The organism is Burkholderia cepacia (assembly GCF_001039005.1).
In the GTDB taxonomy this organism is placed as follows: Bacteria; Pseudomonadota; Gammaproteobacteria; order Burkholderiales; family Burkholderiaceae; genus Burkholderia; species Burkholderia theae.
In genome coordinates this window covers 57,672-111,424 of record NZ_LDWR01000024.1, presented here as the reverse complement: position 1 = coordinate 111,424, position 53,753 = coordinate 57,672, and the positions used below count along the sequence as shown (strand labels likewise).

Annotated in this window: 65 protein-coding genes, 2 tRNA genes and 1 pseudogene (2 of these 68 cut by a window edge); 51 read left to right on the top strand and 17 right to left on the bottom strand. The window is 61.5% G+C overall.

The window, feature by feature from the left end:
• The 3 genes and pseudogenes from VL15_RS15325 to VL15_RS40145 all read right to left on the bottom strand — a co-directional run.
• Positions 1 to 93, bottom strand: partial view of a hypothetical protein gene (locus tag VL15_RS15325; protein WP_230684462.1) — the 5' portion only. The gene continues 399 nt to the left of window position 1, outside the view; only the first 93 of its 492 coding nucleotides appear in the window; the start codon lies at positions 91 to 93; the stop codon falls past the left edge of the window.
• A gap of 31 nt (positions 94 to 124) precedes the next feature.
• Complete coding sequence (locus tag VL15_RS15320; RefSeq protein ID WP_048246462.1) at positions 125 to 3,064, bottom strand: Tn3 family transposase; 2,940 nt, start codon at positions 3,062 to 3,064, stop codon at positions 125 to 127.
• Positions 3,065 to 3,399: 335 nt separating this feature from the next.
• Positions 3,400 to 3,730: pseudogene (locus VL15_RS40145) on the bottom strand (transposase); the annotation flags it as partial.
• Between VL15_RS40145 and VL15_RS42715 the strand changes: the two are divergent.
• Positions 3,668 to 3,973 carry a hypothetical protein gene (locus VL15_RS42715; RefSeq protein WP_196319593.1) on the top strand — a complete coding sequence of 102 codons (306 nt, stop codon included), beginning with the start codon at positions 3,668 to 3,670 and terminating at the stop codon, positions 3,971 to 3,973. The pseudogene VL15_RS40145 and the gene VL15_RS42715 sit on opposite strands and share 63 nt — an antisense overlap.
• A gap of 85 nt (positions 3,974 to 4,058) precedes the next feature.
• Positions 4,059 to 4,781, top strand: a complete 723-nt coding sequence (locus VL15_RS42015) for a hypothetical protein (protein ID WP_155420229.1) — start codon at positions 4,059 to 4,061, stop codon at positions 4,779 to 4,781.
• A gap of 528 nt (positions 4,782 to 5,309) precedes the next feature.
• Here VL15_RS42015 and VL15_RS15315 read toward each other — a convergent pair.
• The 9 genes from VL15_RS15315 to VL15_RS15285 form a co-directional block, all read right to left on the bottom strand.
• Positions 5,310 to 5,735 (bottom strand): hypothetical protein, encoded by a 426-nt coding sequence (locus tag VL15_RS15315; RefSeq protein ID WP_048246461.1) that lies wholly within the window; start codon positions 5,733 to 5,735, stop codon positions 5,310 to 5,312.
• Between the two features lie 62 nt (positions 5,736 to 5,797).
• Complete coding sequence (locus VL15_RS15310; protein ID WP_048246460.1) at positions 5,798 to 6,019, bottom strand: hypothetical protein; 222 nt, start codon at positions 6,017 to 6,019, stop codon at positions 5,798 to 5,800.
• Between the two features lie 35 nt (positions 6,020 to 6,054).
• A complete protein-coding gene (locus VL15_RS15305) occupies positions 6,055 to 6,297 on the bottom strand; it encodes a hypothetical protein (RefSeq protein WP_053077654.1) in 243 nt (80 codons plus the stop codon).
• Positions 6,269 to 6,673, bottom strand: coding sequence for a DUF6283 family protein (locus VL15_RS43810; RefSeq protein ID WP_419188671.1), 405 nt, complete (start codon positions 6,671 to 6,673; stop codon positions 6,269 to 6,271). The genes VL15_RS15305 and VL15_RS43810 overlap by 29 nt, the downstream gene beginning before the upstream one ends.
• A 17-nt stretch (positions 6,674 to 6,690) precedes the next feature.
• Positions 6,691 to 6,951, bottom strand: a complete 261-nt coding sequence (locus VL15_RS15300) for a hypothetical protein (RefSeq protein ID WP_048246459.1) — start codon at positions 6,949 to 6,951, stop codon at positions 6,691 to 6,693.
• Positions 6,952 to 6,957: 6 nt separating this feature from the next.
• The gene (locus VL15_RS42010; protein ID WP_155420228.1) at positions 6,958 to 7,137 is read right to left on the bottom strand and encodes a hypothetical protein; all 180 of its coding nucleotides are present in this window, start codon (positions 7,135 to 7,137) and stop codon (positions 6,958 to 6,960) included.
• A 13-nt stretch (positions 7,138 to 7,150) separates the two neighbouring features.
• Entirely contained in the window at positions 7,151 to 7,951 is an 801-nt protein-coding gene (locus VL15_RS15295) for a Fic family protein (RefSeq protein WP_048246458.1), read from the bottom strand.
• 55 nt (positions 7,952 to 8,006) lie between these two features.
• Positions 8,007 to 8,240: a hypothetical protein gene (locus VL15_RS15290; RefSeq protein ID WP_048246457.1), complete on the bottom strand. Its 234-nt coding sequence runs from the start codon at positions 8,238 to 8,240 to the stop codon at positions 8,007 to 8,009.
• Between the two features lie 57 nt (positions 8,241 to 8,297).
• The gene (locus VL15_RS15285) at positions 8,298 to 8,996 is read right to left on the bottom strand and encodes a tyrosine-type recombinase/integrase (protein ID WP_048246456.1); all 699 of its coding nucleotides are present in this window, start codon (positions 8,994 to 8,996) and stop codon (positions 8,298 to 8,300) included.
• 238 nt (positions 8,997 to 9,234) lie between these two features.
• Here VL15_RS15285 and VL15_RS15280 point away from each other — a divergent pair, with 238 nt between their 5' ends.
• From VL15_RS15280 to VL15_RS42005, 5 genes are all read left to right on the top strand, one after another.
• A complete protein-coding gene (locus VL15_RS15280; protein WP_048246455.1) occupies positions 9,235 to 9,555 on the top strand; it encodes an H-NS family nucleoid-associated regulatory protein in 321 nt (106 codons plus the stop codon).
• Positions 9,556 to 9,995: 440 nt separating this feature from the next.
• Positions 9,996 to 10,298: an H-NS family nucleoid-associated regulatory protein gene (locus tag VL15_RS15275; protein ID WP_048246454.1), complete on the top strand. Its 303-nt coding sequence runs from the start codon at positions 9,996 to 9,998 to the stop codon at positions 10,296 to 10,298.
• Between the two features lie 19 nt (positions 10,299 to 10,317).
• Positions 10,318 to 10,394, top strand: a tRNA-Pro gene (locus VL15_RS15270).
• A gap of 8 nt (positions 10,395 to 10,402) precedes the next feature.
• Positions 10,403 to 10,479: transfer RNA gene (locus VL15_RS15265), tRNA-Ile, on the top strand.
• 15 nt (positions 10,480 to 10,494) lie between these two features.
• On the top strand, positions 10,495 to 10,749 hold the full coding sequence (locus tag VL15_RS42005; protein WP_155420227.1) for an energy transducer TonB family protein: 255 nt from the start codon (positions 10,495 to 10,497) through the stop codon (positions 10,747 to 10,749).
• A 39-nt stretch (positions 10,750 to 10,788) separates the two neighbouring features.
• Here VL15_RS42005 and VL15_RS15260 read toward each other — a convergent pair whose 3' ends face one another.
• A complete protein-coding gene (locus VL15_RS15260) occupies positions 10,789 to 11,061 on the bottom strand; it encodes a hypothetical protein (protein WP_048246453.1) in 273 nt (90 codons plus the stop codon).
• A gap of 422 nt (positions 11,062 to 11,483) precedes the next feature.
• Here VL15_RS15260 and VL15_RS15255 point away from each other — a divergent pair, with 422 nt between their 5' ends.
• Positions 11,484 to 11,747 (top strand): hypothetical protein, encoded by a 264-nt coding sequence (locus VL15_RS15255; RefSeq protein ID WP_048246452.1) that lies wholly within the window; start codon positions 11,484 to 11,486, stop codon positions 11,745 to 11,747.
• A 38-nt stretch (positions 11,748 to 11,785) separates the two neighbouring features.
• On the opposite strand, the gene VL15_RS15250 is transcribed toward VL15_RS15255, so the two are convergent.
• Positions 11,786 to 12,250 carry a hypothetical protein gene (locus tag VL15_RS15250; protein ID WP_048246451.1) on the bottom strand — a complete coding sequence of 155 codons (465 nt, stop codon included), beginning with the start codon at positions 12,248 to 12,250 and terminating at the stop codon, positions 11,786 to 11,788.
• Between the two features lie 616 nt (positions 12,251 to 12,866).
• On the opposite strand from VL15_RS15250, the gene VL15_RS15245 reads away from it, so the two are divergent.
• From VL15_RS15245 to VL15_RS15190, 15 genes are all read left to right on the top strand, one after another.
• Entirely contained in the window at positions 12,867 to 13,694 is an 828-nt protein-coding gene (locus VL15_RS15245; protein WP_048246450.1) for a DUF932 domain-containing protein, read from the top strand.
• A gap of 72 nt (positions 13,695 to 13,766) precedes the next feature.
• Complete coding sequence (locus VL15_RS15240) at positions 13,767 to 14,432, top strand: LPD29 domain-containing protein (protein WP_048246449.1); 666 nt, start codon at positions 13,767 to 13,769, stop codon at positions 14,430 to 14,432.
• Between the two features lie 18 nt (positions 14,433 to 14,450).
• Positions 14,451 to 16,244, top strand: coding sequence for a phosphoadenosine phosphosulfate reductase family protein (locus VL15_RS15235; protein ID WP_048246448.1), 1,794 nt, complete (start codon positions 14,451 to 14,453; stop codon positions 16,242 to 16,244).
• Positions 16,245 to 16,255: 11 nt separating this feature from the next.
• Positions 16,256 to 16,723 (top strand): DUF6884 domain-containing protein, encoded by a 468-nt coding sequence (locus tag VL15_RS15230; RefSeq protein ID WP_230684461.1) that lies wholly within the window; start codon positions 16,256 to 16,258, stop codon positions 16,721 to 16,723.
• 500 nt (positions 16,724 to 17,223) lie between these two features.
• A complete protein-coding gene (locus VL15_RS15225; protein WP_048246486.1) occupies positions 17,224 to 17,880 on the top strand; it encodes a DNA methyltransferase in 657 nt (218 codons plus the stop codon).
• A gap of 23 nt (positions 17,881 to 17,903) precedes the next feature.
• Positions 17,904 to 18,410 carry a hypothetical protein gene (locus VL15_RS15220; protein WP_048246447.1) on the top strand — a complete coding sequence of 169 codons (507 nt, stop codon included), beginning with the start codon at positions 17,904 to 17,906 and terminating at the stop codon, positions 18,408 to 18,410.
• A gap of 49 nt (positions 18,411 to 18,459) precedes the next feature.
• Complete coding sequence (locus VL15_RS42710; RefSeq protein WP_196319591.1) at positions 18,460 to 18,627, top strand: hypothetical protein; 168 nt, start codon at positions 18,460 to 18,462, stop codon at positions 18,625 to 18,627.
• Positions 18,628 to 18,679: 52 nt separating this feature from the next.
• Entirely contained in the window at positions 18,680 to 18,868 is a 189-nt protein-coding gene (locus tag VL15_RS15215) for a DUF6900 domain-containing protein (protein ID WP_048246446.1), read from the top strand.
• Positions 18,869 to 19,573: 705 nt separating this feature from the next.
• Positions 19,574 to 21,763 carry a ParB/RepB/Spo0J family partition protein gene (locus VL15_RS15210; protein ID WP_063778209.1) on the top strand — a complete coding sequence of 730 codons (2,190 nt, stop codon included), beginning with the start codon at positions 19,574 to 19,576 and terminating at the stop codon, positions 21,761 to 21,763.
• Positions 21,764 to 22,376: 613 nt separating this feature from the next.
• Complete coding sequence (locus VL15_RS40130) at positions 22,377 to 22,670, top strand: hypothetical protein (RefSeq protein WP_230684460.1); 294 nt, start codon at positions 22,377 to 22,379, stop codon at positions 22,668 to 22,670.
• 48 nt (positions 22,671 to 22,718) lie between these two features.
• Positions 22,719 to 22,994 (top strand): hypothetical protein, encoded by a 276-nt coding sequence (locus tag VL15_RS15205; protein ID WP_048246445.1) that lies wholly within the window; start codon positions 22,719 to 22,721, stop codon positions 22,992 to 22,994.
• 93 nt (positions 22,995 to 23,087) lie between these two features.
• Positions 23,088 to 23,348, top strand: coding sequence for a hypothetical protein (locus VL15_RS15200; RefSeq protein WP_048246444.1), 261 nt, complete (start codon positions 23,088 to 23,090; stop codon positions 23,346 to 23,348).
• A 56-nt stretch (positions 23,349 to 23,404) separates the two neighbouring features.
• Complete coding sequence (locus tag VL15_RS40125; protein ID WP_080970841.1) at positions 23,405 to 23,683, top strand: hypothetical protein; 279 nt, start codon at positions 23,405 to 23,407, stop codon at positions 23,681 to 23,683.
• A 61-nt stretch (positions 23,684 to 23,744) separates the two neighbouring features.
• Positions 23,745 to 23,948: a DUF3717 domain-containing protein gene (locus VL15_RS15195; RefSeq protein ID WP_419188669.1), complete on the top strand. Its 204-nt coding sequence runs from the start codon at positions 23,745 to 23,747 to the stop codon at positions 23,946 to 23,948.
• Positions 23,949 to 24,193: 245 nt separating this feature from the next.
• On the top strand, positions 24,194 to 24,406 hold the full coding sequence (locus VL15_RS15190) for a hypothetical protein (protein WP_048246442.1): 213 nt from the start codon (positions 24,194 to 24,196) through the stop codon (positions 24,404 to 24,406).
• A gap of 193 nt (positions 24,407 to 24,599) precedes the next feature.
• On the opposite strand, the gene VL15_RS15185 is transcribed toward VL15_RS15190, so the two are convergent.
• On the bottom strand, positions 24,600 to 25,022 hold the full coding sequence (locus VL15_RS15185; protein ID WP_230684459.1) for a hypothetical protein: 423 nt from the start codon (positions 25,020 to 25,022) through the stop codon (positions 24,600 to 24,602).
• A 1,451-nt stretch (positions 25,023 to 26,473) separates the two neighbouring features.
• Between VL15_RS15185 and VL15_RS40120 the strand changes: the two genes are divergently transcribed.
• From VL15_RS40120 to mobF, 3 genes are read left to right on the top strand one after another with little or no spacing between them, the layout of a single operon-like run.
• On the top strand, positions 26,474 to 26,890 hold the full coding sequence (locus VL15_RS40120; RefSeq protein ID WP_080970840.1) for a hypothetical protein: 417 nt from the start codon (positions 26,474 to 26,476) through the stop codon (positions 26,888 to 26,890).
• Entirely contained in the window at positions 26,883 to 28,985 is a 2,103-nt protein-coding gene (locus tag VL15_RS15180; protein WP_048246440.1) for a type IV secretion system DNA-binding domain-containing protein, read from the top strand. The genes VL15_RS40120 and VL15_RS15180 overlap by 8 nt, the downstream gene beginning before the upstream one ends.
• Positions 28,986 to 28,991: 6 nt before the next feature.
• Positions 28,992 to 31,886, top strand: a complete 2,895-nt coding sequence (gene mobF / locus VL15_RS15175) for a MobF family relaxase (RefSeq protein WP_048246439.1) — start codon at positions 28,992 to 28,994, stop codon at positions 31,884 to 31,886.
• 50 nt (positions 31,887 to 31,936) lie between these two features.
• On the opposite strand, the gene VL15_RS40115 is transcribed toward mobF, so the two are convergent.
• Positions 31,937 to 32,404 (bottom strand): GNAT family N-acetyltransferase, encoded by a 468-nt coding sequence (locus tag VL15_RS40115; RefSeq protein WP_329955949.1) that lies wholly within the window; start codon positions 32,402 to 32,404, stop codon positions 31,937 to 31,939.
• Between the two features lie 165 nt (positions 32,405 to 32,569).
• On the opposite strand from VL15_RS40115, the gene VL15_RS15170 reads away from it, so the two are divergent.
• The 4 genes from VL15_RS15170 (at position 32,570) to VL15_RS15155 (ending at position 35,999) form a co-directional block, all read left to right on the top strand.
• Complete coding sequence (locus VL15_RS15170) at positions 32,570 to 33,232, top strand: GntR family transcriptional regulator (RefSeq protein WP_048246438.1); 663 nt, start codon at positions 32,570 to 32,572, stop codon at positions 33,230 to 33,232.
• 25 nt (positions 33,233 to 33,257) lie between these two features.
• Positions 33,258 to 34,478 carry a dicarboxylate/amino acid:cation symporter gene (locus VL15_RS15165; RefSeq protein WP_048246437.1) on the top strand — a complete coding sequence of 407 codons (1,221 nt, stop codon included), beginning with the start codon at positions 33,258 to 33,260 and terminating at the stop codon, positions 34,476 to 34,478.
• A 135-nt stretch (positions 34,479 to 34,613) separates the two neighbouring features.
• The gene (locus tag VL15_RS15160) at positions 34,614 to 35,015 is read left to right on the top strand and encodes a hypothetical protein (RefSeq protein WP_053077652.1); all 402 of its coding nucleotides are present in this window, start codon (positions 34,614 to 34,616) and stop codon (positions 35,013 to 35,015) included.
• 27 nt (positions 35,016 to 35,042) lie between these two features.
• Complete coding sequence (locus tag VL15_RS15155; protein ID WP_048246436.1) at positions 35,043 to 35,999, top strand: PAS domain S-box protein; 957 nt, start codon at positions 35,043 to 35,045, stop codon at positions 35,997 to 35,999.
• A 7-nt stretch (positions 36,000 to 36,006) separates the two neighbouring features.
• On the opposite strand, the gene VL15_RS40110 is transcribed toward VL15_RS15155, so the two are convergent.
• Positions 36,007 to 36,417, bottom strand: coding sequence for a helix-turn-helix domain-containing protein (locus VL15_RS40110; RefSeq protein WP_080970838.1), 411 nt, complete (start codon positions 36,415 to 36,417; stop codon positions 36,007 to 36,009).
• Between the two features lie 227 nt (positions 36,418 to 36,644).
• Between VL15_RS40110 and VL15_RS42000 the strand changes: the two genes are divergently transcribed.
• From VL15_RS42000 to VL15_RS15060, 21 genes are all read left to right on the top strand, one after another.
• A complete protein-coding gene (locus VL15_RS42000) occupies positions 36,645 to 37,067 on the top strand; it encodes a hypothetical protein (protein WP_155420225.1) in 423 nt (140 codons plus the stop codon).
• Positions 37,068 to 37,512: 445 nt separating this feature from the next.
• Positions 37,513 to 38,007, top strand: a complete 495-nt coding sequence (locus tag VL15_RS15150) for a transglycosylase SLT domain-containing protein (protein ID WP_053077651.1) — start codon at positions 37,513 to 37,515, stop codon at positions 38,005 to 38,007.
• On the top strand, positions 38,004 to 38,396 hold the full coding sequence (locus VL15_RS15145) for a hypothetical protein (RefSeq protein ID WP_048246435.1): 393 nt from the start codon (positions 38,004 to 38,006) through the stop codon (positions 38,394 to 38,396). Before VL15_RS15150 ends, VL15_RS15145 begins: the two co-directional genes overlap by 4 nt.
• A gap of 257 nt (positions 38,397 to 38,653) precedes the next feature.
• Positions 38,654 to 38,974 carry a hypothetical protein gene (locus VL15_RS15140; RefSeq protein ID WP_230684457.1) on the top strand — a complete coding sequence of 107 codons (321 nt, stop codon included), beginning with the start codon at positions 38,654 to 38,656 and terminating at the stop codon, positions 38,972 to 38,974.
• 12 nt (positions 38,975 to 38,986) lie between these two features.
• Entirely contained in the window at positions 38,987 to 39,274 is a 288-nt protein-coding gene (gene traL, locus VL15_RS15135; RefSeq protein ID WP_048246433.1) for a type IV conjugative transfer system protein TraL, read from the top strand.
• Positions 39,275 to 39,278: 4 nt separating this feature from the next.
• Positions 39,279 to 39,890, top strand: a complete 612-nt coding sequence (locus VL15_RS15130) for a type IV conjugative transfer system protein TraE (protein WP_048246432.1) — start codon at positions 39,279 to 39,281, stop codon at positions 39,888 to 39,890.
• The gene (locus tag VL15_RS15125; RefSeq protein ID WP_048246431.1) at positions 39,887 to 40,633 is read left to right on the top strand and encodes a type-F conjugative transfer system secretin TraK; all 747 of its coding nucleotides are present in this window, start codon (positions 39,887 to 39,889) and stop codon (positions 40,631 to 40,633) included. The genes VL15_RS15130 and VL15_RS15125 overlap by 4 nt, the downstream gene beginning before the upstream one ends.
• Entirely contained in the window at positions 40,602 to 41,951 is a 1,350-nt protein-coding gene (locus VL15_RS15120) for a TraB/VirB10 family protein (RefSeq protein ID WP_230684456.1), read from the top strand. Before VL15_RS15125 ends, VL15_RS15120 begins: the two co-directional genes overlap by 32 nt.
• A complete protein-coding gene (locus VL15_RS15115) occupies positions 41,944 to 43,011 on the top strand; it encodes a hypothetical protein (RefSeq protein ID WP_196319590.1) in 1,068 nt (355 codons plus the stop codon). The genes VL15_RS15120 and VL15_RS15115 overlap by 8 nt, the downstream gene beginning before the upstream one ends.
• Entirely contained in the window at positions 43,008 to 43,478 is a 471-nt protein-coding gene (locus VL15_RS40105) for an HNH endonuclease (protein WP_080970836.1), read from the top strand. The genes VL15_RS15115 and VL15_RS40105 overlap by 4 nt, the downstream gene beginning before the upstream one ends.
• Positions 43,460 to 44,374 carry a DsbC family protein gene (locus VL15_RS15110; protein WP_230684455.1) on the top strand — a complete coding sequence of 305 codons (915 nt, stop codon included), beginning with the start codon at positions 43,460 to 43,462 and terminating at the stop codon, positions 44,372 to 44,374. The genes VL15_RS40105 and VL15_RS15110 overlap by 19 nt, the downstream gene beginning before the upstream one ends.
• Positions 44,375 to 44,376: 2 nt before the next feature.
• A complete protein-coding gene (gene traV, locus VL15_RS15105) occupies positions 44,377 to 45,036 on the top strand; it encodes a type IV conjugative transfer system lipoprotein TraV (protein ID WP_048246430.1) in 660 nt (219 codons plus the stop codon).
• 14 nt (positions 45,037 to 45,050) lie between these two features.
• Positions 45,051 to 47,645 carry a type IV secretion system protein TraC gene (gene traC, locus VL15_RS15100; protein WP_048246429.1) on the top strand — a complete coding sequence of 865 codons (2,595 nt, stop codon included), beginning with the start codon at positions 45,051 to 45,053 and terminating at the stop codon, positions 47,643 to 47,645.
• Positions 47,646 to 47,647: 2 nt separating this feature from the next.
• Complete coding sequence (locus VL15_RS15095) at positions 47,648 to 48,016, top strand: TrbI F-type domain-containing protein (protein ID WP_155420224.1); 369 nt, start codon at positions 47,648 to 47,650, stop codon at positions 48,014 to 48,016.
• A 56-nt stretch (positions 48,017 to 48,072) separates the two neighbouring features.
• Positions 48,073 to 48,522 carry a signal peptidase I gene (gene lepB, locus VL15_RS15090; RefSeq protein ID WP_048246479.1) on the top strand — a complete coding sequence of 150 codons (450 nt, stop codon included), beginning with the start codon at positions 48,073 to 48,075 and terminating at the stop codon, positions 48,520 to 48,522.
• The gene (gene traW / locus VL15_RS15085; RefSeq protein ID WP_048246427.1) at positions 48,509 to 49,162 is read left to right on the top strand and encodes a type-F conjugative transfer system protein TraW; all 654 of its coding nucleotides are present in this window, start codon (positions 48,509 to 48,511) and stop codon (positions 49,160 to 49,162) included. The genes lepB and traW overlap by 14 nt, the downstream gene beginning before the upstream one ends.
• 23 nt (positions 49,163 to 49,185) lie before the next feature.
• Complete coding sequence (locus VL15_RS15080) at positions 49,186 to 50,184, top strand: hypothetical protein (RefSeq protein WP_048246426.1); 999 nt, start codon at positions 49,186 to 49,188, stop codon at positions 50,182 to 50,184.
• Positions 50,181 to 51,212, top strand: coding sequence for a conjugal transfer pilus assembly protein TraU (gene traU, locus VL15_RS15075; protein WP_048246425.1), 1,032 nt, complete (start codon positions 50,181 to 50,183; stop codon positions 51,210 to 51,212). Before VL15_RS15080 ends, traU begins: the two co-directional genes overlap by 4 nt.
• Positions 51,209 to 51,997, top strand: coding sequence for a type-F conjugative transfer system pilin assembly protein TrbC (trbC, locus tag VL15_RS15070; protein WP_048246424.1), 789 nt, complete (start codon positions 51,209 to 51,211; stop codon positions 51,995 to 51,997). The genes traU and trbC overlap by 4 nt, the downstream gene beginning before the upstream one ends.
• A 5-nt stretch (positions 51,998 to 52,002) precedes the next feature.
• Positions 52,003 to 53,283 carry a hypothetical protein gene (locus tag VL15_RS15065; protein ID WP_048246423.1) on the top strand — a complete coding sequence of 427 codons (1,281 nt, stop codon included), beginning with the start codon at positions 52,003 to 52,005 and terminating at the stop codon, positions 53,281 to 53,283.
• Positions 53,280 to 53,753: the start of a conjugal transfer protein TraN gene (locus VL15_RS15060; protein ID WP_053077649.1), read on the top strand. Its footprint extends 810 nt past the window's final position; 474 of the gene's 1,284 nt are visible here — the first part of the coding sequence; its start codon is at positions 53,280 to 53,282; the stop codon falls past the right edge of the window. Before VL15_RS15065 ends, VL15_RS15060 begins: the two co-directional genes overlap by 4 nt.

Genomic DNA, 53,753 nt, shown 5'->3' with positions numbered 1-53,753 from the left:
CGGCAACAGCAGGTTCTTGGTGAGCGGCCGACGACTGGCCCGCCGGGTAGACGTTCGACGCATAAGGATCACTAAAAATACGCGGCCGTCCATTATCACCCACGGAGGCAACGCATAGTTTGCGTCATCCGTGCGCCTGATGCGCGTCCGGTGCCGGCGCGCGGCTCGTCATACTCGGCATCAGGCGATGCGCGAAATCCGCCACCGGGAAGTCGAAGGTGCCGCGCAGATTGATGCCCTCCAGATAGGTAGGCGCGATGCGCCGCAGGTAGTCCGATCGGACCGGCGTTTGCCCAAGCGTCTCGATGCGGTCGACCGCCTGTTGCATGTGCCTCGTGTTCCACGCCAACACGGTGTTGGTCAGCAGGCTCAGCGCGGACGAGACCGCCATGATCGCGTGCCGGTGCCGTGTGAGCTCAGCCGGGATCTTGCCCCGGTGGATCGCGCGCTGCACCGTATGCAGCGCCTCGCCGCGATTGAGCACGTGCTGCAGTTCGGCGCGGAACGCGGGCATCGTGAAATAGTCGATCAAGAAAATCGTCCGGAACAGTTTGCCCAGCGCGACGCCGCCGTCGTACAGCGGCTGGCCGCGCGCCGCGGAACCGAACCGCGTCAGCGCCTGAGTGGCTGTGCAGTGACCGCTTTGCACCGACGCGGCGACGCGCACGAAGTCGTCCCAGATCCCCTCGATGGCTTCGAGCCGCACGTCGCGGTCGACCACGGTCAAGAGGCCATTGGGCACGGCCAACCCAACCGGTACGTGCAATCGCCGGTCGCGCAAATGCGCGAGCCGCGGACAGAGGTCGAAACCGAGCCCACGGGCCAACCCCATCCCGAAATCCGTGTAGCCATGGGTGTCGACCGCCAGCTGCGCCACGTCGTCGGTGCCTTCCTGACGGATCACGCCTTCGATCGCGGCGCCCGCCTGGCGCTCGTTGAGCACGATCGGCTGATCGTAAAAGATGCCCCAGCGATCACGTACGTGCGTATAGATGCCGATCGACGCGGTGCGCCGGCGCGGATCGGCACGGGCTTGCCACACGGTGCGCGTCGTCTCCAGCGACATCATGTCGGACGACGCGAGATCGGCCCGCCCCCAGTGTGCGGCGATCGGATGGCGGTGCATGAAGTCGAGCACCGCGTCGGCTGCTTGCCGCAGTACGCGTTCGTCGGCCACACGGTGCATCATCTGCCGGACTGCGCCGGCCGACAGTTCCGGCACCATGCGGGCGACCTCGGCGGCCGACATCGACGTGCCGTGCGCGAGCACGGCGGCATAGATCATCAGCAGCTCGCTGCGGGCGCGCGGTTCCCGGCCCAGCAGTAGCCAGCTGAACCGAGTCTCGCTGTCGACTTCCAGAATGATGCGCGGCAACTGCCCGTCGGGATGCGCGCCGAAGATCGCGCGCCGCAACGCCTCCACTGCCGGCTCCGCCCGCTGCGCCGACGCCGCATCAAGGTGGATCGCCGTGTCGACGCGAACCTCGCCACATGCGGCCGCCTGCTGCAGCCGTTCGAGTCCTTCGTGCAGATGCTCGCAGACCGGGGCGAGATATTCCTTGGGATCCTGCGGCAGCTTCAGGTGGCCGTAGTAGTGGTTGCGCTGGGCTTGCCAGACCGCATCGGGAATCAGCAGCGTCGCCTGGCTGCGGAACGCAAAGCTGTGCGCGACGAATACCGATCCGTTGCGCAGCGCGACCCGCAACGCCGACAGGGTGGCCCATTCGAAGGCCAGCAGCGCGCGCACCCGATCGTCACCCGTCACGATGGCTTGCCAGGCCCGCCCGAGTTGGACCGGGACGTCGGCGGGCAATTCCCGCACGTGGCAGACGTAAAGCGTTCTGAGCACGTCCAACGCGTCGATGACCGGGTGCGGGGCTTGCGACGCGAACGGCAGCGTGAGCAGTTTCGCGAGCATCGCGCGCGCGACGCGCTGCTTCGTCAGCAGCTGCGTTCGCACAAGACTTGCCCGACTCGGCCCGCCTTGTGCGAGCGTCGTGTCGGCCAGTTCAACAAGGCGTTGCGCGAGCGCATCGCGCGACAGGCGCGTATCGACGGCCAGCGCCTTCACTTCGGTCGCGAACTGGCGTAACTGCGCCTTCAGGTCCGGCCGAGACGCGTCGACCTTGGCGCGCGCCTCATTGACGATCTTGCGCTGCCAGCGGCTCAGCATCCACAGCAGCTGGTCGGTGGCGACGCACAACGCATAGCGCATGAAACACGCGGCCTCGAGCCGCCGAACCGGTTGCCGGATGCGCTTGCTGACTGATGGCGGACGGTTCGCGCACCGTCGCGCATAGTGCCGGACTACCGCCTCGTTGCATTCGGCCGGCCAGCGACCGTAGACGCCCAGTTTGGCCAAGCGCTCGATCTTGCGGAACAGATCGCCCATCTGGCTCGTCGAGTTTCGTAACGGCACGGACCAGAGCCACTGCTGGAGGCTGGCGCCGCCGGCTTCGGGCCGGGGCAGCAGCAGCCCCCACTGATCGAGCGCCGCGGCACCGAACGCATCCTCGAGTCGCTGCGTCAGCACGGCCTCGACATCCTGCACCGCCTGGACAATCAGTTGTCGCAGCGCGCGATCGTGGACGATCAGGACGCGGTGCTCGTAAAGCCACTGTTTGAGGTCGTACAGCGCCGTGCTGCGATCCTGCCTGCCCGAGAGTCGTTCCTTGAGCCATCGCACCATGTAGCGGCGCTGATGCTCGGCCATCGGCCGGAATCCGAGCGCCTCGTAGGCCAGCTTCTGGTGGTCGGCGAGCGTGTCGGTCCGATCGTCGTACAGCGCGCGCAAGGTGCCGAGGTCCGGGGGCTCGATGCCGAGTTGTTCACCCAGATGGCGCCAGAGTCGTTTCGGAATCTGTTTGTAAGCATCGAGCGTGCGCCCGGTCATGCGCACGAACCCGAGGTGCAGTCCGACGGCCAGCCGGTACAGATGTGAGCGTCGGCCGTCGATCAGCGCGCGTTCCCGCGCCGAGAACGTGAAGAACGTATTGAGCTCGAACTCGGTCCGCTCGTGCGGAACGTGCCGCATGCCGAGGTAGGCCAGCCGCCAGTGGTCCATCGCACGCACTCCGCGCGAAAAATGGACTGTGCAGCGTAGCCGGAAAACATCGGCGGTGCAATCGGAGGCGTCAGACAAGGCGGTTCCGATCCGGAATGATCATTTCATAACGGAATCCGTAACAGATGCACAACGCCCGCCTCGATAATGAGCGAAAAATAGTAGAAATGCCCGATGAAATCGGCGCCTCTGTTCCGTATTGTAGGGAATGAGCGATTCTATCCGCTCGCCTTGGCAAATCTTGTGATCGCCAGAGCGTGTTATGCACTTTCAAAAATACGGAAGAGATCAAGGCAATGAAGACAACGAAATGCAACCCGGCGAGTGTCTCCGTAATCGCGTGCGGGCCTGCGAAAGCGGTTGGCCCAGCCGAAACTATGTTCCAACACCCAGCGCCGCGCCCTCGCCGGTAGCCCTGGTTGGGAAAGGCGAGTTTCACCGTCGGCCCAGTGGCATGGTGTACCTGAGCGCGCTCCTGCTCGTTGGCCGGCGTGATACGCGCCGCCAGCAAATGGCCCACCGGGTCGACGGTCATGTGAACTTTGCTGCCGCTTTGCGTTTGTCGCCGTCGTATCCCGCGCACGGACCGCTCTCGCAAGTCGATTGCAGCGTCCGACCATCGAGAATCACCGCGCTGGGCTGGCCCTGACGCCCCTGTGCGACACGATAGGAATCGCCACAAAGGCTGGCGCTCAATCCAGCCCATTGATGATTGGCTCACCTGTATATTTATGGCTTTCGCAGTGGGGCAGTCGGATTCACGTCAGCCATGACGACAGGGATTTTGCAATGGAAATTAAAACTCACAATCTTTTAAAGCAAATAATGTGTAACGGTTTTGAAATCCCCCGCAAACATTTTCCCTTTATGCTTGCATCCGAAATTCTGTTGCACATCGAACATCAATGAAAAATTACTACACGCAATAAAGTACCTGGACAACAAGCCACTAACCAATAACACCCATCTCGCAAACTCAATCAATGGAGCGAAAATGAAAGTAAATCAAAACCTACCGATTTCCCGCAATACATTCGAGCCAGCTCACGAAACTTTCTCCGCCCCTAAATTTTCTGTCCTGACGAATCTGGCCGAAAGAAAGGCTCTTTCCAGTTGCCTTGACTCGGACGTTAAATATCATATTAGCGGAATTATTCGCGCGAATGAGGATTTCGGAATTCAGTGCGATGAATCAGAAATCAATGCCATTCATGAATTTCGGCGCGGATTCTGCGGAGAGGCCTGCGACGCAATCATGAATCAAATAGAAAAATATGGAATATCTCAATACGAGTTCTCTCGCGTCAATGAGAATCACAATGGCGAGACCCATTATTTTATTAGAGATCTCAAGAGCGATATCATTATTGAGCCAACATGGAAGCAAATTATTGTTCCGCATCATGAGGAGCAAGAAAGGTTCGCATTTTACGCCGAGGCACTAAAAAATTACCCATCTGTATTTGTTGGGAGTCAAATTGAATTCAATGAATTGATTGACGAGGTGAGCGCCGCGCTTGAAGTGCCGGATTCGATGAGAGAGAATCTCAATGGATACTGGGGAATTTTCGCAAATGAGTCGACCCTTGAAACAGGGAGTGTCAATCCATTGCTGATTCAATCGATCGCAGCTGCGACGCCGGAAAGCTCTGCCATTGTTGAATCGGCTAAAACTACGCAAGCATCTGAATATGCGATGGTCGCCAATCAATTTTAATTGATTGATCGCGAAATTCCGGGAAGCGCGGCGCGGATTTTGAGGAAGAAGTACTCCTCGTCGCGGCACCCATAGCCATCGGCTTATGCGTAACGCTGTCCGTCGCTCAAGCGTTCGGAGCGAGTCGTTTGAGATCAATGCGGTAGGCAGGGGATTGTACACTTTCAGCGCGTTGCATTAGTCCTGCCCTGATTCCACGTACAGCAAGAAGTTTAATAATTTGATTATCGCCGCAGAGGTGTTGAGGAAGAGCGGAAAGACCAGTCAGGAAGTGGCTGATTTTATTGATTATTGTTTTGGGGGCGGAGCGCTAACCCTTGTCGCAGCTAGATCGCCCTACGCCAGCAAACTGCACCGAAATCAAGGGGACCCCGGCTTGGGTGGCGGCAGTAACGGCTCGATCAGTGTCCACAATTCATCGTCGATGATCGGCTTGGCCATCTCCTCGGTCTCGGTTGTTCCGATGCCTGAGGTTAACAGCTCGCCGCGAAAGTTAACAGCCCCACTTGGCCTTTTTGAAACCGTTTCTTACTCGGTGAAGGCGCTCTTCAACATACGATCGATCTCGGCCTCGACCGCAGCTCCTACCACGTCATCGTCCCCGGGCTGGTAGCGGGATCGCGCCTCAGCCAGCGGCAGTACGACGACAGCAGGCCAACCAAACTGATCGCCTGTGATGTCCGCGAGAAACGCAGTGCCGCTGTCAGTAACACCTTCGACCCAGTAATGACCATGCCAACGAAGCTGCGGATCTTGAGCGCCACCATCGTTTGCTCCATCACCTCCGCGCACAACGGATTCACACCGACCGAACTGATCCAACGACTGTTGCAGAAGGATCGAAGCATATAGGCACGTCCCTGCGGTGCTCGCTATATTGCTCACATCGAGCACGCGCGAGAAAACATCGCGGATATTAGAGCAGATCTGTTCGATGAATTTTAGGTCTTCCATGGAGCAGTTCTTTGTTTTATATAACTCGGGACGAGGCGGTCGCGTACCAAATGCTTTTCCGTTCAAGACTGCTTGAGCACTGCCGCGCGATATTGTGAGCGCAACATCAAATCTGGCACCGGCGCGAGCACTTCAGCCATGAATTGCAGCTCGATGCACGATTCGACGCCATGCCGCGGAGCCACCCGATCGAAGGCCTCACGCGCCTTGGGCAGGTACGTCTTATCGACCCGCGCGACGGCGAGGATCGCATTGCGTTCCACTTCGGTAAGAATCTCGCTCATCTTCGTTTTCTTCCGTGCCGGTGTGGCCAACGTTCTCAGTTATTTGTGGGTTGGTCGATTTTGATCCAGCAAACCGGCTTTTCTTCATCGAGCCGCTTGACCAGGCCGGGCCGCTCGAGTTGGACAAACCACCACCGGATAGCGCCAGCATGCATCCGGTGGTTGCCCGTCGACATCGCCATCATCTGATGGGCAACGTCACCTATCGTAACGCCGCCCTGCGTATCGGGCACGGTGAGAATTTTGCGCTCATACTCCGTCAGGTCCGCGGCTCTCATCGTCCTCCGCGCACGTTCCACGCAGCTTCTCAAGCACCTGCCCATAATCGCCGTGCAGCGCGGGCCAGTTATTGCCAGGCGTGAGCGCTACAGGATCAAGCCGCCCGGTCGTGATCGCCAACCGCACGTTGGGGTGACGATGCCCGACCGTGGCGAGCCACCCTGCGCACGCGAACTCTGCTCCTTCTCTCGACCGATGGCACGCGAAGATGCTCGCTCCGAAATCTGGCCCCATGCCTCGTCGGTCAGGACACGTGGCCGCCAATTTCTCGGCGAGAGCGAGATCGAAATTCGGAATGTCACCGGCAGTGGCGTCTAGACGCCATGGGCACGAGGGGCAGGGTTCACTCAGTTTGCTCAAGTCACAGGAAGTCACCACACCAGTTTCCTTGCTCAAAATCGGATCGTGTCAACCGGTACATCGATCCCATGGTGCATCAGGACAGCTTTGCGGAAAACACGCCATTCCTCCGTGCCAGCGGCCTCGTGTGTGCAGTGCAGGCACTGGTCCGCGCCGGCCAACTGCTCGGTAACAGTCCGATGCACGTCGACACCAAAGCGCTTACTGAATCGCCCTACACAGGAGCCGTCGTGCCCCGTCACCCACACGGTGTCGCCGACCGCCGAGACGTCGATGCTGTAAAGCTGTTCCATCTCTTCTTAGACCAGTTCGTACTTGTCGAGCAGTTCGAGTTTTCGCATCTCCTTGCGACGTCGCTCTTGTCGCGACTCCTCGGTCGGAATGATGTCGCGCTTTGCGGCCAGCGTCGCGTCGTAGCGCTCGATCTCCGCCACGAGCGTTACGAGTTCTTTAAGTTCTGCCTTGGCTCTTGTGAACATATATTTCCCTAAATTACGTCCGAAAACCCGGCGACGGCGGAGCCGTATCCGGTGCGGGTGCATGACGCAGCCCGAGCACGTCGAGATACGTGTCGAGCGAGCACTGCACTGATTCGGCGACCAAGCGCGTGATGTCGTCGTAATCGTCGCTGAGGCAGGCTTTGTCGAGCGAGTCGTAGTAGGCAAGTCGATCCTCTTTGCGGATGATCGCCGGCGGATAGCCCGCCTTCATCAACTCAAAGTTGAGCAGCAGCCGCCCCGTCCGCCCGTTGCCATCGATGAACGGATGGATCTTCACGAATCGCGTGTGCAGTTCCGCCGCCCGCTCGACAGGATGCATGTCCCCAGCCGCCTCATACCAGTCGATCAGCGAGGCCATTTCAGCAGGCAGATGCATGAAATCCGGCGGGGTCGTACTAGCGCCCGCGATCACCACATTTTCGCAGCGATACCGGCCCGCCTCTTCAGCATCGATGCCTTTCAACACGAGACTGTGGATGTTGCGAATCTGCCATTCCGACAGTGCTTCCGCTTTCGCCACGATGTCCTCGACATAGACGATCGCGTCACGATGGTTTGTCGCCTCGAAGTGCTCGCGAAGGGATTTTCCGCCGACCGTAATGCCTTCGAGCACCACCTTGGTTTCTCGCAGCGTCAGCGTGTTGCCCTCGATCGCGTTCGAGTGATACGTCCACTCAAGCAACAACTTTTCGCGCAGCGAGGCAACCGTGTGTTGCGGCAGCGGGCGCGCGGCGTCGAGTGTCGCCTTATCGGCATCGATCGTATACAGCATCTCGGAAGTTTGATTCGACATTTGCTTCTCAAGGCGAGATTCACTATTCGCCAGTATATATCCCCAATGGGGATGGTCAAGCGGGTTTCCGCATTTTCTGCCATTGCAGGATTTCCAGCACGTATGCTCGGCCCATGTCGGGCATGCTGCGCGAGTCTGGTGAGTCTGCTGGCAGAAGCCACTTGTCCAGCGTTCGTACGGCAATGCACAAGCGCGCGGCAAATTCCGCTCGCGTCATACCCAGCCGATCCATCGCTACACGCAGCAGTTCCTGCTGGGGAAGTGCTGCGAGATCTTCCTTCGTTGTCATGCGTCAATTTAACGGTCAAAGTCACTTCCAGATTTATATCCCCAACGGGGATGACAATCAAGCATCGGCGAAAACCCCACCGAGATCGGCGATCGCCTCGCGCCTCGCCTTCTTCGATATCTCGAGATATGGGGCCACATGATCAAGATGGACATGACCGAGAAGTAACTGCACCGTTTCGATTGAGTGGCCCTGTGCAATAAGGCGACTCGCGAAGGTCCGGCGACCTGAGTGGCTTGAAAATCCCTGACCGAAACCAGCGGCGCGGTACAGCTCGGTTACATAGTTCTGAAGGCTGTCTGCCGCGAGATATTCGACCGTTTCGCCGTCGTAGTTGACTCGACGCTTCACGCTCAGTTCGTAGCGTGTGCCCTTGTGCGTCAAGATGAGCGGCACGTTAGGCATAAGTCCCTGCCACTTGCTCCGATCGAGCGCCGTCACCTTGCCGTGCTTCCAGCGCCATTCGACGTACTGCTCCAGGGCGGCGACGGTTTTGGGATGACTCAGATAGACACAACGGGCCTTCGAGCCCTTGGTAATCGCGCCTCGAAGGCTCACTTCCCCCCGGAGACGGCCGGATGGCAGCAGCACGTCGGCCACCTCGAGTTGGGCGATTTCGGACACACGCATGCCGCATGTGAATCCGAGCAACACCACGAGCGTGTCGCGCTCAGGGTGTCGGCTCGTCGTGTCAGTGACGCGCAAGAGGTGCCGGATCTGTGAAGGGGTAAAGGTCTTTGCACGCTTCGGTTCCATCGTTTCTCCATCTCGGAATATGCTCGACTTCGAGCCTGTTACGAGAGAGAAACGACAGGGCGCTCCTTTTCAGGGTAACGCGCGCCGATCCTCGGAAAAAGCCGGCAGAGCCCCTCGCCAGCCCTTTCCGACTGAACGCCAAATCCGCAAAGTGCCGCCCTCATTTCTAGCCAGCGTTTCAGTGACGTGGCATTCTCGGCTACCATCCTGCGAATTTCCAACAGACTCCCGAACGAATATGTTGACTGATATCGAGGCCCTTCAGGTTCAATTGCGTGAATTGAACGACCACCTCGCTGACGCAAAGCGTAAGGAGAAGCGTGCCGCTTTGGACGCAATTCGCGACCAAGTTGCGCTGTACGGCATCTCTGAAGATGAGCTTTTGTCGGCTGCCGGTTTCCGCAAGCCGCGCAAGCGCCGAGCTGCTGCGAAGTACTACGATCCGTCATCTGGCAAAGAATGGTCGGGATTCGGGCCCCGTCCGAAATGGCTTGAAGGCAAGAATCTCGAGGACTACCTTGTTGACCGGGCCGCGAAAGCGTGGTGGCCCGGCGAGTAAACTGCCGTGTACGCATTTCGAACGCCGCATCTGTCCGCGTTTCTTGCGGACCCGTTGAACTGTGCGGCCCTCAGCGTTCTTGCCGCGCCGCTACTTGCTGTACTCTGTCTCAGTGCCGTAGCTCACCGGGAACGACGATGTGCTATTCAGCCTAGATCCAAGCCAACTACCGGGAGTACGTCCGGCTCTATGGCGTCGACATGGACATCGAGACGTTCCGACGCCTGTACTTCGCGCGTGCAGCATCCAGCGACATCAAGATTCCGAAGGCGGTCGATGCGGCGTTTTCCAGTGAGATGCCGGTAGGCGGTGTCGAGTGAGATATTGAACCCGACCTACCGCGCCGATATAATGGGGACGCTCAGCCGAAGAATTCACGCTTTCGACTCAGGCATATTCTCTTTCCAGAGCTACCTCGAAAAGGACGACCTTTCACATTCATGGCTACCTATCGACAACTGAAAGCGCAAGCAGATGCACTGGCACAGCAAGCCGAAGAAGCGCGGCTTGCCGAGCTGGACAGTATCATCACCGTCATTCGTGAGCAGATCGCTGAATACGGCATCACGCCCGACCAACTCTTCGGACGCCAGCGCGCTGCTGCGTCGAGCACGCGTGCGCCGGTCGCGCCGAAGTATCGCGATCCGAAATCCGGCGCGACCTGGAGCGGACGTGGCAAGGCACCGCAATGGATTGCGGGTGCGAAGAACCGTGATCGGTTTCTGATTCCGGACGCGGAATAACACGGCGAGAATTGCCGCTCGGAGTGTAGCGCAGTCCGGTAGCGCGTCTGGTTTGGGACCAGAGGGTCGCGGGTTCAAATCCTGCCACTCCGACCATGGTACTCGGGCCTGTAGCTCAGCCGGTCAGAGCAGTCGACTCATAATCGATTGGTCGCTGGTTCAAGTCCAGCCAGGCCCACCAGTGAAGAGGACGTCTATGTCGCTGATCGATCGCATGTTGCCTCGAGCAGTCCCGCGATCGGGTGAGACCCGCCGGAACGTCCTCGTGCGTGTTTGGCTCGCCGACGAAGGTCGCGTTCGCGATCTGAAAGTGCGGCGCAGTTGCGGCGATCCCGCGCGCGACGAATGCGCGCTGCATGCGATAGCCGTCAAGCGATTTCCGCTTGGCCAGCTCGGGTCAGGTGGCGGTACCTCGCAACGCTGGCACGATCTCACATACGACGGGGATTGAAGTGCCGGCCTCGGCCGGTGCGCCGAGCGCATCGCCTGATCAGCTCGACATCTCGTGCTGTTCGCCGAGACCTCCAGGTGCGCTTGAGGCGGATTCGGCGACCAGCTCGCGATGAAGCCGGGCGGCCGCGACCGGCGACTCGACGTTGGCATACAGAGACGCTCCATCCCACAGCTCGACGACCCACTTGTCGCGCACGCGGCAGACACCGATCGTCCAGCCACTGCGATGCGAATAGCCGTAATCGCTGACCACGGTCCAGTCGAGCGCACCCATCGTGTCGCGCTGCTCGAGCATCGGCGCGGCGATCATGCTCGACCCCGTGGTGTGCCGACCAGGTTCGCGCGCCGGCTCGCGAACCCGCACATCGGTTCCGCGAACGGTTCGCGTTCGCGAACGTTGACCACTCGAATCGGCTTGTCCATTCCGCTCTCCGCGCTGTCCGGCGGCCGTTGTCACCGCAGGCACTGTATATATATCAGGGGTGCGGGCTGTACGCAAGATCCGGCTGACTCTTGCATCAATTGAATCAACCCAGCCGGGATCCGGCGCCTCCGCGCCGCGCCGGCGGCCGCTCGTACGACCGGCCATCGCGCATCCGCTCGAGCCGCTCGAGAGCCTCGGAGAACACCGCCAGCGGCGCCGTGCGCAGCTGATCGTCGTGCCACGCTATCAGCGCCGCGACGAGCTCGTCCGTCTGGGGGGGCCAGCGTCCACTCGCCGCTGGCCTTGCCGTGTTCGAGCGCGTCGTTGATGCCACCCTCCGTGGCTACCAGGACCTCGACGCGCAACTCGTGTTTGCGGGCTTCGTCGACGAAACCGGAGAGCACAACCAACTGGAGCAGCACAGCCAGCCCGTGTGCCGAACCGCGGCGCATGCGCAGCGCCTGAAACGCCGCGTGATACTGCAGCGCGAGCTCTTCTGCTTTCTGTCGTGGCATCGGCAGCAACAGTGTTCGGGCGAGCTTCGCGTGCGCGGAAGGCTGGTGTCGTCGTGATGACGGTGCGCGTCTGTTCGACATGGCGATCTCTCGTATTACTGCTTGGCTGGCTGCTCGAGCTCGTTGAGGTCGCCGAAGATATCCTGCTGTCCGGGCAACGCCGCCGGCGGCCGCCGCGCTGCGCGCGGCCGCGGATGGCCGGCGCGCCTCAATGTTCGCGCGATCGCCTGCAGCTGCACCCACATTTGATCCGCGTCGGCGGCCGACAGCGTGTCGGCCGCCGCTTCGAGCGCACTGACGAGCGACTCGAGTTGCACGGGGGCGGCGGCCAGCACCGGGCGGGCATGCGTGCGCGCCTGGCTTTCTCGATAGACCGCAAGCCAGCGCGCGAGCGCCTTGCGCTCGTCGCGGGTCAACGCGTCGAGCAGCGCAGGCGGTATCGGTTCGTCGGCGCGAAACGTGCCGAGCACGTGTTCGCGCCGGCGCCCCCTGGTCGGAGGCTGCTTGGGAGGCTCGACGCGCAACACCTTGATGAGGTTTCCCTGTTCTCGAATGAGCATCGGTTCGTCTCTGATTTCACACGATCACGCGAGAGGATAGCGCAACCGCGTGGCGACTACCGATAGCCTCTGAGCTCGCCGTCCAAACGGATTCGTCCGGGGTTTCCGGCAGACCTTGGGCGTCTCCCTCCGCTTCGCTCCGGGCCGGGCTTTCGCGCTGCGCGTCGAGCCTCGCTGCGCGAGTCTCGCCCCCTTCGGGCTTCAATCCCTGACGCAAACCCGATACCCCCTATACAGCCGGGGCTCCGCCCCGATTGGGCGCTCGCCGCGCGGCGAGCCGGTGCTGTCTCAACTATCCGCATACCCGTAGCCCACCGTCGTTCGCATTCAAGGGTGCGCTTCGCCGGCCGCGGCACCCGTTCGGTGCTCACCCTTCGGGTTGCGCTCCGCATCGGCCTGCAATGCAAACCAACTTCGAACGGAGGTCTCGATGGAAACGAACCGCCTGCACCATTGGATAGTAGTCCTTCAGTGTGCATACATGGAATACACGTACACGCCATGGGATGGACGCAACTACTACCGACGCACCGTCGGCTACGACCACGTCGTCTGGTGTTGATGGACACCGGCGAATTCCATCTGCCTCGCATCTGAATTTTCAACGGAGAAAGCCATGCAACTCGCAACCACGTTCGGCCGCAAGGCCCCGATCCTTCGCTCGAGCACGCCGCTTGCTGACGATCAGATTCGACAAGTAGCGCCGTCGATCTTCGCCGCCGACAAGCACGACTCCCGATCGGATCGTTACACGTACATCCCCACGATCGAGATCCTGACAAAGTTGCGCGATGAAGGGTTCCAGCCCTTCATGGTCTGCCAAACCCGGGTACGCGTCGACGCGAAGCGCGAGCATACGAAGCACATGCTGCGCCTGCGCCACGCGTCGCAGGTCGCGTCCCCGGAAACGCCCGAAATCATCCTCCTCAACAGCCACGACGGTTCCAGCAGTTATCAGATGCTGGCCGGCTACTTCCGCTTTGTTTGCCAGAACGGGCTCGTGTTCGGCGACACGACGCACGACATCCGTGTGCCGCACAAGGGCAACGTCGTGGATCACGTCGTAAATGGCGCGCACGAGGTGCTCGACGGATTCGATCTGATCCGCGAATGCAAAGACGAGATGGCGGCAGTGCAGCTCGACGAAGGCGAACAGCAGGCCTTCGCGCGCTCCGTGCTGGCGCTCCGGTACGACGTGGCCGAAGCGGCCGCGTCGATTACCGAAGACCAGCTGCTCCGTGCGCGTCGTACCGAAGACACGCGCCCGGACCTCTGGACCACGTTCCAGCGTGTGCAGGAGAACGTGATCAAGGGCGGGCTGCGTGGTCGGTCGGCCGCCGGCCGCCGCACTCGCACGCGCGAGGTCGCCGGCATCGACCAGGATCTCCGCCTCAATCGCGCCATGTGGGTGCTCGCTGAAGAGATGCGCAAGTTGAAGGGCTAAGCCAATTGCGCCGGCGGGCTCCGCCGGCGCCCATCCGGACGTTGTCGTGTTCCATTTCTATCGAGGTCGATCATGATGCTTACCACCGAAAACAATCTCTCCCGCTCTGCCGAACCCGTGAGCTCGCGCGCCAACTCATGCGTCGCGACGCCAGCGACGGTCATCGCTGACACGCTCAACCTGATCGAGACCGTGCAGCTGATGCAGACGATTCTCCATGAAGCATTTCCCACAACGTCGTTTGCGATCGCCATCACGAAGAATGGAAGCGGCTCGCACCTGACGGTCGATTGGACGGACGGCCCGCGCGACCTGCAGGTGGCTCGGCTCGTGTTGCCGCTGCAGGCCACACGCGTGGTCGATGGCGGGAAGGTGAAGCGCGTCGAGCACTTCATGCTGACGTCGGCGGGCCGGCTGACGGTTCACCTGGCTGCAGACCGGGTCATCCTGTCGAGACAGTTCAGCGATGGCGCGATCGAACGCGCAATGGAGCGCCTCGCGGTGCGGTACGCAGATTATCTGGCACCTGACGTCCGAGCGGCGATGACGGTTGACGGATACCGCGCGGGCCGGCTGCAACTGCTCGAGATCTTCGGCGTGCACCGGACCGGCAGCCGTCGATCGGGATCCAACGTTCAGATGGACGTCGACGCGATGCTCGCGGAAACCACGGACGCGCACGGGTTTCCCCGGTCGATCACGGGCGCACGCCTGTTTGTGCGACGCGACACCCACTAACCGCGGATGTCGAGCGCTATGCAAACGGTCGAAATGTTCCTGCACGCCGAAGTGCGCCCCACGCTTGACCATCGCGTCGGGCGCGCGATCGAAGCAATCGGAGCGCTTTTCGTCGCCAACCGGATGGTGATCTGTCAGTTCAGCGCGGGCAAGGACAGTGGTGTCGTGACGAGCCTTGCGCTCGAGGCGGCCCGCCAGCATGCTGCAGCTGGCGGTCGACCGCTCGTTTGCGTGGTCACGGCCGACACGCTCGTCGAATCGCCCGAGATGGTTGAGCACGCGCATCGCGAGCTCGCGAAGATGGAAACCTTCGGTCGCGAGCACGGCATCAAGGTTCGCGTGCGGGTTGTCGCACCGTCGCTCGCCACGTCCTGGCAGCTGTCGATCCTGACTGGCCGCGCCCTGCCGAGCTACGCCGGCACGAACTCGGACTGCTCGGTCTCGTTGAAGATCGAGCCGAGCCGTGTGGGTCGCAATCAGTTGTATCGCGAGGCACGGAAGGCCGGCTATGCCGAGCCCGTTGTCTTGCTCGGCACACGTCTCGCCGAAAGTGAGCGTCGCAAGGCGAAGATGACCGCGCGCGGCGATCGCGCGGATACGCCGGTTCGTAACAGCGACGGCGAGTACACGCTCTGCCCGATCGCCGGCTGGTCGACAGAAGATGTCTGGGAATTTATCGGAGAGGTGGCGTCCGGGCTGCGCAGCAGCTACACGGACTTCGACGAGACGAAGCGGATCTATGCGCACGCCGGAAACAGTAGCTGCGCGATCGTCTCGGATCTCACGTTCGAGGAGGCGTCCGCAGGCACGCGCGTGCGCCGCGGCCATTGCGATGCGCGCACCGGCTGCTGGACGTGCCAGCAAGCTGACGATCGCTCGCTTGCCGAGATGATCCGCTTCGACCAAGACCGGTATGCCTATGCGCTCGGCCTGCAGCAGCTGAACCGGTTTATCAGGGCGATCCGTTACGACTGGTCGCGCCGCAATTGGGTTGGCCGAACCATCCGCGCGGGCTACGTCTGCCTGGAGCCGGACACGTTCGGTGCGGCGACCGTGCGGGAACTCGTTCGGTACATGCTGACGATCGACCGCGACGAGCGCATCCGGGCCCGACGCGCCGGGACGCAGCCGAAATTCCAGACGTTGCCGCTGCCGATGATGATCGCCGTTGACGCGATGCAGTCCCTGCAGGGGCTCGCCGCGCCGTTCGCGATTTGGGCAGATTACCGTGACATCTGCCAGCGTGGCGTGAGCTATCGCGTGCCGGAGATCGCACCGATGTCGCCGGCGCCGATGCCGGAGCCGCTCTTCCTGCACGTCGGCAACGAGTGGGACGATACGGCGGATCAGTGGACAGGGTTTCGAGATCCCCTGATGGAGGCGCTGACCGAGCGCTCCCCGTGCGCACCGACAATTCTGGATCTGGGTGATGGAAAGAGCACGTGGAGCGTCCGCACCGGCCCGCGCTTCGACGTCGACGTCGAGTCGGCCGCGATGACCCTCCAGTTCGAGGCGGATCGGTTGGCCGCAATGCACGACCGCGGCTTCCATCCTGGCGGTATCACGACCGGCTATCGGTGGTATCTGAACTACGGCGCGCTCACACTCTCCCATAAGCAGCAGCTGAAGCACGACGAAGTCGCCCGTCGCACCGACTTCAAAGACCGGCTCGGCCTGAATCTCGGGCACGACGTTGAGCAACTCGTTGCACGCGGTGTGCGCTTTAGCGAGCTGCCCGGCGATGCGCGACAGGCTTGGGGGCATAAGGCTACGACGGATGGTGCACAGACTTCCTTCGGGTTCGAGGTATGACGGAGACGCAGATGACTCCCGTGAATCAGCAGGCGACGGTGTTGGTCGTCATGGCGTGCTCGGCAACGAAGCTTCCGAGCCCCATGCCGGCGATCGATCTGTATCGCGGCGTGATGTACGGAACGTACCGCGCGAACGTGCAATGTCAGACGGCGCCCGCCGTGATGATCCTGTCCGCGCTGTATGGCTTTATCGAGCCGGGCCTGGTCATCGAGCCGTACGACCAGTGCATGACGCCGGCCCGCGCCGAGGCTATGCTCAACGAGCTCGATCGCTTCATGCCGAACGCCTGGCCAGCGACTGCTCGTCGTGTCTTGTTTGCCGGCGGTCGAAACTATCGCCGCGTGATGAAGGCAGCGTTTGCGCGGCAGGTCGAGCTCGGGCAGGTATCGGATGGAGTGCTCGTGCGGGAAACGACAGGCGGCATCGGCTATCAGCGCCAGCAGCTCGGGGCGTTTCTACGAGGCGATCAGAGCTAGGCCGCTCCATTGACGTCGAGCGCCTCGAGGCGCGGCAGCTGCCGCACCTCGGTCGCAGGATCGGGTGGCCGAATCATCTCCACGGTTCCCAAACTCGCGCGGCGGCCGCTGCGCGGCCGCGACACGGAAATCGCGATCGCGCCCGGCGATCTGCGACCGCCGTGGCGCTCATGTCCGTGACGCAACGCCGCTCGCGCGCCCGGCGCCCACGCGCTAGCTGAACCCCTCGCTTCCCTCCCGCAGTCGACCTTTGAACCCGGAGCCCACGTTCGCCCGCCGTAGCCTGGCGGACGGACCATTGCGCCGCGCGCGACGAGTGTCGCACGGCGCCCTGCTCCTGCAAGGGGCTTTCGCGGCATATCCTCGCGCGCTTCGCGCACTCCGGTATTCCACGGTCCCCTTGCCCCCCATTCTCCCGCGGGCGCTCGCCAGCTCCGGGTAGCACGGTTTGCGAGCCGCATCGCTCCGGCTGCCCACATCTCAACTCTATGGAGCTGACCGTGAGCTATTTGTACAACGGCGACTGCCTGGTCGCCATGCCCAAACTCGCCCCTGAATCCGTCGACTGCATCGTCACGGACCCGCCCTATCTCGTCAATTTCCGCGATCGGAGCGGCCGCTCGATCGCGAACGACGTCAACGGCGACTGGCTGGCGCCGGCGTTCGCGGAAATGTTCCGCGTGCTGAAGCGCGACGCGGTATGCATTTCGTTCTACGGCTGGAACAAGGTCGATCTGTTTTTCGACGCCTGGAAGGCCGCCGGCTTTCGCGTATGCGGCCACATCGTTTTTACCAAGAACTACGCGTCGAAAGCCGGCCTTGTGCGGTATCAGCACGAGTCCGCGTATGTGCTGGCCAAGGGCCGCCCCGCGGCCCCGGAAAACCCCATTTCCGACGTGATGCCGTTCCAGTACAGCGGCAACCGGCACCACCCGACCGAAAAACCAGTCTCCGCGCTGCGCACACTCATTTCCGCTTTTACGCAGCCCGGCGACGTCGTACTGGATCCGTTCGCCGGGTCCGGCTCGACGTGCGTTGCCGCCCGCGAACTCGGCCGGCGCTATATCGGCATCGAACTGGACGCGACCTACTACGCGGCCGCCAAGTCCCGACTGTCGGCGCCTGTCGCCGGCGCCGCATTGGCGGCCGCCGCCTAAGTCCCGAACAGAGGAAATTCACCATGCGACTGATCGTTTCAGCCTATTCCGGTCTTGAGCAGCTCGACCATCCCCGCACGAACGACAACGGTGACCCCGTCGACGTGTTTTGTGTCCGCCTCGACGCGGCGCCGCGGTTCCCGCGCCGCGCCAGCGACCTGGACATGGCCTGCATCTATCGGTACCGGAATTCGTTCGAATTCGGCGCTGGCACCTACGTCATGCACGACATTTTCCGCGAGCGCCTGGCCGAGATCGCCAACTACCCGGCCATTTCCATCGGAGCCTCGCGGATCTGCCATACGAACGGCGCGATCGCGGAAGCGTCCGGCCCGTTCAAGGAACTGATCGATTTCTCGATCACGTCGGGAACGATCGGGCCGCGGGCCTGCGCGAAGCTTGCCGACGATTTCAGCCGGTTCATTGGGGCCGTCGACGCCGAACACGATCACCTGTTCGCGGAGCTCTACCGAAATTGGTATTTCGCGTTCTGCCTGGCTGAACACAACGGCGCAGTGCAGCTTTCTTGACGACACGAGCGCCGGCCGCTCGCCGCGGCCGGCACACCTGGAGAACAGTATGCCCCGATATTTGATCGACGCGATCTTGTCCGCGATCGCAGCAAACGCCTTCGGCCCGGAGATCTCGTGTGTATGGGAATCCGACACGGAAATTGAAATCCTGCCGACGTCGCTGCGTTACGCGATGCTGGAAGCGTTCCAGGCCGGCCAGTGCGCGCGGCGATAAATGCACCCGCCGGCGCCGGCTTTGCCGGTGGCCGGCCATCCACGAGACAGCCATGACGAAAAACGAAATCGAAATGTTGCTTTTCGCGATCGCACGCATCCATCTGCGTATCGACACGCTCGAAACACGCCATAGCGACCGGCTGGACTTTCACGATTGCGCGGTCTGGTGCATCCGCGACGCGCTCGCGGCCGCATTCGATGTCGGCGTCCGGCACGAGAAGCTGAACAAGTCGAACTGACGCGCGGCCGCTGGCGGCCCCCTGGCGCCGGCGGCAATTGCCGCGCGACCTGTTCCACGACTCGCCCGGCCCCGCGGGGCCGGACGGCCGCTGGAACACGGTCGCCTGGGGCTGTACCACGCTACGTTCCACCCAGTCCTGGCGTGCCCACCCCGGCCGCATCGAGCGGCCGGCGCGGGCGGCGATCGCGCGCCCTGGCGCCTCGAGGCGACCTTACACCGTTCCTCTTCGCCAGCCGGCGCGCGGCACCTTGCCCGCCCGGCTACGCCAGGCACGCAAGCCGCTCGCGTCCGCGCGCCGAACACACGGCCTGTCCGCTCCTGGGGCTCGGCCGCCGCTGGCGTCCGGCCCCGGCGCTAGCCGCCCCGCCACCCGCGCACGCGAGCGTGCGCGGAGTTCGCGCTCGGGCCGCGCGAGCGGCCCCGCGCCGGCGACGTCCGGATCTCGGTAGCCGTCCCTGCGTTCCACCTCCACCCGTCGGCGAATCGACTGCCATCGGGGCCGCCTCATCCCGACGCATAGCGCTGCGTCCCGTCGTTGCAAGGGTGCGCTACGCCGCGTGCTGCGCCCGGTCGGTGCGCCCCTGCGGGTTCGCACCGCTGCGGCCTTGCCCGCGCCCCTGCAACGCCTCCCCGCGAGCGCTTCCCATGCGTCGAGGCGGCTCCCAATGGCAGCAATTTTTCACCCCGACGCAATGGAGGCTATATGAACGCAGTGACCACCGAAATCCCGGCCCTCGCCCACGACGCGGGCGTTCCTCCCGCACCCCCCGAGGCTCACCGCCAGGCAGACGACGTGCGAGACATTCCACTCAAACGGCTCGTCGCGTCACCCTACAACGTGCGGCGCGTGCCGCGCACGGGCATCAAGGAACTCGCCCTGAATATCTGGCACACCGGTGGCCTGCTGCAAAACCTTGTCGCGCACGCGATGAAGGTTGGCCCCAAGAAGGCGCAGACGTATGGCGTCGCGGCGGGCGAGCGCCGCCGCCTCGCGCTGGTCTACCTGATGGAACACGACTACATCCCGGCCGACTATCCGGTGCGCTGTCTCATCGTCTCTGTGGAGGACGCGGTGCTGATGTCGGCGGTCGAAAACGAAATGCGCGAGCCGATGCATCCGGCGGACGCCTGCGACGCCTATCGTGTGCTCGTTGACGCGGGCCGCACCGTGGCCGACGTCGCGGAAATTTACGGTGTCAGCGTGCAGACAGTGCAACGTCGTTTGAAGCTTGCCCGCGTCTCGCCCAAGCTGGTGGACCTGTTCCGCGACGACGAGATCGGCGCAGACCAAATGATGGCCCTCGCACTGTCCGATAGCCACGACGAGCAGGAGCGCGCATGGTTCGATGCGCAGCCCCACGACCGCCACGCTCCGGCGATTCGTCGAAAACTGGTCGCGGGTGAGCGCGACTTCCTGAACAGCCGCGTTGCCCTCTATGTCGGCATCGACGCATTCGAGGCCGCTGGCGGTGCGGTGCGCCGCGATCTGTTCTCGGACAACGGCACCGCGTGGTATGCCGATCAGGCGCTGATGGAGCGCGTCGCCTTAGAGCAGCTTGGCGTGGTTGCAGCCGAGGTGCTCAATGAGGGGTGGGAGTGGGTCGAACCCATGCTCCCCCTCGATTACAACGTTCGGTCCCGCTTCGCGAAGATCGCTCCCACGGACGTGCTGCCGAACGACGAGCAACAAAAGGAACTGGACGCGATTGACGCGCGCACCGCCGCGATCACCGACGAGCAGAACGCAGACGACATTGATGAAGAAGCCTACGAGCGTCTCTGTGACGAGGAAACCGCCCTGTCGCTTCGCTATGCCGAAATCGAGGAGTCGCTGGCCGTCTACACCCCGCTCCAGATGGCCGGTGCCGGTGCAATAGTGACCATCGAGCAGGGCGGAATCCTCACCGTCTTGCGTGGCTGGGTCAAGAAGCAGGAGGCGACCAGTGCAGTGGCCAGCCACTCCGGCGATGACCCGGGCGACGACTCGGACGACTCCGGCGACGGCGCAACGGCGCGCGGTCCCGCGCCAGCGCCCGCGCCGATGGAAAAAGGCCCGCATTCCGGTGCGCTTACGCAGCGACTGAACGCGCGGCGTACCGCCGCCATCGGCATGGCGCTTGCACGCCGGCCGCACGTCGCCCTCGCCGCGCTTGTCCATCGCTTCCTCGTCTCCGAGTACGCGGCGGGTTCCGCCACCAGCGCCGTCTCCATTCAGTGGCACGACAAGACCGGTACCGTCGAGCGCGGCGCTTCCGAACTGGCCGACGATCTCGCATATCGCCTCCATGGCGAGCAACGGTCAGCGTGGGCCGGGATCATTCCCGATGACAGCGCGGCACTGTTCGACTGGTGCGTCGAGCAGACCGACGAGCGGCTCATGCTCATTCTGGCGCAGTACGTCGCTGCGAGCCTCGACAGCGTCACCATTGACGAGCAGCCGCACGCGATCAACAGACTGATTCCTGCGCTCGGCCTGAACATGGCCGACGAGTGGAAGCCGACGCGTGCGAGCTACTTCGATCACGTGTCGAAGGCACGTATTGCCGACGTGGTGGCTGCCGCCGTTTCTCCCGCAGAGGGCATGCGCCTCGCCAAGCTCAAGAAGGCCGATGCCGCCGCCGAAGCCGAACGTCTCACGGCCGGGACCGGTTGGCTTCCCGAGCATCTGGCGCACGCGGAAGTCCGCACGGACACCCTCTGGCAGTTGCGCCGGGGGCAGGACGACAACCCTGAGCAAGATCCGGATGACGACGACCAGTCCGACGCAGCCGACGCTGCGCCTGTCGAGCAGACCGAGCAGACCGAGCAGACCGAGCAGACCGAGCAGACCGAGCAAGCCGAGCAAGCCGAGCAAGCCGAGCAAGCCGAGCAAGCCGAGCAAGCCGAGGCGTGATTGATGCAGGAGTTCCGCTCGATGTCTCTGCGGCGGGACTCCTGCAAATCCTCACCATTCTTCCCGTAAAGACTCACCGTCCCTTTTGCCTTCTCGTGAGCGCGCCCCTTCTGCCGATTGGGCGTCTCCCTCCGCTTCGCTCCGGGCCGGGCTTTCGCGCTACGCGTCGAGCCTCGCTGCGCGAGTCTCGCCCCTGACGGGCTTCAATCCCTGACGTCTCCGCGCCGTGCCGGCGCTGCGCGCTTCGCTTGCTCGCGGGATACGCGCCCGCTACGCGCGGGCGGACTGCAGGTCTAGCGCCCGGCGTTGCCGGGCGACGGGACGCGGAGCCGCGCGCGGCCCCGCGTCGTGTGGCCGGACGGGTCGGGGAAAGCCGTGTTTGCGCTCCATCCTTTCGTATCGGGTTAAGCGCGTGGATCTGCCTTCCGGCCCGCCTCTTTTCGACGCATAGCGGAATGGGTCAGGGGTTCAAGGGACTTTCGCGGCATATCCTCACGCGCTTCGCGCGCTCCGGTATTCCACGGTTCCCTTGAACCCCTGACCCACCCCGCTAAAAACGCGTCGAGGCGGCTCCGGAAGGCAGATCCACAACCCGACACGAAAGGACGGAACCATGAGCGCAAACACCCCCAACCCATCCAGCCACACCAACAACGCGGGCGTTCCCCCCGCACCCCCCGAGGCCCACCAAAAGGCAGATTTCGCGCGTCGTTCGAACCGGCTTCGTCTGATCGCGGCGCATTGGCTCGGCTGCACGACTGACGCCCCGATTCGTGTCCTGCACCGCTGGACCCGTCCCGATGACGACGCGCGCGCCGTGCGGCTGGAAGCGAGCGCAGGCGGTTGCGTGAAGCGCATCACCCTGTTTCGCCTCACTTCCGGTGCGTGGTCACCGGTTTGGCAATAACCCATTCAACAACGGCAGTCCGCACCACATCGAACAAGGGAGAAAACCATGAACGCAACGCCTTCGTTTGTCGAAATGCGAGACCGGTTGATCAACCTCGGTTTCGATGTGTGCCTGATCCCCAACGTGCTCCTCACCGACGACGACGGCGAGCCGTTGTCGGACACCGGGATTGATCTGTGGGCCGTGAGGGTCTATTCGCCCTCGCCGTTTGCCGGAATGAAGCTGTCGATTCCCGACGCGCGAACGGAATGGGACGCGTGGATGCTTGCATGGAAGTTCGTTGAAGAACGCGATCAAGCACTTTTAACCGGCGCACGTTGAGGTAATGGCTGGACACCGTGCGCAGCGTATCAAGCTGTATCGCCTGACGTTCGGCGCATAGCCGCCGGTCTGGCAATAACCCGGAGAATCACCATGAACTACAACACTGAAGAACTGATGATCGACGGTATCAAGGATGACTATTTCGCGATGACGAATCGGGACGGATTCAGCCCCCAAATCGTCGTCTACACCAACGAAGGTGACAGGTTGTTTTCGCTGCCGGGCGATTGGAACGCCGAGCAGATCAACATCGCAATCGGCGTTTTTGAGCGCGGCGAACGTAGCGGCGAAAAGCGTGGCATCGCGATGGCGCAGCGCACGATGCGTGATGCGCTCGGAATCATTCACTAATTCTATGCGCGTCCGTAGTGACGCGCTTCCTACATTGCTAGATAGGGAGCCCTATCATGCGTGGCCTTGATATTCGTGTTTCGTTTGCCCTGGCCCGGATAGCCGTAATCGTTGATCCGGACAATACTGACATTGAAGAAGTCATGTGGGATGCCGAGGGCATGGGGCGTGCTGATTACCGGCGCGGCTTCGAAGTGCCAATCATGTTCGCAGACGAGCCTGCACTTGCCAATGCATGGAAGCAAGGTAATGCAGACGCGGCATTCTCCGAAGAACTCGAAAACTGTCCCAACTGCATTGCCGCACGGGGCGACCCCTGCCCGATTCACGGGTGAAATCACATGGTCGCCGGACCCCGGCGACTCGCATGGAGAACGAGCGATGAACACAACGATCATGCTGCGCATCGAGCAACTCGAACGCGCGATCAATATCTGGCGTGCGCGCCAGCCTGCCGCCGACGGCGATCCGATTCTGTGCCGCGAAGCGCGAATTTTAGCCGAACCGTACGCGCTGATGATTTTTAAGCGCGAAACGCAGATCGACGCCGCGCAACTCTCGACCGCGCAGCGCGCCGCTTTCGATGGCGCGTTTGCGTAGGGCGTTGCTTTGGCGAACAGGAGAACAATCAATGATTAACTTTCGTGCGATCGACGACGAGGCCCAACTTGTTGATGCCCTCACGGGTTCTGCATTGCGGGCTGGTGCCGGAAAATGCCGGCATTGCGGCGTGTTCTACAACATAGAAAGTGTGTCCGAACTGATGGCCTCAAATAGCGGGAAGTGTGTGGCTTGCGAGCAACCGTTTGAAGCGGCCGCGCGAGAGTAGAACGCTGCAGTCGGCTTTGGACGCGCTGAACCGCGACGACATGGGCTCGTGCCCGCGACGGCGCGCCATTTCAATGGGGCATGACATGCAGGCGCAATGGGCGATCACCTACAAGACGGAAACCGGGTTCGACGTTGAGATTATCGATGCAAGCAATTCGGATGAGGCTTGGACCCGCGCGCGCTTGCGCTTCGGTTCGAACGTTGTCGAGGTCGAGCGCGTGGCGTGAACGCTGAACCCGCGCCGTGTGCGCGACGCTGCGTGGATTTTACGCGGCGTCGCGGGCTGGCGGGTGCTTGCCGCTGCGCCGCGACCACCCGCCAGCCCGCGACCACAGCATTGTCCAGTTTGCGCGGAGCGCAAATGCATCGGGGCAATCCCGCTCAGCGCAGACCGCGCGCTTCGCCGGATTGCCCCAACGATCAAACCGACGCGCCTTCGGCCACTGCAGCACCCGGTGCCGCCGGCGCGCCTTTGTCTTCCGGGACCGTCTCGCCGGATACCGCGAGCGCCACTTTTACCGCATCCAGTCGCGCCTTCCACTGCTCCGCCGGAACGGCGTCAAGTCCCTCCGCACGCAGCAGATCGAGCACCTCTTTCTGGTTTCGTTCTCGATCCTTCCGGATCTTCTCGCGCTGCTCCTCCTGGAGCCGCTTCAGCTTCGCCGCCGTTCGCGCGATCTCGTCTTCGATCGATCGCGTCTTGCGCACCGTTTTTCCCGATTCTGTCGACATCGTCTTCAGTTCTCCATCCTGCCCCTCCCCCTTGCGACGGAGTTTAACGGAATCTGCCGGCTTCTTCCCGCGCTCCGTTTTGCTTTTCCCGCCCTCGTAAGCGCGCAGCACGGCACTCGAAAGCCATCGCGCCCGGCGTCCCCGTCGCACTCGGCGTCCCGGAAGAGCTTCCGCGATTCTCCCGCAGCCGCCGCGCGTGCCGGCGCCCGCGAAACGTCGCGGCCACCGGCACGCGCGGAACTTCCATCCAGAGCGCAATGCAAGCATTGCGCTGTTCATGCCGGGCGTCCGCCACCGTCGCGTCCGCCGTACCAGCCACCCCTTCCGCGTTCGCTCCGCCACCGCGCCTGTCCCGCAGCGGCTGCGCGAGCCGGCACCCGCGAAGTGTCGCGGCTACCAGCTCGCGCAGAACTGCTATCCAGGGCGCAATGCGAGCATTGCGCATCTCACGCACGACGATCGCCGCCGTCGCGTTCGTCGTGACCGCCACACCCTGCGCCTCGCCACCGTTCCCACGGCGCCCTGCCGCCCCATTGTGCCAAATCCCTCACAGCTTTCCGCTTCGGTCGCTGGTTCTCGTTCTTCCTGCCTCAACACCGACAGTCCGTTCCCCGAAATCCGCGCGCGGGGGCAGGTTACCCACATTCCCACCGGTCCCCGCGCTTCATCCGTTATCCACAACAAACAACGTTGTGGATAACGGCGCGCGGCCAACGCTCTTGCGATGCAGAGCCATCGCGGCGTCGGTCTGGACCCGTGGATATGTGGATAACCTGCGTGGCATAACCACCCTCGTCGCTCCGAATTTCTCCCTGTCCGCTCCCTGTCTCCGTTCGACCTCCATTTTCCGTTTTTCCCCTGTGCTGAACGGATCGACGTTCGCCTACGTTTTCTGCTCTTCTCCTCCGTCCCTCACGCGGTGGAAATTCTGAGAATCGCGTCTGCGCCTCGACCAGGCGAACGCCTCAACCGAGACGAAATCCTCGCTTCTGCTGGCTGCGATGCTGATCGCGACGCCTGCTGAAAAACCGGTTCCGTCCGGACGTGGCCGGTCTGCACCATCCAGATACCGTCCGTCCGGGGGGCGACCCGTGGGGCAAGCCCCACCCCCCGACCAGACGGTCACACACCACGCAACTTCGTTGCGGGTGCGTAGAGCCTTGCTGCGCAAGGCTCTACGCTGGCAGACACCGAAACTCATACGCGCCGACACCGACCACCGTATCAGATCGCTGAACGTCTTGATGCATAAGGCCGGAACGTGGCAGCCAAACGTCGCGTGCGTGGCAACAGTCGGTGAGAACAGTTGCGAGAAGGTGCCAAAATGGCGGGTGCTACACAAACATCGGACTCCGAAATGGCAGACACCGAAACTCAACAAATTAGGTAAGCGATTGAATTAAGAGAAGAATTCAGAGGAAATTGCGCTTCCCATTTTGAACAATAAACGGCAGACACCGAAAACCGTTTTCGTCCGCTATAATGGCGTAACTATTTGATTAGCCGGCCTCTTTAGAAGGCCGGTCGGGGAAAAATGGGGTGATGTGTATGCTGAGGCGCACATGCCACGTTCCAGTCGTGCCAGCAAAGGCAAATCCGAGCGTATTACCCTTCGTTTCGACAGACCCACCAACGAGTTCTATCGCAGAAAGGCAAACGAGGCCGGAATTCCGGTAGCCGAGTTTTGCCGCCAGATCCTCGTTCGTGGCATCGTCAGCGAGAATGTCGAACAGATCGAAAAACGGCTCAACGCGCTGTTGGCCACAATCCCGAATTCCGCGCAAACATCGAACGGCGGACCACCGCCCGCTGGCGGAAATGCTTCAGGCGAACTGCCCCTCGATCTGGTACGAGCGGTCTTTTTTTGTCGCGAAGTGTTGACGACGATCGTCAGCGATAGAAACATCCAATTCGTACATCAGGCCCAAGATCGGGCCGAGGCCGCCACCAAGAAAGCGATGGGAGGTAGCCATGGCTGATCAACGCTCGCCCAACAGCGTCGCTACTTTCTCCCGGGGCACCGCCCTTTGGTGGCAGCAGGCCAAACTGCTCACCAGTGCAATCGTCGCCGTCGTGATTGCTGCCGTTCTTGTCGGCGCCATTGCCGGTGCGCTCTACCTCTACTTCGTCACTTCTGCCGAATCGCGTTATCTCGCCGTTAAGCACGTCGAGGCCGAAATCCTCACCGTCGTGCCGATGGCCAATCCCAACGTTTCGTTCCATCTAGGCAACGACGACACCGAATTGCCGCCGGCCGCTGCGCTCTCCTTTACCAAAGACGCCGCCGACGAGTTTTTCATTTATGCCCGTAATTCGGTCCTCTACGCCGCTCTTACTGCCATCGCCGTGATGTTCCTCTCTGTCTTGTTTTGGATGGAGTACGGTCGCGGCAAACTCACCGAGAAGCAGGTTCGCGGTGCAAGGCTCGTTAAACCGAAAGAACTCGTCAAGGAACTGGAAAGCCGAGACGACGCGAGCCCGTATCGCATCGCTGGTGTGCCGATGCGGAAGAAGGCCGAAGTGCTCGGTACGCTTTTCGCCGGTGCGCAGGGTAGCGGCAAGTCTCAGCAGTTTTTCGGCTTGATGGAGCAGGTCCGCGCCAACAAGAAGCGGGCGATCGTCTACGACCCATCGGGGGAGTTCACGGCCACATTTCTCCGTGAAGGCAAGGACTTCATCCTGAATCCGCTCGACGCTCGGAGCCCGAACTGGAACGTTTGGCGCGAGATTCAGGGTGAGATTCATTACGACGGTCTCGCCGAGGGGCTCATTCCTATCCCGCCCAATGTCGCCGATCCATTCTTCGCTATCGCCGGGCGCATGGTTTTCAAGGGGGCGGTCCGCGCGCTCGGTGGCGACAACAAGCGAACAAACGCGGCCCTGTACAAGGCCATCGCCCACAGCAATCTCGACGAACTGCATGCCGTCCTCGCGAACGAGTCAGCCGCCACTTACGTTGATCCGATCACTGAGCGCACCGGCATGAGTCTAAAGATGACCGTGCAGAACCAGCTGGATTGCTTTCGCTACCTGCACGACGAGGGCGAGCCGTTTTCGATTCGCGAATGGGTCCAGAATGAAGACGAGGACGACGATTCCTGGTTGTTCATTACCGTCAACGAAGAGCAGAAAACCGCCTTGCTTCCGTTGATCAGCCTGTGGTGCGATATTGCTATCCGCTCGCTTCTCGCACTCAAGCCGATTCATCGCGAACGCCTCTGGTATTTCTACGACGAGCTCCCCACCCTGCAAAAGCTGGAGATCATGAAGCTCGCCGTGACGAACATTCGCAAGTTCGGCGGTTGCTTTGTGATCGGCATCCAGGATTTCTCGCTACTCTTCTTGATCTACGGCGAGCATCTGGCGCGCACGATCATCTCCGGATGCCAGACCAAGCTCCTGTTGCGCGTGACCGATGGCGACGCGGCCAAGGCGTTGGCCAATGCGATCGGCCAGGCTGATCTGGATGAAAAGGAGGAAAGCCTCAATCTCGGGATCGATGAGCGGCGCGACGGCATGAGTGTTTTCGCGCGCCGTAACCTCCGCGATCTTGTCCTCTCTTCTGAGATCTTGCGCCTGCCCGACATGGAGGGCTATCTGGTCACGCCCAGCGATTACCCCGTCGCCCGTGTGAAGTACAAATATACGCATCGCCCGGAAACTGCCATACCCTTCATTCCCCGTCGTACCTTCGACACGTGGCTTACTGCAAACGCCGCACCTGGTGGCCAGGCGACGCCGGCGCAGCAAACCGCGGTGCTGCCGTCCCCGCCCGGTTCCGCGGCGCCAGCTGCAACCGCCCCATCCCCGTCACCTGCGTCAACCGACGTGACTACGCCGACTTCCAGTGCCGCGCAATCCTCGACTACCGCGGCTTCAGCCCGCGCAGATGAAGGAGCGGCCGCGCCGAGCAGTGATGGTTCGGCTCAGAACGCCTCGAATCTGGTCGTGCTCGCGTCAGGCGAAGTCGTCGACGGCGACACTGGCGAGGTTCAAGGCAGGTCGGCGCCTCGAGCGCCGGATGCCGACGGCCGTCTTGCCGGCCAGTCCGGTCTTGGTGACCTGTTGGGGTGATGCGCCATGATGAGCATGCACAATGTCGGCAGCGCCGGCCAGGCGCTCCACTATTTTTCAAAAGACAACTACTACACCACCGATCAGGGACTGGAGCATTCTGCGTGGTTCGGTAAGGGCGCCGCTGCTCTCGGTCTGAATCGGCAGGTCGATCGCACCCAGTTCTTCAAGCTGCTCTCCGGCCAGGTCGCAGATCAGCAGTTAGGTCGCGTCGTGCTCGACGAGAATGGCGACCCCGAGGTCGTGCACCGACCGGGCATCGATTTGACTTTTTCGGCACCGAAGAGCGTCAGTATCGCTGCGGAAGTTTTCGATGATCGTGGCGTCCGCCTCGCGCATGAGGAAGCCGTCAAAGAGGCGCTCGAGTACGTCGAAGCCTATGCGGCTCAGGCGCGTAAAACCGTTGATGGCGAGACCCTCACCGAGCCGACCGGTAACATCGTCGTCGCCCTTTTTCGTCACAATACGAGCCGCGACCTCGACCCCGATACCCATACTCACGCGCTCGTCATGAACGCCACCCAGCGCTCGGACGGCGAATGGCGATCGCTCACCAACGATGCGCTCTACGTCCAGCAGAAGGTGATCGGCGCCGTCTATACCTCTTCGCTCGCACGCGGGCTGCAGAAGCGCGGCTACGCCATCACTGCGCCCGACAAGAACGGAAACTTCGAGCTGGTCGGCGTCACGCGGGAGCAGATCGAGCACTTCAGCCAGCGATCGGCCGCGCGCGATCGATGGCTGCGTGCCAACGGGATCGATCCAGCGAACGCCACGCCCGCGGAGAGGGAGCGCGCGGTGCTTGCCACCCGCGAACGCAAGGTTGGTGTCGACCACGATGTGTTGTCGGCCCAATGGCGTGAGCGCGCCCAGGCCGTCGACCTCGACTATGGCGCCATTCAGCAGAAAGCGCGCGAGGCGCGAGAAGCGGGAACGGATGCACGTGTCGTGAAGTTGTCCGGCCTAGAGGCATTACGGTTCGCAGCCGCTCACCTCGGTGAGCGCGAGATCGTGTTGAGCCAATACGACCTAGTCCAGACAGCGCTCGAACACGCTGTCGGGCGAACGTCACCGAATCAAATTTTCGACGCTTACAAAAAGCTGGTCGATCAGGGCAAGATCGTCGATCTCCCGGACGGCAACATCACGACCGAGAAGATGCTCAACACCGAGCGGTGGACGGTCGAAAACGCGTTGGCACAGCGAGGCGCGGCGCCGGCGATCGCGCCGGCCGACCTGGTCAGGTCGCGAATTGAACAGGCCATTGCGACCGCACGTACTGAGCGAAACGATCCTACCTTCGACTACACGTCCGGCCAGCGCGGCGCGATCGAGCACGCGCTGACCAGCACCGACCGAATCGTCGCTGTCCAGGGTCTCGCCGGCGTCGGCAAAACGACCATGGTCAAGGGAACTGTCCAGGTCGCGCACGAGCAAGGATGGCTCGTGCGAGGAATGGCCGCGACAGGCCAGGCCGCGAAGCAGCTCGAGAACGACTCCGGTATTCAGGCCGACACCGTGACGATGTTCGAGATCCACGAGCAGCGTCGTCAGGACGATCTCAAGCTCTTGCGCGAGTACGTTCCGGATCTCGCGCGCGAGCGCGAGCTATGGCTGGTCGACGAATCGTCTTTTCTGGCGCAGCGGCAAATGGCGCGGCTATTCAAGATGGCGGAACGCGCCGACGCGAAGGTCATTCTCCTCGGCGACCGCCTCCAGCTGCAGGCGATCGAGGCCGGCAAGCCGTTCGAGATCCTGCAGGACGAGGGCGTGGCCACGGCCCAGATGACTGAGATTCAGCGCCAGAAGAATCCCGAGCTGCAGCAGGCGGTTGCCATTGCCGTGGGCACAGCCGATCTTGCACCGGGCGAGCAACTCGCCGATCTGAACCTGGTGCGCAACGCTCGCACCTTTGATTTCCTCAAGCAATCGGGCCGCGTGATAGAGCACGACGATCCGAGCGACTTGATCGACCTGCTGGCACGACGGTACGTAGAACGGGGGACGCAGCGAAACCAAACGATCATCATTACACCGTTCAATGAGGACCGAGTCGACATCAATAATGCGGTTCGCGCCAAATTGCAGGAGCGCGGCGAGCTCGACGTTAACGACTCGGCGCATACCATCCTCACCTCTGATGGAGACATGACCCGAGCCAAACAGAAGGAAGCACAGTATTACACCCGCGATATGACGGTCCGCTTCGGTCGCGACTATCAGAAGATCCTCGCGTCGCGCGGCGAATACATGCGGGTTGAGAGCACCCGGCCCGACGAGGGGATCGTTGTTCTTCAGAAGGCGGACGGCTCCCGGATGGAGTGGGAGCCGAAGAAGTACAACAAGGTGGAGGTGTATCTCTCCGAAGCCAGGAATCTCGCTGCACGTGACGTCATTCGCTTTACTCGCGGCGACGAACTCGTCAAGAACGGCCATGAGGCGACCGTCGTTTCCCTGCAGGAAAACCGCGCGGTTCTCCGGCTCGCGGACGGCAAAGAGATTCCTTGGGATCTCGACGCGCAGCGCCATTGGGATCATGCCTACGCGGCCACTGTTCACGCCGGCCAGGGGGCAACCCGCGAGCAGGCCATGCTTCATATCCCTGCACACAAACTGGAGCGTGATCCGGAAGACGCCCGGCGCCAGTCCGATGTCGCGATGACTGTTCGGCGAATCTTCGGTGACCGCAGCTTCTACGTCGGCCTCACGCGGGCCGTCGACGACCTGCTGATTTTCACCACCAACGCCATTCTTGCCCGGGCCGCCGTCTCACGCCATCAGGACAAGTCCAGCGCGGTCGAAACGCTGCGTGAGCACGAGTTGACTGAGCAGGCGAACAACCAGCCCCAGCGTCAGCGACGTCAGCAGGCAGCACAGCAGATGCAGATCGAGCCCGACTGAGGTTGCTGCGCACCGGCCTGGAACCCCTGTACTTCGCCAGGCCGGGTCCGTTAGAGAGATCCCGATGGTCGGCGCGCGATCTGCCGCCTCATTACGTAAAACTTCATATCCGTTCGGCCGTGCATTTGAATTGGCGGTGAATCCGCGGCGAAGCCCAGTTTTTCGTAGAACCCCTGCGCAGATTCTCGAGCCGTACACCAGATCGCTGCAGCCTCATGTTCACGTGCGTAACGAACACAAAGTTGGACAAGGAGCCGGCCGAGCCCCAAGCCTCGAACGTCCGAATGCACAGCCATTCCGCGGAGGCGCCACGCCGGAGAATCTCGCTGACTCGGCGGGGATTCTTCACATATTGAGACGACGGCAACGATACCGGCCGACGACCTTACGGCGAGATGTAGGGTCGTCGGACAATCGTCCCTGGGCAACACGCATGCTTCCTCGTCGCCGTTTAGCAGAACCTCGGCGCGAAGAGGGTAAGTTTCGTCTGCTTGAACAGGGGAAATCGTGAAGCACATGGACGATAGTGTCATTTAATTATCAATATAGATTCTTGGTGAATTTTTGAACCATATTGGTTCAATATTGAAGCTCGCAAAAATGTCAGTTGCAGGTGAGTGCGAGCCGCGCTACTGTAATTAATTAAAGAAGCTGTAAAAATTAGGCCATAACTGTGATCACAGATGACGGGGAAAAATCTAACTGATGCCGAACGTGCCTATGTCGAGATCCGCGCACGAATCTTCGACGGTCGGCTCGCACAAGGGCAAAAGATATCGCAACGTGGTCTGTCCGACGAATTGGGATTCGGACAGATGCCGGTGCGCAGCGCTTTGCATTTGCTCGAATCCGAGGGGTTGGTAGACGTCGTCGAAAAGAGTGGCACGTACGTGTCCTCTCCGACCACTAGCGATCTGCGAGAAATCTATGAAATGCGTTTGGCGCTTGAGAGTACGGCAGCCTATCTCGCTGCGCGGACGGGCGCAACTGCGGGGCTGAAGGAAACCGTCGAGCGAATGCAAGCAATTGTCGAGAAGGATACAACTGACATCATGCTCGAGCAGCGCGTGGGATGGGTGTTTCATCGCGAGCTTTTTGCAGCAGCGAAGAACAACCGAATTTCGACGGCGTACGACTTGTTACGCGCTCAGACGCTAGCGTTGAACGAAATACCAAGAACGGACGCCGAAACAGTACGCCGCGGCACCAGAGAGCATCTGGCGATTTTTTCCGCGATAGTGGACAAGGATTCAGAGGCCGCGCGGATGCTGATGTGGCAGCACATCGTGGGCGGCATCCCCGCACGTATCAATTTGTTGGGAACCAAACGTGAACAGCATAACTAAGAAAAATGCGTCTTTGCCTTTGCAGATGCTCCTCGGCTTGTTTCTGGGCGTCGCTTGCGGTCTGCTTTTCCCATCAGCTGCCGCGAGCTTGGGTTTTGTTTCGACGATTTTCGGGCATGCGATCAAGATGGTCGTAATGCCACTGATTTTCCTTTCTGTAACCGTCGGGGTGTTTCGTACCGGGACAAAAAGAGCGCAGCTTGGCAAGGTCGCGCTTTCCTGTGCCGTCTTCTTCGTTGCGATGACCGGATTTGCCGCATCTCTCGGCCTGTTACTCAATTTCCTGTATCGGCCGGGTGCTGGTGCCAGTCTCGCTCACACCGGATTGCTGCCCGCAAATCTCGCGTCCAGCATCGACTGGATGAAGTTTGTCACGGATCTCGTTCCTACTAACATCGTTGGGGCACTCGCCTCGGGGAACTCGCTGCCGGTGCTGGTCTTTGGCGTGCTGCTCGGTGCAGCGCTGGCATCGGTACCGGAACGCGCCGCGCCTGCGATAGCGGTGTTCGACGCGTTGCTCGCGGGGCTATTCAAAATGATCGAGTGGGTCATCGCATGGTCCCCCCTCGCGATCTTTGCTTCGATGGCACTCCTGTTGTCGGCGAAGGGTATAACCGCCCTCTTCCCACTTCTGAAGTTGCTTGGTCTCGCCTATGTCGGGATGGCCATTCTTGCCATCGTGTTGACGGTCGTGATTAAAGTTGCTGGGCAATCGCCGCTCGCGGTGCTTAAAAAGGTACGCGAGCCTCTGATCCTAGCCTTCACCACTCGATCGTCGGAAATCACGTTCCCGCTTCATCTGAAGAAGCTGACCGACATGGGTGTGCCGCACGGCGTGGCGTCGACAATTCTGCCGCTTGCCTACATTTTCAATCGCGATGGTGCCGTTCTATATACGGCACTTGCCGTCGGCTATCTCGCGGATGTCTATCACCTGACATGGTCGTTGCCGCTTGCGGTCACGATCGCCATGCTGACGATCATCACGATCGATGGGGCAGCGAACGTGCCGTCGGGTGCGATCGTCGCGATCACGGTGATTCTTACGTCGATCGGCTTGCCGGCCGACGCGGTACTCCTGATTCTAGGTGTCGACGCGTTCTTTGATATGGGACGTACTGCACTGAACGTATACGGGAGCACGGCCGCGGCCGTCGTTGCAATGAAAGTCGCCGGGGACGATACAGCGACTGCCGGTGTGGAGACGGCGAACGCTGGGCCGATGGGCTTGCAGAAAATAGAGTGACCGCTCGCCTGAATTTTTGCGGAGTCCAGCCGTAAAAAAGCTTGTGGGCCGTGTGACGGCCTTCCAGCTGTGATGAACGGTGTTATTCGCGAATGCAAATTCGCTTGGCAATGTTGATTGAGGGGCGAGGAAGTGATGAATCAGATTGACGTCGCAGGTGCTTTCCTGGTGCGTATTGGAACTGAGCGTCCTATCTGGACCCTGACTGATGACAGCAACGCGATTGTTCTCGGTGCCGAGCCTCGCAGAGTAAGTCTCGCTGTCGACTTGGGTGATGCCGCGGCAGCTCGGGTCCGCGGACTGGGCGGCGTCGTTGCGAGCGTGCAATGTGAGATTGTGTTCTTTGGGACGCGGTTCGATGTTTATCTGGTCGGCAAGAAGATTGATGATCGAGTCTGGCGAGGTGTCGTGTCGCCTGATCCGAAGTTCATTCCGGCAGATTCGACTATCGCGTCGTGGGACACGCGCGCACAGGACAACGTCGTCAAGCTACCGCGTCGTCGCTCTATCGCGGCAAGCAGCGTCGAACAACGATAAACTGCGATCACAGTTTTGGGTGATGTAATGAATGCGAAGACCGTTTTTGCGGGGTTTAGAAACTACTTTGGAACTTCGACGCCGAATTGGCGGTTCTCAAGTATCGATCGAGTGCTGACTCTGTCTTCGGCCGACGAAGAGGTGGTACGACCCATTACCGTCCAGCTGAGCAGGCTTCAAGTGGAGCGAATTCGCTGTTTGACCGGCGCGATGTCCATCGTGACGCTGAACGCGCCAATCTTGAGCGAGCATGTCGACCTGTACCTGATCGGCAAGAAAGTTCGAGCTGGCGAATGGGCTGGCATTGCCGCGTCTCTTTGGGACCCCGAGTCGGTCGCGAGTATCGCGATGCGTGCTATGGCCTTCTCAGAGGGCGTCGTTTCCGAGACCAACGCGATACTCGTGGTGTTAGACAGGGCCGGGACGATTCACCGGTTCAATCGCCGGGCAGAGGAATACACCGGTTATCGAGAAGAAGACGTGATCGGTGGAAACGCGCAGGACCTTTTCATGTCTGCGGCAGCGGCTAACGAGTCGCGATCCAACATTACCAGTTTCTTCGAGTTGGGCCACGTTCGGGACGTTCAACGTGTGATCAATACCGCTTACGGAGCGCGTCCGTTTCTATTCCGGAATCGGTTCGTCCATTCTGTGCAAGATGGCGCACCGGAACTCATCATGTGCTCCGGTGCGGAACTGAAAGGCGAGGCCGTAATTGGTGGCGCTCCCGTGCGGGATGACGTTGGCCCTGCGGTCAACGAAAGCTATTTGCGAGCGGTCCTAGCGCGGATCGCAGATTGGGCGGCATTAACCAACGGGGCCGCTGCATTACTCGCGTCAGTCGAAGCGGGGCCCATCGACCGACGCATTGTCATGCAAGCGGAACGCCTTGCTGTAAGGGCGGTCCAGGACGCATATGACCTGCATACTGCGGTTAGCGCGGGAATCTCGAATGATGGTCGAACAAGCAACAGGACCGTATGACGAGCGGTCAGCCGGCTGGATCGTCCGGTTCGGCTGGCGAAGGTAGTTGAGGCGGGGTGATGGCTTTCGCACGAGCTGAGGTGCCGTAGATCTTTCGAGCAGCAATGAGGCCGGCCGCAAAATCGTGCACAGCTTCGAGCTCGCGCTCCGTGAGATCCAGAAACCAATCTGGCGCCGGCGACGCCCCCTCCATCGGGCCCTTACCCAGTGCGAGCCACACCGGGCTGACGCCATAGAGTAACGCGAGGGCCACTGTAAAGGCTGAGCCGGTACCCTTCGTTTCCAGCGCGCCGAGATTGCTTTGCGAGATACCGACACGCGCTTCAACCTGCTTTTGGGAATAGCCTTTCCTACGCCTGGCGAGTAGAAGACGCTCACCGAAGGGAGTGCGACCCTGCGCCTGATTTGAGTTGTCCATGGGCGTAAGATATCTCCCCCAAATCCCACAATTATGGTTGATATGCAACTCCAATTAGGGTATTTTACCTTTGAAGGATGCTGTAGACCTTCGCGCTGGGCGAAAAGCCGTGTCTTTCAAACATTACGGCAATTTTTCCCGGAAATTATCCGCTAGCAAGAGAGCCGCGCGAAAAGGAATCGAACTGAGGCATGGGGCGCGATCGGTGCCGATTACCGCGGCCCTCAATGCTGACGCATTCCTTGTTGACACCGGGGCACGGCAAAGATACGATCAATACCCGGATTCCCGATTCCCGGAAATCGAAAAACGGGAAAATGAACTTGCTTCGATCGGCGCGACGATGGAGAAAGACTGTTTTGACCAGAAAGAAGGCCAAAACAGTTATGGGAATCACGGTGGCCGAGTTGCGCCGGAACGAATTGAGCGAAGAGTACGAGGTAAGGGTTTTCCTCGGACCGTTGAGAAGCTGGCAGATCTGCCTGCTAACGACATCGGGGAAGGTGGTAGATGTAGAGACAAAGCGCGCCACACCTAAATCATGGCGGCATTTTGAAGACGCCGTCGATTTTGTGCGGGAACATTGCGTTCCTTCAGCGCCTATTGTTGTCGAGATAAACGGACTTGTTTTAAGGCAGAGCCAGAAGTAAAACGGCCGAGAAGGGTGCGCCAACACCCTTCTCGGCCTGACCACAAGCAAATAGCTGGGAAAGCTGAGAGAGACCACTCGTGGCTACAGATATTGTACGTCAATCCTTCGGGCTTGACGCATTTGATATGCCCCCATTTTATGTGACGTTGTTACGCACTGTAACGCGTCGCGATGCGCCACGTGCGGACGGGGCATTCCTCCACATTTTGCCCTCAATCGCCGCGAACAAAGCCGTGCTTGGCCGCGCGCGCCCGGTCTCTCGTTTCCATTCGGAAGCAAATCGCTCTTTCGAGTTTTCGCCCTCTCGGTATGAGCGTCTTTCGCTCGTATCCCGCCTGCTACTGCAATCTCTCAGTGCCCTCGGAGCAGGTGGTCTCGTAGCGTATCGGGTCGACCAGGTACGCTACTCTTTTTATTCCATGCGTCAGCGCACACCGTGTGCGTTGCGCATCTTTCACGTGGCAGTTGCTGCCACGATCGCCCTGTTCGCGGCTTCGCCCGCGGCCGCTGACATCTGCAAGGGCAATATATTCAACGAGGCGGCGGCCCTCTATCAGCTCGATCCCGACCTCCTGCGTGCCATCACCTGGGTCGAATCGCATGGCGTGGCAAGCGCCGTCGGACCGCGTTTGCCCGATGGTCACCGCGCTTGGGGCGCGGCGCAGATAAACGACGTTCATCTTCCTGAACTCGTCAGCTACGGCGTCACCCAGCGCGACCTGCTGAATCCTTGCGTCAACCTCAAGCTCAGCGCGTGGGTGCTCGCCAACTGCATTCAGGCCAAGGGTGCGACCTGGGCCGCTGTCGGTTGTTACAACACCGGGCCGGTGTCCACGAACACCGCAGCGCAAGCGCGCTACGTTCGACTGGTGCAGCGTGCCTATGCTGGCTACCGCGCGCAATCGGCGCTCGGCGCAACCGAAGGAGGTTCGCGATGATGCGCCTTGTCCCTCTTCTTCTGGCCGTTGTCGCCACGTTTGCGCAAACCAGCTTCGCGTCTTCCCGCCTTTCGAACTACGACATCACGCAGATCGGTGAGCCCGGCTCCGGCCGCTACGTGTTCTGTTCGGCAGACACCTGCCCTGAGCCCACGATCAAGCACCTGGCGACGTCGGTGCCGGTTGCTCCAGACGATTTTCCGCTTCCCGTTTCCTCGGCCGACGAAAGCCGGCCAATGCGCGCGTCTACCGTTCCGATCGTCAAGCGCCACATCTCCCATCGCACTCATATCCGACATGACCGCCGTGTCGCGAAGGTGTCGAATCGGGCGCTCTGCACGACAGCCGCCCCAGACGCGTCGACGTCCAAGCACCTCGCGGACCGCTAGTCCGCGTAGCTGACCGATTTCATCACTGGACCAAGGAGGACGACAAGTAATAAGGAATGCGTAATAAATAGCTTGATTGTTTGCTTAACCACTCTCCCCTGAATGGTGCCCGTGCCGTTCATTTCGGTACGGGCACAACTCCTGGCCGGCGAGCCGGCTGCTTACCACGTGAGGACTAGATGACCGCCGCTAAATTCAACCAGCTCGAGATGCTCGAAGTCCGAGCCGCGAGCGCCCTCGTTGCGATCGAGGATCGCGTGAAGGAACTGCTGCAGAAACCCGAGGTGCGCGAAACGCTGAACATCATCACAGCCGTGTTGCTTGCGCTCACCTTCATGATGATCGCCCGCTACGCTTTCGGCGCGGACGGTGCCGAGTTCGCGCAAGGTTCCACCACGGTCGAAGGCTGGGCCAAGGGCAATCCCGGCAAGACGTGTGCGCTCGCCGGCGTGTTGTACGGCAGCCTGCGAGCCATGTTCGTGAAGGACTACGGCGCTTTCCTTGTTCCGTCGGGCATCGGCATCGCGGTCGGTGTGATCATCGGGATCATCGACAACAGCTACACCGCGATTATCTAACCGGGGGCGGCGATGTCGGATGATCTCAGTCACTACGTGCCCAGTCGCCTCGACGATCCGGAGAAGTTTCTGTTCTTCCGTAAGGACGTGGCAGCGATCGGGCTTACCGGCACGATCGTTGGTGTTGCAACCAACCACACCCTGCTGGGTCTGGTCGTGGGCATCGCGATTGCAGCTGCCTGGCAGAAATTCAGCTCGGGCCAGCATCCCGGCATGTCCGCGCACGTCATGTACTGGGTGTTGGGGCTGCCGGAGCCAAAGAAGCTGCCGCCGTCCGACCTTCGCGAACTGAACGGGTGAACCGATGACGCCCAACAAAGCCGCCCAATCTCGCGACGCGCTGCAGGCCGAGAACCGATTCCTCAAAAAGATTCTGTTGGGGAACGGAGCGACCACTGTCGCCCTTGCATTCACCTGCGCGTGGCTGATGGTTACGCAGCGCGTCGTCATCATGCCGCCTGCCGTTCGGGGCACCTACGTTATCGGCGCGCGGTACGCGAACGACCAGTATCTCGCCGACCAGGCGACGTATGTCCTGTCCCTGGCCAAGAGCGTCACGCCGAGCACCGTCGACAACAATGTGCGGATTCTCCTTTCCATGGTCGACGACGATCGGCGGGCGGCGCTCAAGACGGAATGGGACGCCGATGCGCTGCAGATCAAGCACGACGGCCTCACGCACGTCTTCGAGCCGATTGGTGTGGGCGAGGTGGATTTCCGCAATAAGGCCGTCAAGGTCACCGGCACATTCTCCACCTACATCTCCGGAAAACGCACGGGCTCCGAGCAAAAGACCTTTGAGGTCTATTTCGGAATCACCCTCTTCGGCCGTCTGGTGTTGCTCGATATCCGAGAAGCCACCCGCGGCAAACAAGGCGTCGAGCCGCTGGTCCCCACGGAGACCCCTGCATCATGAAACTTTCCTTCGATCGACGTTGGTCGACATCGCATCCGGCCGTGACGTCCCGTCTCGTGCTCGGCGCCGCGATGTTCTTGACCGCCGCCAGTGCGTACGCGATTCAGGTCGTCAAGGGCGCGGATCGCCAGGCGCAACAAGTGTCAGTCTCCGCGGCCGAATACAACGTCCTGTCCATGTCAGGAGGCCGCAGTTTTTCGAAGATCGTACCGGCTGTACCGGGCTCGGTCTCCTGGACGCAAGACGGCGGCAAGCTCTGGCTCATGCCAGCGAATCCCACCGCGCTAAACGAGTCGATCACTGTGTTCGTAGTCGACGACGCCGGCACGACATACCGCCTCTTGCTCGTCCCTGGCCCGCGCCCGGCTGAGGATATCCGCATCGAACCGGCTGCCGCACGCTCGACCCAAGCGCTCCATGCATCGGCCTTTCAACGACGCGTGAAACTCATGATGCTGGCGATGGCAGGTGGCCAGGGTGCACCGCAGTTGTCGTACACGTCGGTAGAAACGGTTGTGCCGCTCTGGAAAGAAGCGGTCTTGACCCTCGTGCGTCAATACAGCGACGGTGATTTCGTGGGCGAGACCTACACCCTGTCGAATACCTCCCACAACGACATGGCCATCGACGAGCGCGAACTGTACGCGCCGGGTGTACTGGCCATCGCGATCGAGAACGCAAATCTGTCGGCCGGCGCCAGCACGATCGTCTATGTCGTTCGCCAGCGAGGCGACCATGAGTGACGTCAATCAGGCAACCAAGCGGCGCCAGCGGATCTTGACGTTGGTCGGATTCGGGGTGCTTGCCGCGCTCTTCGCCGTTGGTGTTTTCTTTACTCAGGGTGGGCCAACCACGCATCAGTTCACCACCAAGGTTCCGTTTACCAGCCTGGGTGACCAGAACGATCGCAACACCTGGCGCGCGCGCTCTGAGGCGCAACTCGCCGATCTTACGCGTCAGATTTCGGATTCAAATACGCGCGCAGACGACGCTCTTTCGCAGATGAAAGCCTTGTCGAAGGCTCAGGATGAGCTCGGCAAGCGACTTGATGCGATGAAGAACGCACCAGCCAGTGCGCCGGCACCAGCTTCTGCACCGGCGACCGACCGCGCGCTGCTGGACAAGCCGATCCCCCTCAACGGGGCACAAGCCAAGGCCGGCGCGATCCTGAACCCGCCGTTCGGCAAATCAGGGAGGCCCGGCGCCGTCGATACGGTCGCAGCTCCTCCGAAGCTCGACATCATTCAATTCAATGCACCGAGCGGCAACGCGGCCGACTGTATCGATCCCCGCTACTCGTCGTTGCCCTTGGACCAGGCGACGCGCGCGCAGCAGGACTGTCTGAAGGCCAATGGCAGGAAGAAAGTGAACTTCATCCCAGCGACGTCGTTCGTGCGCGTGTTCATGATGAATGGTGTCGATGCGCCAACGGGCGGCGAAGCTCAGCACGATCCGCTCCCGGTGTTTCTCCAGGTGCTGGACGCGGCCAACCTGCCAAACAGCCGGAAGCTCGACATCACGGAGTGCCGGATCCTGACGCAGGCGTACGGCGATGTCTCCAGCGAGCGCACCCACATGCGTGGCGAGACCCTCGACTGCATCCTGAAGAACGGCCGCACCATCGAAATGCCGATCAAGGGCAATGTCATGGGAGAGGACGGCCATGAAGGCGTGCGCGGCCGTCTGGTCTCCAAAGCCGGATCGGCACTAGCCATGTCCGTGCTCGCGGGAATCTCGTCTGGCATTGGCCAAGCGTTCAGTCAGTCTGCCAACACCGTTAGCTCCACCGCCCTCGGAGCCACTTCCATTATCAACCCGAGCCAGGTCGGTCGCGCAGCGCTGGGCAGCGGCGTCTCTGGCGGTGCCGACACCCTTAAGCAGTACTACATCCGTGCGGCCGAAAAGCTTTTTCCCGTGATCGAGACGGATGGTGGTCGCGTGGTCGAGTTCGCCGTGTCGAAGGGCGCCGATTACGACGGAGCCCTCTCCGATATCAGCAACATCAACGACGGTATCGCCAACGATCGCCGTCCTACCGATGGAGGCTTTTCCGATGATTGAGGAAATGAAGGGCGTGACCGTTGTGGCGTTCGAGGACGCGATGCAACGGTGTGCGGACGAAGCAGGCCGCGAGGCCTCGTTTGCGCAGGATGCTGACGGGAACTATCGCCAACCGGAAATGCGCCGGGCGGTGGCCGGTTGGCTCGGTGCAGCTTCGCTTATCGCGGAGCAAGTGCGCGGATTCTCCGATATCGCTGTAGTTCAATTCCGTGGCGATCCCTCGTTCCAATCGGGCTTCCTGCAGTTCATCGAGCAAGCTGTGGACGTGCTTGGCCTTTCCAGCACCGTGCTGGGCTCGTCACCCGTTGCCGACCGGACGGAAGCGAATGCGGTGACGAGTGCTGCTGCATTCGACGATGCAGCGCTCGATGGGTTCACCCGTGCGTTGAAGGCAAAGATGGCAGTGGCTAGAGTCCAGGGCCGAGCCGGTTGGTGGAGCGCGCAGGTGGAAGATCTGTCGGCGATGCTCCGCGCGCACGTCGACAAAGGCGATGCTCGAGATATCGCGATTCTCGCGATGATGCACTGGTACAAGGACGCGGCCGTTGCGCCTGCGCCCGCGCTTCCCGCAGAGATTGTCGCGGCCGGCGAGCTCACGAAGATCTCAAGCAGTCCGGTCATGGGCGGGCAGCTCGACATCAGGACGTCGGCCGGCCCGATCGGTATTACCGGCTTCCCAAACGAACTCGCGCGCGACTGCAAATCCCTTCTGTGGGAACAGGTCGAGATCGTCATCCGCTCCCCGAATGCCGGATCCGCTGTGCTAGCCATGGCGGGATCTGCGTCGGCCGAAACCGCCTCGCTCGAATGGCTCGCAGCGGGCCGGGCTGCTTTCCAGGCCGGTGTCGACCTGGACACGGTACTGGCGTGGGCCGCTGCCAACGAGATCGAGCATCGCAACGAGAGCGGCAACATCATGGTCCGATGCGCGTCTCTTCTGGCCCGCTCACATCAGCACCGGATTGAGCGAAATGCGATCGCAATTTCCGCTGCCGACGGCAGGGAATGTGAAGCCGGTGCGCACGGTGCGGCCACTGTTGTCTCGGAGCACAAAGCGTGAGCCGGCTGACGAAGGCCCAGCGCGAGCGGCTTCGGCTCAAGTACGACGGACACTGCGCGTACTGCGGAACGCCGCTGCCCGATCGCTGGCACGGCGACCATGTCGACCCTGTTGTGCGCGCCGTCGAGACGAAGCGAGCCTCGGACGGTCAATGGCGGCTCGTGAGCGGCCCACCCAGACATCCGGAGCGCGACGTCGAGTCGAATTACATGCCGTCCTGTCCGCCTTGCAACATCAGCAAGGGGCAGTTGTCGCTCGAGCAGTGGCGGCAGTCGCTCGTTGGGCATGTCGCTTCCCTCAATGCATACCACCCGATCTACCGCCTTGCGAAGTGCTACGGGCTCGTTCGGGAAACTGGTGCCCCCGTCGTCTTCTATTTCGAGCGTGCCCATACCTCGTGCAACAGCGGTACGGCTTCGGCGTCCTCCGGCGGCACCCCGTCCTCACCATGCTCAACGATCCAATGAAACAGGCCAAACTCACTTTCGCCCTTCTTTTGACCACGTGCATCGGATCGGGATGTACCGCCCCGGGCACGTCCACGGTATCGGCACCCGTCGCCGGATCGAGTTCGGCCCCGGTCGCAACTGCGTCCCCCGCAGTCTTGGCAGCGTCGCCTATCAATCCAGCCGATCCTAACCTCGATCCTGGCGTAGCCGCCCTCAAGGCGGCGCTCCATGCGCGCTACCCGTCTACCCAGTTTCGTGAGGTTGCTGCCACGCCGTCGGCCGGCATCTACGAAGTCGTGATGGGCAACAAGGCGGCCTACACCGACGCCACCGGTCGCTACTTCTTGTTCGGCCACCTCTTCGACATGGTGACGCAACAGGATCTCACCGTACCCCTCGAGCAGGCGCTGCAGAAGGTTCGTTTTCCCGCTGATCGGCTGCGGGACGCATTCGTCGAGGTTCACGGCACCGGCCGTCGCAAGCTTGCGATCTTCGACGATCCCGATTGCCCGTACTGCCTCGTCTTGGAGGATGACCTTTCCAAGCTCAAGGACGTGACGATCTACCGCTTCTTGTACCCGCTCGAGTCGATTCACCCGCGGGCGCGAGCACATTCGATTGCGATCTGGTGTGCGGAGGATCGACTCGCCACGTGGCACGCGTGGATGCCTCTCGCGCTTTCACGGTGGATGCGCAATCAAGGTTCATCCGCGACGGGTGGGTCGGACAAGACGCCTGCACCGCCTCGAGTCGAGCCGAAGCTCGTTTCGTGCGCCAACCCGATCGACGCAAACGAAGCACTGGCCGCGAGCCTGGGCATTGCCGGCACACCCGCGCTGGTGAGCGAGGACGGGCGCGTGATGCCGGGCGCAGCCAGCGCTGAGGCAATCGATCAATGGCTCGGAGCAAGGTGATCATGAAAAACAAGGCCATGCTCGCCACATTCACCGCCTTCCTCGGCCTCACCGGCTGCAGCTTCAGCGGATACGACGCGAGTTCAAAGTTTGCCTGCAAGGCACCTGAAGGTGTGCTCTGCAGCAGCATGTCTGGAATCTACGCCAACGCAATGGCGCACAACCTCCCTGACCAGCGTGTGCACACCGGCGCGGGCGCGACGACGAACATCGCACTCGGCACCTATGCCGCTGAACCGAGCTCGCCATCGAGTGCTACGTCCGGAGCGAATGCACTGCCTGCCATCGGCGCCGCCGGCATCCTCCCCAAAGCGCTGGACAGCGGTGCTGCCGTTCATACGGCCGCGAGAGAGATGCGGGTCTGGTTCGCGCCGTGGCAGGACGCCGACTCGGATCTGCACGATCAGGAGTACGTCTATCTGATCGTCGATTCCGGCCACTGGTCGATCGCCCACAACCAGGAGCGTATCCAGGCCGCGTTCCGGCCCGTGCTGCCGCCGACGCCTGCGCCGGACGCCGGTGGCAAGCCAGCGGCCACTGCCACCAACACCGATTCATCGTCGACACAGATGTCGAATGCCGACCGGGTCATGCAGGGGATTCTCACGCCTGCTGGTGCAATCGATCGCGCGGGCGCGTTGCCGGCCGCGACCGATCACTGACCCAGGAGCCATACATGAGCACCCTGCAGACCTGGATCGATGACGCAAAAGAGCTTGCGCGAACAGCCATTACCGAAGCGATTCTCGGCACTGACGATGATCTCGGGCCGCCGTCGCCAGTAGCAGCCGACCAACGGCGTATCGAGACGGTCGGGCTTCATAACCTGCTGCCGTATGACCAGTATGACCCCGCCACCGAGCTGTACTACAACACCGACTCGGTCGGCTTCGTGCTGGTCGTCGCACCGCAGACGGGGGCCGACTCCGAGTTGACTCGCAGCTTGCACGGGATCTATGACTCGTTGCCCGCGGGCTATGGCGTCCAATGGTTGCTTCTCGCCGACCCGATCATCGAGGAGTCGCTCAACGCCTATGTCGACCTGCGACGCCAATACGCCGAATCGGGGGCTGCGCCTTCCTTTTACCTCGAGCAGGCAGAGCGCCGTGCTGCGTCGGTGCGCTCCAAACTCGGCCAGCCGTTGTTTCCTGGCCAGAACTACGCGATCACCGACAAGCGGCTGTTGCTCTCGATCGTGCGAAAGGGGGGCGCGGATGATCTGAAGCTTCGCGAAGAAATCCAGAATCTGCGCGAAGTTGTCGGCGCGACGCTGCGCTCTGCCAGTCTCGCGAGCCGGACCGCCGAGCCGGACGATCTGAAGCGTTTTCTCTGGCCGATCCTCAATCCGGACGCCTTCTTTGGCGACGGGGCCGACACAATCGATCAGACCTACAGCGGCGATAAGCCCATTCGCGACCAGCTAACGGTGTTCGGCCACCACATCCGCGTAAGGGCGAACCAGCTGCTGTTCGGTCTGCCGCCGGAGGAACCGGGCGAGCCGGACTCTCGGATCGCGGTGCGCAGCTTTGGCGTGCATCAGTATCCAAAAAGCAAAGAGCTGTGGGAGATGAACAACATCGTTGGGTCGCTCTTCAACGATGTGCACCAATACCCCTGCCCCTACTTGATTACGTGCGGCGTCCTGATTCTCGACCAAAGCGCGGTCGAAACGCGTGCGGCCCTGCGTGGTGCACGTGCGACACAGAACGCGGAATCGAAGATTGCCAAACTGCAGCCAGAGCTCGCGCTGCAGAACCAGGATTGGAAGGCTGTTTCGATGCAGCTTACGCAGGGCGGTTCGATGTGCGAGCTCTATCACACGCTTACGCTCTTCGCTCCGCGCAAGAAGATGGAGCAGTGCGTCGCGGCCGCGAAAGGCATCTGGCGCGCCGAACGCTTCAAGCTCTTCCCGATGCTGACGCAGCAGCTCACGACGTTCCTGTCGGCCATGCCCATGATGCTCACGAGCGACATGCGCGATGACCTGAAGCGGTTCCGGCTGATCACCACGAAAACCACAGTGAACGCCACCGACATGGCGCCCGTGCTCGGCGAGTGGGCTGGCACCGACGGTCGCGCCAGCCTGCTGTTCTTTGGACGCCGTGGTACGCCCACGCTCGTGGATATCTACTCGAGCAGCACGAACTTTAACGGCTTCGTCGATGGTACGTCTGGGGCTGGCAAGTCGGTGCTGATGAACGACATCATCGGCGCCTTCCGATCGGTTGGCGGGATCATCCGCATATGTGACGTCGGCTACTCGTACGAGAAGCAGATCGACATGGCCGGCGGTCAGTACATCGATTTCAAGCCTGGCTCGCGAATCATCATCAACGCGTTTTCCACGGCCGGTGCCGATGCCGAAAACGGTCTCGACAGCGAGGTGAAGTTCATTCGACCGATTATCGCGCGCATGGTCTCCCCGACCGCGCCGATCACCCCGTTCGAGGGCGCGCTGCTCGACAAAGCGGTCCGGATTGTGTGGGAACGGGAAAAGCAAGGGGGCAACCCGACGTTGGTTCGCGACGCCCTGCTGACTCTGAAGGACCAGAACGATCAGCCCGAACGCGTTGCATACGAGCTCGCCGTGCGGCTTGAACCGTTTTGCATGGGCGGCGTTTACGGCGAGTACGTCAACGGTCACACCAACGTCCGGCTCGATAACGAGGTAGTCGGCCTCGAGCTCGAGCACCTCAATAGCGATCCCCAGCTGCGCACGGTGATCATGCTCGGGCTGACCAACCAGGTCACGAACGAGATGTATCGCTTCGATCGTTCGAGACCGAAGCTGTTCCTTCAAGACGAAGGATGGCAAATCGTAGGAGACGACGAAGAGACTGCTGACTTCATGGAGGAGGGCTACCGCCGTGCACGCAAGTATGAGGGCAGTTTCTTCTTTGCGACACAGGGGATCACAGATGCCGCGATGAACAAAGCCACGCAGGCTGCGTTCGACAACTCGGCGTGGAAGTTCCACCTCAAGCAGAGCGACGACACGCTCAAGAAGATTGAGAAGGGCGACGTCATGGACCTGTCGCCCGGCCTGAAGCGCTTGCTCAAGTCGCTGCACCCGGTGCCCGGTCGCTACAGCGAGTTCATTCTCGTGGACCCCAACGGCGGCACCCACCTGCTGCGGCATATCCCCGATGAATTCACGCTGGCGATGGCAACCACCAAGGGGCCGGACTTCGAATTCATGCAGCGCCTGCGTACCACCGGTTCGCCCACCGAGGACGCGATTCGCGCCCTGATCGAAACCAAACGGAAGTGACTATGCGACACGACCTCGTACTGACAAGCATCGTTTCGGTCTGCGCCTCGTTGGTGCTGGCTTCCCCGCTCGTCTATTTCTGGACGCAACGCGAAAAAGCGGCGCCAGTCGTCGTCGTCGACGTGCAGAAGCTCATCAGCGATGAGCAGGAAACACTGCTGAAGACCTTCAACAACGGCGATCCGGTGCATATGACCGACGACGCGAAGAACAAGGCGACGCAGCATGCCGGCGATTACGCAAAGCGCCTGTCGATCGCGCTGGACCAGCTTGGCACGCAGTGCGGTTGCGTGGTCGTCAACAAGGCCGCGGTGCTCGCCGGCGATGCGCCGGATCTGACCGACCTGATCGCTCGGAGGATCGCCAAGTGATCCCGCCCGTCGCTCCCACTGTGCGGCTATTCTGCTATCGCCGGTTCGTCCGCGCCATGGTGGCGCTGTCGATCGTGGCCGCGATGGCTTGGAGCCTGACGCCCTGGTACGGCCTGTCGTTCAACATGTCGACGAGCCTGCCGGGGACGCTTTACTTCATCCGCAAGGGGCCGTGTCGTCCGCACCTTGGCGACACAATCGCGTTTCGCTGGCATGGCGGCGCTACCTATCCCGCGGGCCTGACGTTCATCAAGCACGTCGTGGGCCTGCCTGGTGATGTCGTATACGTAATCGGCCGGGACGTTTGGGTCAATCAGACCTATATCGGTTACGCCAAGCCCCTCTCGCTCGCGGGTATGGCGCTCTTCCCGACCAGTGCCGGCGTCATCCCGCCGGATCACTACTTTGTGACCACTCCGAACCCGAACAGCCTCGATTCGCGGTACGCGGTCGCCGGCACCGTTCCTCAATCTGCGATCGTTGGGGAGGCCTATGAAGTCTTCTGATCGGCGTGCCGTGCCGCGCCTCGTCATCGCCGCAGCGCTCACGACGGTAGTACTTTGCGCGCGTGCTGACGACCTGGGTGTGGTCGGCCCGACCTACCCCATCGCCGAGCACGATGCGATCGCGATGCTGAAGCACCGTCTGCTCGAGCTGCGAGCAAATGGCGGACTCGCGGCCATTGAGCGTCGCGCCCGGCAGCGGGCGCTGCATGACATCACGTCACTGCCAGCCGTGTCGGGTCTCACCGCCGTCACCGAGTATTCGAGTCGCCTGATCGATCCCACGGTGACGTACGCGAAACCTGTCACCAATGATGAGGGCGCGGTCATCGTGCCCGCCGGCACACGCATCAATCCGCTTGACATCGTCACGCTCCATGAACGCCTGGTGTTCTTTGATGGCCGCGATGCCGCGCAGGTCAAGGCGGTGCAGGCAATGGCGTCTCGCTCCGGCGATGCAGTCAAGCCGATCCTGACCGCGGGATCGTGGTTCGACCTGACGAAGTCGTGGAAGCGACAGGTGTACTTCGACCAGCAAGGACGTCTGACCCAGCGTTTCGGGATCACCCGTGTGCCGGCCGTGATCAGCCAGCAAGGCAACCAGTTGCTGCTCGAGGAAGAGCCGGCGGCTCAACTGCGGTAGCCCAAACCTACGGAGATTCTGTAATGGCCGAACTCATGACCGTGGATATCACCGACGACGCGATCACCGCAGCGGTTATCGCGAACCTTCCGCACTCCAATGGCAAAGCCATCTTGGGGGCATTCAAGACCGAGGCACTGCGTCTCGACTTTCGGTTTGCAAAGCGCTGGTATCGTGCCCCCGCTCCAGATGTCGCAATGCAGGTGCTTGGGCGCGCGGTAGAAGCCGTCGAGAGCGAAGCGATCGGATATCTGCTCGCCAAAGAAATCGTAGACGCGCTCGAGTATGAGCGAGTCTACATGCACATGGGTCCGTCGACCGCTGCCCTCCTGGCAGAAGAGCAACGACGACATGTCACTGCGGCCGGCGACATTCCAACAATCGATAGCTCGGCAGCTACCGAGGTGTCGGGGTCGTTTAGCGGTGCTATTTCCCCGGCACATGCGTCGGTCTTGTTGACGGTCGATGTCGTCGGTGACCAGGTCATCGTTTCGGGCGTTCAACAGTTTGCGACCTTCAACTGGAAGGCGGCCTCGTGGGGCAATGAGGTCAAGCACCTTTCTGTCCAGGCAGAGCGTCGACCGGCCGGCCTTGAGGCCCAGCTCGCATATCGGGTGATCGCGGGAGACATCCACGGATCCGGCAACACGGCGAGTGTCGTTGCAGAGAACCTGAGCGAGACCGACGCACAAGACCTGATTTGGCGCATTCAGGATGGTGTAAAGGTGTCGCTCGGCATTGGCATCGCCCCGGACAACGTGGTTCAGCTTGATGAACCGACTCATGTGGCGGCCGCCGCTGAGCCCCCGCGAACTCCGATGATTGTCGCAGCGCTCAAAGTCGTCGTCGATGCCGTGTCGGAAGGCGTTCGCATATCGTTTTATGTTTGCGTTGTCCTGGCAGCACTCATGGCTGCTGTGGTCCTCCTGCCCATTGCCTACCGCATTGGCCATCACCTCAGCGCACACCTGCTCGACCTCGCATTTGACGTGTATCCGGCGCTTCAGGAGCTGCTGTCATGAGCACGCGCCTTCTGTTTCGACGTTGGCTCGTCTCGCTCGCACTGCTGGTCGCCTGCATCTCTTTCTCGGCGCCGGCCGATGCTGGCCAGTGTGTCGGCCGATTCGCCAATCCGATCACCGATATATGTTGGGAATGCGCGTTTCCGATGGCGATCGGAAGCGTGACCTTCATGAACATGGGCCAGGACGACACCTCGAACCCGGGCGGCTTCCTCTGCTTCTGCAACGGCACGTTCGGCGTGAAGTTCAGCTTCTGGGAGCCGATCCGTCGCGTCGACGTCACGCGCTCGCCCTATTGCTTCGTGTCCCTTGGGGGGATCTCGCTGAATCCCGGCATCCATGCGCCGGAGGGCGAAGTGCGCGAGCAGAAGGACGACACCAAACAGAGCTTCTATCAGGTCCACTGGTACACGGACCCGGTCATGTACTACACCGAGATCCTGCTCGACGATCCATGCATGGAGACCGGCAGTTTCGACGTCGCGTACATGACCGAAGTCGACCCGACATGGAGCGACGACGATCTCACCATGCTCCTCGAGCCGGAAACCTATCTGTTCGGCAGCCCGATCGCCCAGGCTGCTTGCGCCGGCGACTGCGTGCTCTCGAGCCTCGGATTCGGCAGCAACCTCCTGTTCTGGTGCGCAGGCTGCAATGGGTCGATCTACCCGTTCAACGGCCACGTTCAGGCCCATGTGTCGGCCATCCAGGCGTCATCGCTGCTGGTCGAGCGCATGACCGCAAAGCTTCATCGCGAGGGCTTGATGTGGGGCACGACAGGTGACGGCGCCATGTGCGGCTACTACCTGCAGCCCGTGATGGACAAGACCCAATACAAGTACACGATGCTCTACCCGGTCGCGCAAACCGACCAGATCAACGGCCAGTGCTGCCAGCCGTATGGCCGCACATCTGCCCTCTGGGGCGCCGGAAAAATGATCCCGTACACCGGTGAGGACTTCGCCTACGAGATCTTCCGCAAGCGCAACTGCTGCATGGGCGCCAACCTGGGAGATCTCCCGCAATGAATCGGATCATTTCCTGCTTCGCGGCTGTCAGCTCGATCGGCCTTGCAGCTATTCCGGTGTCGGCGCAAACCGTGTCGAACGACGCGCTCGCACATGAGCAGCAGCAGATCAACAGCACGCGCCGTGCCACCTTCGACGCTGCGGCCAGCGGCGCCCAACGGTATCGCGGCGCAATGCCAGCTTCCGGCGCGATCGACGCGGAGATGCGCCGGATCCAAGGCGATCGTGCTCGGCAGATGGATCAGGCATCCGCGAAAGCAGCCCACGACGGCAATGCGTTCCCGAACCTTCCGACGCCGGCGCCAGCCGCGGCCGGTGCGGATCCGCTCGCGGTCGCGAAGCGGTACGAGAGCCGGACGCAGCGGCGGGTCACGGACTCGTTCGTTGCGTTCGCCAGCTTCTCCATGCCTGCAGCGTCGCTGGTGCGCCTGGTAAAGACCATGAACCAGGCTGGCGGGACCGTGGTGTTTCGGGGCTTCAAGGACGACTCTCTCAAGGCGACCGCCGCCGAGATGCAGCGGCTCGGCATCGCCTCGGGTGGCATCGTCGTGAATCCGAAGGCGTTCACGCAGTATCGCGTCGCCCGCGTGCCGGCGTACGTCGTCACACGGGGCGGCGATGCAAACAGTCAGGTCGACAGCAGCGGCTGCGCCCTCCCGGCCTCCTACGTGTCGATAGCCGGCGATGTGACGCCCGCCTACGCCCTTCGTCAGGTCGTTGATCACAGCCCGGCCTATGCGGGTATCGCTGGACGGTACCTGCGATCGCTGGGGGATGCGGAGTGAACACGATGACGTCGACCCTGCGCCGATTCACCCCCCTCGCTATTGCAACGGTCCTCGCTGCGATCGGTGTGCGCGCGGTGGCGGACAGCCCTTCTACCGCGTCCGCGTTTGCCGATGGCCAGTCGTTCGGCCGATCGGGGATGAACACCGCCCACGGGAGTATCGGCGGCGGTGGCTCGAATGTGCCGAACTACACGAACCAGGACGGCCAGCTCACGCCCCTGTATGGCGGCGGTCAAGGCAGTCTCGGGCCGGCTGGCACAGGGAAGGAAGCAGACTGCTCGACTCAGCCAGCCAACCCAAGCGCCTACTGGCGGCAAGAGTGCGACGCCGTCAACTACCTGGCCAAGAAGCCCCAGAATCGTATGCCGATCACCGCGAGCGATCCGATCGTCACGGGCAGCAAGGGCACGATCAACAATCCCGGCACGACGACGAGCTCGCAGGATTGCCACAACGTGACGTCAACAGTGCCGGCGACCTACCGCAAGGAAACCTGCGAGCAGGCAATCGGTACGCAGACCTATACCTGCAACCGCATCAACGATCCGGTCTGCACGGAACCCTACCAGGGCTGTGCGGCCGGCGGTGTCGTCGAGAACAGCTTCAGCGGTGGCTTCGCCTCGCGCCTGGCGTCGAACTCGGCGCTCTGGAACTTCGGCGCCGACACCGGCTATCACGACAACTCGGGCTACACCGGATTCACCGTGTACGGCTCGATGAGCTTCAGCGTGCAGAACCTCGGGCAGGTTGGCACCGCGGTCATCAGCCAGATCACGGCGGGCAACACGTTGCGAAGCGTGGACGTCAATGGTGTCACCGTTTATACCGACGCGCCGGATGGCGGCCGTGTGCTGCAGTGTGGGAAGGCACTCTTGCCCGCGACCGATCCCAATGATCCTGGTCAGCCGTCGACCGGCAATCTGGCCGCACCGGTCAAAGGTGCCTTATTCAACAATGGAACGCTCTACAACGGCGTTCGTAGCGTGTGCTCCGACAGGACGGCGTTCATGGCTGACGGAGGCCTGACCGAGTACCGGCCGTTCTTCCGGTTTGGTAACGAATACGAAGGTAACCCGTCGACCATCTCCCCCAACACCGACATCCGTCCATATCTGCATGAGGGTGTCAATACCGTCGAGATTCAAGCGGCAATCGGCGGGTATGGCTTCGATGGCGGGGGGCAGACCCGCGTCCAACTGACGATGAACCAGATTTGCACGGCAGTTTGTACGCCGAACTGGATCGACCAGTGCAGCTCCTTTGAACAGCGGGCCGCGCAATGACGAATCGTATCCACACGTTCGTCGGGCGCGCAGTCGACTTCGTCGGAATGGCGGTGACGGCCACGTTGCTCGCCGCGCCTGTAGCGCATGCGGCGCCCACCTGCCAGCGGACCGGATCGACCTGTGTCGAGCCGGCAGGTACTCGCGTCATCAACGGCATTCCGCTCTACCAGGATTGCTGGAACTACCAAGATACCTACGAATGCCAGGCCGCTTCCGCGGTCAATGACTGCACCCCTCTGCAGCAGCAAGGTTGCGGCCTGGTCGGGCAGCAGTGCGTGTCGTACAACGATGCGTCGCCAGGCACTTGCGACACGATGCAATACACCTACCAGTGCCTCGATACCGCCGCGCACACGACCACAGTCACCCAATGCACCAACACGATGTGCGCGCCGGGCGCCGGATGCTTCTCAACGAGCAGCGGTGCGGACGGCGCACTCGGCAAGGTCGTTACTGGACTCGAAACC

What these genes read in the sequence shown, in the direction of transcription:
- VL15_RS15320 (WP_048246462.1), bottom strand. Translation starts at nt 3,064, where the DNA reads ATGGACCACTGGCGGCTGGCCTACCTCGGCATGCGGCACGTTCCGCAC.
- VL15_RS42015 (WP_155420229.1), top strand. Translation starts at nt 4,059, where the DNA reads ATGAAAGTAAATCAAAACCTACCGATTTCCCGCAATACATTCGAGCCA.
- VL15_RS15315 (WP_048246461.1), bottom strand. Translation starts at nt 5,735, where the DNA reads ATGGAAGACCTAAAATTCATCGAACAGATCTGCTCTAATATCCGCGAT.
- VL15_RS15310 (WP_048246460.1), bottom strand. Translation starts at nt 6,019, where the DNA reads ATGAGCGAGATTCTTACCGAAGTGGAACGCAATGCGATCCTCGCCGTC.
- VL15_RS15305 (WP_053077654.1), bottom strand. Translation starts at nt 6,297, where the DNA reads ATGAGAGCCGCGGACCTGACGGAGTATGAGCGCAAAATTCTCACCGTG.
- VL15_RS15300 (WP_048246459.1), bottom strand. Translation starts at nt 6,951, where the DNA reads ATGGAACAGCTTTACAGCATCGACGTCTCGGCGGTCGGCGACACCGTG.
- VL15_RS42010 (WP_155420228.1), bottom strand. Translation starts at nt 7,137, where the DNA reads ATGTTCACAAGAGCCAAGGCAGAACTTAAAGAACTCGTAACGCTCGTG.
- VL15_RS15295 (WP_048246458.1), bottom strand. Translation starts at nt 7,951, where the DNA reads ATGTCGAATCAAACTTCCGAGATGCTGTATACGATCGATGCCGATAAG.
- VL15_RS15290 (WP_048246457.1), bottom strand. Translation starts at nt 8,240, where the DNA reads ATGACAACGAAGGAAGATCTCGCAGCACTTCCCCAGCAGGAACTGCTG.
- VL15_RS15285 (WP_048246456.1), bottom strand. Translation starts at nt 8,996, where the DNA reads ATGGAACCGAAGCGTGCAAAGACCTTTACCCCTTCACAGATCCGGCAC.
- VL15_RS15280 (WP_048246455.1), top strand. Translation starts at nt 9,235, where the DNA reads ATGTTGACTGATATCGAGGCCCTTCAGGTTCAATTGCGTGAATTGAAC.
- VL15_RS15275 (WP_048246454.1), top strand. Translation starts at nt 9,996, where the DNA reads ATGGCTACCTATCGACAACTGAAAGCGCAAGCAGATGCACTGGCACAG.
- VL15_RS42005 (WP_155420227.1), top strand. Translation starts at nt 10,495, where the DNA reads ATGTCGCTGATCGATCGCATGTTGCCTCGAGCAGTCCCGCGATCGGGT.
- VL15_RS15260 (WP_048246453.1), bottom strand. Translation starts at nt 11,061, where the DNA reads ATGATCGCCGCGCCGATGCTCGAGCAGCGCGACACGATGGGTGCGCTC.
- VL15_RS15250 (WP_048246451.1), bottom strand. Translation starts at nt 12,250, where the DNA reads ATGCTCATTCGAGAACAGGGAAACCTCATCAAGGTGTTGCGCGTCGAG.
- VL15_RS15245 (WP_048246450.1), top strand. Translation starts at nt 12,867, where the DNA reads ATGCAACTCGCAACCACGTTCGGCCGCAAGGCCCCGATCCTTCGCTCG.
- VL15_RS15240 (WP_048246449.1), top strand. Translation starts at nt 13,767, where the DNA reads ATGATGCTTACCACCGAAAACAATCTCTCCCGCTCTGCCGAACCCGTG.
- VL15_RS15235 (WP_048246448.1), top strand. Translation starts at nt 14,451, where the DNA reads ATGCAAACGGTCGAAATGTTCCTGCACGCCGAAGTGCGCCCCACGCTT.
- VL15_RS15230 (WP_230684461.1), top strand. Translation starts at nt 16,256, where the DNA reads ATGACTCCCGTGAATCAGCAGGCGACGGTGTTGGTCGTCATGGCGTGC.
- VL15_RS15220 (WP_048246447.1), top strand. Translation starts at nt 17,904, where the DNA reads ATGCGACTGATCGTTTCAGCCTATTCCGGTCTTGAGCAGCTCGACCAT.
- VL15_RS42710 (WP_196319591.1), top strand. Translation starts at nt 18,460, where the DNA reads ATGCCCCGATATTTGATCGACGCGATCTTGTCCGCGATCGCAGCAAAC.
- VL15_RS15215 (WP_048246446.1), top strand. Translation starts at nt 18,680, where the DNA reads ATGACGAAAAACGAAATCGAAATGTTGCTTTTCGCGATCGCACGCATC.
- VL15_RS15210 (WP_063778209.1), top strand. Translation starts at nt 19,574, where the DNA reads ATGAACGCAGTGACCACCGAAATCCCGGCCCTCGCCCACGACGCGGGC.
- VL15_RS40130 (WP_230684460.1), top strand. Translation starts at nt 22,377, where the DNA reads ATGAGCGCAAACACCCCCAACCCATCCAGCCACACCAACAACGCGGGC.
- VL15_RS15205 (WP_048246445.1), top strand. Translation starts at nt 22,719, where the DNA reads ATGAACGCAACGCCTTCGTTTGTCGAAATGCGAGACCGGTTGATCAAC.
- VL15_RS15200 (WP_048246444.1), top strand. Translation starts at nt 23,088, where the DNA reads ATGAACTACAACACTGAAGAACTGATGATCGACGGTATCAAGGATGAC.
- VL15_RS40125 (WP_080970841.1), top strand. Translation starts at nt 23,405, where the DNA reads ATGCGTGGCCTTGATATTCGTGTTTCGTTTGCCCTGGCCCGGATAGCC.
- VL15_RS15195 (WP_419188669.1), top strand. Translation starts at nt 23,745, where the DNA reads ATGCTGCGCATCGAGCAACTCGAACGCGCGATCAATATCTGGCGTGCG.
- VL15_RS40120 (WP_080970840.1), top strand. Translation starts at nt 26,474, where the DNA reads ATGCCACGTTCCAGTCGTGCCAGCAAAGGCAAATCCGAGCGTATTACC.
- VL15_RS15180 (WP_048246440.1), top strand. Translation starts at nt 26,883, where the DNA reads ATGGCTGATCAACGCTCGCCCAACAGCGTCGCTACTTTCTCCCGGGGC.
- mobF (WP_048246439.1), top strand. Translation starts at nt 28,992, where the DNA reads ATGATGAGCATGCACAATGTCGGCAGCGCCGGCCAGGCGCTCCACTAT.
- VL15_RS40115 (WP_329955949.1), bottom strand. Translation starts at nt 32,404, where the DNA reads ATGTGCTTCACGATTTCCCCTGTTCAAGCAGACGAAACTTACCCTCTT.
- VL15_RS15170 (WP_048246438.1), top strand. Translation starts at nt 32,570, where the DNA reads ATGACGGGGAAAAATCTAACTGATGCCGAACGTGCCTATGTCGAGATC.
- VL15_RS15165 (WP_048246437.1), top strand. Translation starts at nt 33,258, where the DNA reads ATGCTCCTCGGCTTGTTTCTGGGCGTCGCTTGCGGTCTGCTTTTCCCA.
- VL15_RS15160 (WP_053077652.1), top strand. Translation starts at nt 34,614, where the DNA reads ATGAATCAGATTGACGTCGCAGGTGCTTTCCTGGTGCGTATTGGAACT.
- VL15_RS15155 (WP_048246436.1), top strand. Translation starts at nt 35,043, where the DNA reads ATGAATGCGAAGACCGTTTTTGCGGGGTTTAGAAACTACTTTGGAACT.
- VL15_RS40110 (WP_080970838.1), bottom strand. Translation starts at nt 36,417, where the DNA reads ATGGACAACTCAAATCAGGCGCAGGGTCGCACTCCCTTCGGTGAGCGT.
- VL15_RS42000 (WP_155420225.1), top strand. Translation starts at nt 36,645, where the DNA reads ATGCTGACGCATTCCTTGTTGACACCGGGGCACGGCAAAGATACGATC.
- VL15_RS15145 (WP_048246435.1), top strand. Translation starts at nt 38,004, where the DNA reads ATGATGCGCCTTGTCCCTCTTCTTCTGGCCGTTGTCGCCACGTTTGCG.
- traL (WP_048246433.1), top strand. Translation starts at nt 38,987, where the DNA reads ATGTCGGATGATCTCAGTCACTACGTGCCCAGTCGCCTCGACGATCCG.
- VL15_RS15130 (WP_048246432.1), top strand. Translation starts at nt 39,279, where the DNA reads ATGACGCCCAACAAAGCCGCCCAATCTCGCGACGCGCTGCAGGCCGAG.
- VL15_RS15125 (WP_048246431.1), top strand. Translation starts at nt 39,887, where the DNA reads ATGAAACTTTCCTTCGATCGACGTTGGTCGACATCGCATCCGGCCGTG.
- VL15_RS15120 (WP_230684456.1), top strand. Translation starts at nt 40,602, where the DNA reads ATGTCGTTCGCCAGCGAGGCGACCATGAGTGACGTCAATCAGGCAACC.
- VL15_RS15115 (WP_196319590.1), top strand. Translation starts at nt 41,944, where the DNA reads ATGATTGAGGAAATGAAGGGCGTGACCGTTGTGGCGTTCGAGGACGCG.
- VL15_RS15110 (WP_230684455.1), top strand. Translation starts at nt 43,460, where the DNA reads ATGCTCAACGATCCAATGAAACAGGCCAAACTCACTTTCGCCCTTCTT.
- traV (WP_048246430.1), top strand. Translation starts at nt 44,377, where the DNA reads ATGAAAAACAAGGCCATGCTCGCCACATTCACCGCCTTCCTCGGCCTC.
- traC (WP_048246429.1), top strand. Translation starts at nt 45,051, where the DNA reads ATGAGCACCCTGCAGACCTGGATCGATGACGCAAAAGAGCTTGCGCGA.
- VL15_RS15095 (WP_155420224.1), top strand. Translation starts at nt 47,648, where the DNA reads ATGCGACACGACCTCGTACTGACAAGCATCGTTTCGGTCTGCGCCTCG.
- lepB (WP_048246479.1), top strand. Translation starts at nt 48,073, where the DNA reads ATGGTGGCGCTGTCGATCGTGGCCGCGATGGCTTGGAGCCTGACGCCC.
- traW (WP_048246427.1), top strand. Translation starts at nt 48,509, where the DNA reads ATGAAGTCTTCTGATCGGCGTGCCGTGCCGCGCCTCGTCATCGCCGCA.
- VL15_RS15080 (WP_048246426.1), top strand. Translation starts at nt 49,186, where the DNA reads ATGGCCGAACTCATGACCGTGGATATCACCGACGACGCGATCACCGCA.
- traU (WP_048246425.1), top strand. Translation starts at nt 50,181, where the DNA reads ATGAGCACGCGCCTTCTGTTTCGACGTTGGCTCGTCTCGCTCGCACTG.
- trbC (WP_048246424.1), top strand. Translation starts at nt 51,209, where the DNA reads ATGAATCGGATCATTTCCTGCTTCGCGGCTGTCAGCTCGATCGGCCTT.
- VL15_RS15065 (WP_048246423.1), top strand. Translation starts at nt 52,003, where the DNA reads ATGACGTCGACCCTGCGCCGATTCACCCCCCTCGCTATTGCAACGGTC.